Source organism: Streptomyces sp. NPDC040432, assembly GCF_055595445.1.
On sequence record NZ_JBVIVP010000035.1, the window covers coordinates 1 to 57671 of the forward strand.

A 57671-nucleotide genomic window follows, 5' to 3' on the forward strand; every position below is an offset into this window, starting at 1 on the left:
TGCACAACCTCGCCCTCGCCGGATAGGCAAGCGGCCCGCACCGCAGCCAACCACGTCCGAGGCGACTCGGAGATCAGTTACGGGACAGCCCTTAGCCTGCTCACCATGGACATCACCATTCACACGACCGCCCTTCCCCACGACGACCCGGACGCGTCCCTCGCCTTCTACCGCGACGTCCTCGGCTTCGAGGTCCGCAGCGACGTCGGACAGGGCAGGATGCGCTGGATCACGGTCGGCCCGGCCGGTCAGCCGGGCACGTCGATCCTCCTGACGCCGCCCGCCGCCGACCCCGGCATCACCGAGGACGAGCGCCGGACGATCACCGAGATGATGGCCAAGGGCACCTACGGCTGGATCCTGCTGGCCACCCCCGACCTCAACGCCACGTTCGAGAAGGTGCAGGCCGGGGACACCGAGGTCGTGCAGGAGCCGACCGAGCAGCCGTACGGCCTCCGCGACTGCGCGTTCCGCGACCCCGCGGGCAACCTGATCCGCATCCAGGAACTGCGCTGAGCCCTGAGGGCATCGATGCGGCCCTGCGGGCCGACATCGCGGCCACCCACCACCCGAGCGTCCGGAGTACCCCGCAGCGTCGGGTACCCCGGACGCTCGAAGGCGTTGGTGGGATCGACGGAAACGACGTACATGACGTACGTCCGACGAAGGGGAGGGTTCTCATGTGCAAGCCCGAATTGCGGCGTGCCCGGGTCCAGGCACAGCGCCTGGACGACCTCGCGCGGCTGCGCCGGGTCCGCGACCGGATCGACAGGGAATACGCGCAGCCACTGAACGTCGAGGCGCTCGCCCGTGATGCGAACATGTCCGCCGGGCACCTGAGTCGGCAGTTCCGGGCCGCCTACGGAGAGTCTCCGTACTCGTACCTGATGACGCGCCGCATCGAGCGGGCGACGGCGCTGCTGCGGCGGGGCGACCTCAGCGTCACCGAGATCTGCTTCGCGGTCGGCTGCGCGTCACTGGGAACGTTCACCACCCGCTTCACGGAACTGGTCGGCATGCCGCCCGGGGCGTTCCGCCGTCAGGCGGCGGATGCGGCGGTCGTGGCGGAGACGGAGAACACGGCGGACGGCCGTGCCGGTGCTGCGGGTAGGGCCGGCGGGGCGGGGCCGGCGATCAGGGTGGAGGGGATGCCGGCGTGCGTGGCGAAGCAGGTCGCGAGACCGGTCAGGAATCGAGAAGCCCCGGCGGCCACCGAGCCCCTAGCGTGATGGTCATGGCAACCACCGCTTCCACCGCAGCCCACGTCTCCCTCGCTTCCATCACCCTTGAGGTGGCGGACCCCGAGGCCGCCCAGCGCTTCTACACCGCCTTCGGCGTGGACACGCACATCCGCCTGCGGGCGTCCGAGGCTCACTCGACCGGATTCCGCGGCTTCACCGTGGGCCTCACGGTGTCCGGGCCGGCCACCGTCGACGGCTTCTTCGGCGCCGCCGTGGCCGCCGGCGCCACGGTCCTGAAGCCCGCGACGAAGTCGCTGTGGGGCTACGGCGGCGTCGTCCAGGCCCCGGACGGGACCATCTGGAAGATCGCCACCTCGGCGAAGAAGGACACCGGCCCCGACACCCGCGAGGTCGACGAGGTCGTCCTGCTGCTCGGTGTCGAGTCCGTGAAGGCCACAAAGCAGTTCTATGTCGACCGGGGCCTGAGCGTGGCCAAGAGCTTCGGCAGCAAGTACGTGGAGTTCGCCGCCGGTGGGTCCGGCCCCGTCAAGCTGGCGCTGTACAAGCGCCGCGCCCTCGCCAAGGACCTCGGCGTCCCCGCCGACGGCACCGGCTCGCACCGCATCGTCCTCGGCAGCACCGCCGACGTCTTCACCGACCCCGACGGGTTCGCCTGGGAGGCCGCCGCGTCGCTCACCCCCACCCCCCGGTCCTGACGCCCGGCCCCATGCCGCCCCCTGCCTCCCCCTCTCCAACCCCATTGCAAGGAGTAAGACATGAAGGCGCACGTCAGCTCCATCCTCCTCGGTGTCCGGGACATGGACCGGGCCAAGCGGTTCTACACCGAGGGTCTCGGTTGGAAGGTCCGGAACGACTACGGAATCTCGGTGTTCTTCGACTCGGACGGCGCTTCGCCGGTCGGCTTCTACGGTCGCGAGGGTCTGGCCGAGCAGGTGGGCACGGACCCGGAGGGCAGCGGCTTCAGCGGGCTGGTCCTGACGTACGTCGTCCGCAGTGAGGCACGCGTCGACGAGATCATGGCGGAGGCCCGCGAGGCCGGTGCCACGATCCTCAAGCCCGCCGGTGCTCTGCCGTGGGGCGGCTACGGCGGCACCTTCGCCGACCCGGACGGCTACGTCTGGAGTCTCGGATACAGCGCCCCGGGAGCCGACCAGCCCTACGCGGAGTAGCCGCCCCGCTGGGGCCGCGATCCCGCAGCCCGCCCCCGGCCGTCCGGGACGCGGCGGTGTCCCCGGGTGGTCCTGGCGGAAGGGGACGCGGCCGGCGGCCATCGGAGCCGGGCGGGCCGGATCTGCGGCGCGCAGGCAGGACGATTCGATGAGATGACTCCGGAACTCCGGAACTCAGGGCGACAGGAGAATGATCATGAAGTTTCGGTCCCGCGTAGAGCCACCCGAGCCCATGCGGGGCCTGGAAGTCCCGCCCGAGGTGGTGTCAGCGCTCGGCGGGGGCGCCCGGCCGCCGGTGACCATCACGGTCAACGGGCATTCCTGGAGGAGCCGCGTCGCCATCCTGCGGGGCCGTCACCTGCTCGGCCTCAGCAACGCCAACCGGCAGGCGGCGGGTGTCGCGATCGGCGAGGAGATCGAGGTCGAGCTGGAGCTCGACACCGAGCCGCGCGTCGTCGTCGAACCCCCTGACTTCGCCCGAGCCCTGAACGACGACCCGGTCGCCCGCGCCGCGTACGACGACCTTTCGCCCGGCCGCAAGCACGAGCACGTGCGCGCCATCGAAAGCGCGAAGAAGCCCGAAACGCGCCGGCGGCGAATCGAGAAGGCCATCGCCACCCTGCGGGGATGAAACCGGAGAACAGAAAACCACCGGCCGATCCCGGAGGGTTCGAATTCATGGGATGTCGCCGTGGCGCCCGTAGTCATTCGGTTATTCGGCGACATCAAGGACGCGGAATCCGAAAATCGTCGTATCCGGGGCGGGTCGTGTCGGATCGGGCCGGGACGAGCCGTCCGTGGCGGAGGGCCCGAGGTGGATGGGCGTAGCGGCACCGGACGGGGCGGCAGCCCCTGCACGGGGCGGCCGAGCGCGCGAAGCATCATCGATTCCGCCGTTGTGCATGCGCCCGCAGGGCCACGGCCCGTCAAGTAAGTCAAGACTTACTTTCAGGGGGACTTCGACCGTATGGTTCGGCTCGAATCGAAGGAGCCCCTGTTGTCGAAAAAGAATGATCCAGCTCTGTGTGCGGTTGCATCGGAGCGGGATTATGTGTCTTCGTTGTATGCGTTGCTCAACGAGCGTATTTCCGAGGCGCGAGCACATCGGGCTAACGTGCTGGAAGCCCCGGCTGAAAGCACCGGTGAGGCCTACGAGAAGGAGGTCGCCGCCGAGCGTCTGGCCAAGGAGATCGACCGGCTGGAGGGCGCCGAAAGGGGGCTGGTCTTCGGGCGCATCGACCGGACCGACGGCACGGCCCTGCGCATCGGGCGGATCGGACTGCACACGGAGGACGGTGACATGCCTCTGCTCGTGGACTGGCGGGCGAACGCGGCGCGGCCCTTCTACGAGGCGACGCCGGTCCATCCCATGGACCTGCGTCGGCGTCGGCACCTGCGGCTCCAGGAGCGCACGGTCGTCTCGGTGAGCGACGAACTGTTGGACGGCACCGCTCCGACCGACGACGACGTCGTCGGCGACGGCCCGTTGACCGAAGCCCTGTCGGCGCGGCGCACGGGCAGGATGCACGCGGCCGTCGCGACGCTGCAGGCCGAGCAGGACGAAATCGTCCGCTCCGCCCACCGCGGGGTGACCGTGGTGCAGGGCGGCCCCGGCACCGGCAAGACGGTCGTCGCCCTGCACCGGGCCGCCTACGTCCTGTACGCGTTCCCGCGCGCCGCGGCGGAGGGTGTCCTGGTGGTGGGTCCGAACGCCCGGTTCCTCGATTACATCTCCCAGGTCCTTCCCTCACTCGGAGAGAACGACGTCGACCTGACGACCTGTCGGGAACTGGCCGGATGGTCCACGGACGCGGTGGACGCGTTCGATACGGCGCGCCTCAAGGGCAGTGCCGACCTGGCCGACGCCCTGGCCGCCCTGCTGCGCCCGCGCCAAGCCCCGGCCGGCGACTTCACCGTGCGGGTCGGACGGGAACGGGTTCACCTGTCCGCCGAGCAGGTCGCCACGGCACGCGACGCCGCCGTGGCAGCCGTACCGGGGCACAACCCCGCGCGCCAGGTATTCAAGGAGCTCCTGGTCGACGCCGTCCTCGACGCGATGCAACGCGACATGGGCGACCTCCTGGAGCAGATCGACGCCGATACGGTAACGGCGACGGGCATCGACCTCGATCGGTTCACGGGCACCGCCCAGCGCCGTATCGAAGGTGCGGTCGACTCGGGTCCGGTACACGAACTGGACCTGGACGCCCTCCGGGCCGAGCTCCTCGACGACCCCCAGGGCCAGGACGACCACCAGGGCCAGGACGACCACCAAGGCCAAGGCGACCAAGACGACAACAACCATGACCCCGACGGCCACTCCGCCACCGCCGTCGACCGGGCCGTCGAGGCGTTGTGGCCGCGGCTGGTGGCCGGTGACCTCGTGGAGGCGCTCCTGACGGACGCCGACGCTCTCGCCGCGCACCTGCCCCGCCTGACCGAGCAGGAGCGGTCCCTTCTGGTGCGCGGTCCCGACGCCCCTTGGACCGATGCCGACGGGCCCTTGCTGGACGAGGCCGCGAGCCTGGTCGACGGCCCGCCCGAGCGGACGTACGGGCACGTCGTCGTCGACGAGGCGCAGGAACTGACCGCCATGCAGTGGCGGATGATCGTCCGCCGTTGCCCGGCAAGGGCGATGACGCTGGTGGGTGACTTCGCCCAGGCGGGCCCGGTCACGACGGCACGCGACTGGAAGGAAGCGCTGAGCCCCCACCTCGGACCGCGGTTCGACCTGCACGAACTGACCGTCAGCTACCGCACCACTCAGGAGATCCTGGAGAGCGTACGGGACCTGCTCACCCGGATCGCTCCGGACCAGGAACCCACCCGGTCACTGCGAAACGGCGAGAGCCCCCGGACCGTGCTCACTTCCCCGGACGGCCTGGTCACCGCCGTCGTTCGGGAACTCCGCGCCCAGCGCGCCGCTCACCCGGGCGAGCTTCTGGGGGTGCTCTGCGCGGACACCAGGGTGGGCGAGTTGACGGCGCGGGGCATCGCCCACCACGCACGCATCGTGCCGGCGTCCGAGGCGCGCGGTCTGGAATTCGACGGGGTGGTCGTCCTGAACCCCGAGGAGATCATCGCGGCCCGTCCTGGTGGGGAGAGGGACTTGTACGTGGCCCTGACCCGGGCCACCAAGCGCCTGTGCACGATCACCGTCCGGCCCACCTGACGCCCTGGCGCCCCGAGCGTCCCGTGCGAGGTCCGCGTCGCACGGGACGGCAGGCGGTGTGCTTCGTGCTTCCGGCCGGTCAGTCGGCTCGTGGAGTCCAGGACGAGGCGTAGGCGGAGGCGGTGCGTCCGCACGACCACGCCACGACCATGCCGCACACCGCGACCACCGCCGCCCCCGAACCGAGCAGGGCGGCGGACATCCAACCACCCTTGCCCAGGTTGATCATCAGGGATCCCAGCAGGGCTGCCACCCCCGATCCGACGGCTCCGACGGCGGCCAGCGGCAGGGCGAGGTTGAACAGGGCGATCCGCCGGTAGAAACCCTGTCCGGTCTGGTGGACGGCCAGCGGCCCGAGGGCCTGGGACTGTTCGATGAACACCCCCGCGGCGCCGAGAGCGCCCGCGGCGGCCAGGGCGGCGATGCCGAGGAGCGCGAAGTCGAGCAACCACCGCACCTGGGCCGCCTGGGCGGCCGACCCCAGGGACCAGGACTGCCCCGGTTGCGCGGTCATCGGCCCGATCAGATGCCGGTGGCCGGCCCGCTCGATCGCCTCGACGCCGGACGCCCCGTCACGGTTGACCACCAGGAACCCGAACAGTGCCGCGTCCCCTTCGGCGGGGGCGGCACACGCGCACACCGTGACCGGCGGCCCGGGCAGCATCTCCGTCGTGACGAACACCTCCCGCCCCAGCGCGGACAGACCTGTGAACACGCTCTCCGGACCGACGGGTTCGACGGGGCACCGCGTGATGGTTCCGAACGCGGCCAGGGCTTCACAGGTGCCGGTGAGCCGCACACCCTTCCGACCGGGCTCGGGGGAGTGGCGCAGCACCCGTTCGGCGCCGACGGCCGCGACGAACCCTTCGGCGGTGGCGGGGACGTTGCGGGACCTGACCTGCATCAGGGTGCTGTCCCCGGTCTGGTGGCGGGACCGGGCCGCCTCGGCGGGACCGGCGAACTGAGTGGTGATCACCTGGCCGATGACCACGATCCCGAGGCCGACGACGAGTGCGGCACTGAGCCGGGCCAAGGCCTGCGGCCGGGCCGCGAGCCATCGACCGGCGACGATCATCCCCGGGTCCCCGCGTCGGCCACCGACACGGGCCAGCCGGGCACCGATGACGCGGGCCAGGCGAGCGGTCGCGTACGGAAGCACGCTCAGGGCGGCCATCGCCCCGACCACGAAGCCGATCTTCCCCACCGTCCCCCGGTACTCGGACCCCCAGGCGGCCAGGACGACGGCGCCGACGAACGCCATGCCCGGCCACCGGCCGCCGGTGACCGGGCCCGAGAGGGCGGGCGCCGCCCCCGCACGTCGACGGCGGACGAGGCAACCGGCGACACTCAGCGCGAGCAGGACCAGGAACGTCCCCAGCGCGCACACGGGAAGCCGGCCGAGCGCTGCCCGAAGGTCGTCGGCCCATACGCGGTAGCCGGTGAACGGCAGCGTCAGGGAGGTCACCGAAACGGTTGCCGCCACCGCGCACGCGGCCAGGATCCCGTAGCCGAGCGGCCGGGCCGCTTCCGCGGCCACCACCACGGCCCTGCCCCGGACCGGAATGCCGAGCGCATCGAGGAGGAGCAGCCGCCGCTCACGTACCTCCGAGCGGCCGCGCGCCGCCACGAGCACGAGTGCCGTCACGGGCACGCCCGCGACCAGTGCCACGATCAGGTCGAGGTCGGCGATCCCGCGGTCGAACTGGTGGGAGGCGACGAAGAACGAGCGGTGTTGGCGGGCGCCGAACGCGCCGATGAAGGAGGTGGGTTCGGTGACCTCGTCGAAGAAGCCGCCCAGCGGCGGGTTGACGTACGCCACCAGCTCGACGCCGTCGGCGAGACCCGCGGGCGTGATCCTGCCCACGAGCTGCCCGTACCGGTCGGGAGCCACCTCGGCGAGGGCGGGGGACAGGTACGCCTCCCCGGGGCGGGGCCAACGCGGAAGCCCGGGCGGAGGCGCGGTTGCGGAGGCCAGGGGCCTGACGTAGATCACTGAGACGGCACGCTCCCCCACCTCGTCGGGCCGCTCCCACCAGCGGGACTGGGCCACGGCGGCTGCCACCGGGACCGGGTTGCGCGCGGTCATGCGCGCATCGCGCCGCTCGTGGACGGTATGGGCGGCCACGACGGCCCACACCGTCATCAGCGCGAGCAGAGCCGCCATGGTGAGCGCCGCCCGATGCGTCGATCCGCCGCGGGTACGGGCCATGCGGAACCCCAGGGCCCACAGCAGCCGCGTGCCGGACCGGGTCCTCGACCTCAACGGGCACCTTCCAACTTCCCGCCGACCAAGGTCAGCACCACGTCCGCGCGCTCGGCCACCGACGGGGCGTGGGTCACCACCACCAGCGCGCAGGGCCGCTCCACCGGCAGGGCGAAGAGGAGCTCGGCCACCGCATCGGCGGCCTTGCCGTCCAAGGATCCGGTCGGTTCGTCGGCCAGGACGAGGGTCGGAGAGCCGATGAGCGCTCTGGCCACCGCCACCCGCTGCCGCTCACCACCGGACAGGGTGCCGGTGGGCGAACCATGAAGACCGCCGAGGCCCAGCTCACCGAGCAGCGACTCGGCACGCGCGTACACCTCTCCCGGCGGGGCGGAGGACATGAGAGCGGGGAGGGCCACGTTCTCCAACACCGTGAGTTCGGGCAGCAGCTCACCGAACTGGTAGACCATCCCGACATGGGCCAGCCGCAGGGCGGCGCGCCCGGAGGCCGAGGCCGCGGTGACGTCGTGACCCGCTATGACCACCTTCCCTGCGGTAGGAAGGGTGATGCCCGCGAGGCAGTTCAACAGGGTGGACTTGCCGCACCCGCTGGGCCCGGTGACGGCCACGCTCGTACCGGGAGCGATATCGAGGGAGAGCCCGTCGAGGAGGGTCCGACCCGCCACCCGGTAGCGCAGTCCCCGGGCTGACAGGGCTTGGGTGGTCGAGGTGTTGGAAGTGGAGGGCACAACTACTCCTTGCACACGGGTACTGCTTGCACACACGAACGTGGACCCGTGGTGGCGGGCCCTTTCGAGCCGTTCGCGCGGCGAGCCGCCACCGCCACCGCCGAAGGTTCACGGATCCGCTGAGCCTGGTGACGGCAGATGAGTGGTCACGGCGAACGCGATCCGTGCGGTTGCTGCTTGGCGGGAACGTGGTGGGAACGTGGCGGATACGTGGCGGGCGTGCAGCTACGACTGCCGACGAACCTCGCACGACAGTTCTACCCGCACAAGCGAAGAGCCGATATCCGCCATGGGCTGGCCTTCGGAGGAACTCTTTGGCCGGATGCGCGTAGGTCCATGCTTCGGTTTGCCACCGAGGACGACGCGGCGAGGTCCTCGATGGTGTTCGGGACGTGGCTGAAGATCCGCACGAACCTGGAGTGGACAATGGGGGGACGGGCTCGGCCACTGGCCGGGCGGGGCGGGGGGATCGGAACGAAATGACGTTCTCTGTGCGGCAAGTGACAGCTCGCGCACGACGCGTCGGTAGCCCGACGTGAGCGAGATCGGCGATCTGACGCCGGCGGAGGCGCGCATATGGCGGGCCTATCCGCGAGGCGAGTCCGTGAACTTTCGCGAGGCCGAGGACGAGGATCCGGCGCTCGGCAGCGCCTGGGGCGCCGAGCGGACCGTGCGGGCGAAAGTGCTGCGGGCACTGCTCGTCAAGGCTCCGGAGGAGGACGGAGAGATCGCCGCGCTCAGGATCACGGGGGCGCGGATCACCGGCGCGCTGGACCTGAAGCACGCCACGATCGACGCCGCCATCCGGCTGAGCCACTGCCGATTCGACGGCGCTCCCGACCTGTACGGCGCCCAGCTCCGCGAGCTCGACCTGGGCGGGTCGGTTCTGCCGGGGCTGACCGCGGAGACCTTGCGGGTCGACGGGGTGCTGCGGATGACCAGCTGCCGTGTGCGGGGGCCGGTGCGGCTCGGCGGGGCGCAGATCACCGGGGCGTTGTTCATGGAGGAAGCGGAGTTCACGGCGCCGGACGACGCCGAGCCGGTGCTGCAGCTCAACCAGGCCTTGATCGGTGGCGACCTGTGGGCGCCGGAGATGCGCGCGAACGGACAGGTACGACTCACGGGCGCCTCCATCGCCGGGCGGATCAACGTTCAGGACGCAGGATTCCATCGGCCGGACGGCACCGCCCTGGACGCGCAGAACCTCACCGTGGGAGCCCACGTACGGGCACGACGCGTACGTACGCAGGGTGGGGTCGAGCTCCGGGGCTCGCGCATATCGGGCCGTCTCGACCTGCTCGACGCCCACCTGTCGCATCCCGGCGATGCGGCGCTACGGGCCAGCAGCTGTGTCATCGGTGAACTCTGGCTGGGCGGCGATCGGATCGAGGGTGCCCTGAACCTGCGGCGATCCCGGATAGAGATCATGAACGTCGAACCGAAGGTGCTGCCGGAGCGGGTGCAGATCAGCAACCTCACCTACACCCTGCTGACCCCACACGAGCCGGCGGCGGAGCGCCTTCCGATGCTGGAGCGGGACGGCGACCGTTACGAACCCCACAGCTACGAGCAACTGACGGCCGCCTACCGTCATGTCGGTGACGACGACGCGGCCCGACTCGTCCAACTTGCCAAGCAGCGACGCCGGCGCACCACGTTGACCTGGTACGGACGGTTGTGGGGCCACGTCCAGGACGGCATCGTCGGCTACGGCTTCCGCCCGTCGCGAGCGGCCGTCTGGTTGCTGTCGCTCATGGCCATCGGATCGATCGCGTACGCCCTGGATCACCCCAGGCCCACCAAGGCGGGCGAGGGACCTGCCTTCAACCCGGTCTTCTACACCCTCGACCTGCTCCTGCCCATCATCAGCTTCGGCCAGGAGTCGGCATTCGCCCCTGTCGGCTGGCACCAATGGTTGTCGTACGCCCTGATCATCACCGGCTGGATCCTGGCGACGACGATCGTCGCGGGCGTGACCCGTACGGTGAGCCGCCAATGACACCCCGTGGCGCGAGACGCGTACCGGCCACGCCGAGGCGGACCGTGGTAGCGCGGTTCACGGCCTCCGCACATGGCGCGGAGCTACCTGCGCGGTCGTCAGTCCAGGCGTCCCTCGTGGAAGCCGGGCCAGGGTTTGACCGCCAGGAGGTGTCCGCCGAGGGGGACCGCGCTGTCGGCCTCCCAGACGGTGCGGTCGGCGCCGAGGGCGAACTCCAGGTGGTGGGCGATCAGGGTTGCCGTGCTGGTCCCGTCCGCGGGGGCGATGTCGAGGGCGCGGCAGTCCAGGGGCAGCAGGTAGATGCTCTCCGTGGCCGGTTCCGCCGACGGGGGGCCCAGGAGAAGGAGATGACCAAGGTGGTGCCGAGGGCCTGGGCGTCGTGCAGGCGGAAGCTGCGGTACGGCTCCGGCATCCGGTCCTCACCCGGGCCGACGGCACGCAGGTCGTCGGAGACGTCGACCAGTTCGGGTTCGGTGGCGGTGGGCGACATCTTCTCCCAGGAGTAGTCCTGGCGGACGATCCGGGCGAGTTCGGCTACCTGGGCGGAATCCACCCGCTGAGTGTAGGGGGAGCGGAGCACCTGGGGCGGGCGAGAAAACCCGGGTCACTCAGATGGTGCCGTTGACCCAGTCCGGACACCGGTTCTCGGGCGAAGCCTTGGCGGGCAGCTTGCAGTAGGCGGTGACCACGCCGAACTGTTCTTTGTCCGGGTCGTCCTTGGAGGAGGCGGGGTCGGCCTCCACCCACACCGCGATCACGGGCCGGTCCTTGGCACGGAATTCGGCGATGCAGCGCATGCGCCCGTTCGGTCCGCTGATCGGGAAGGCGCTGCTGACCACGCGGGAAACGGTGCGGTCGCTGACGTTGTGATCCCGGTCGGCGTGGAGCCAACCGAAGGCCTTGCTGCCCGAGGAGGCGTTCGAGCGGCCCTGCCGCAGGATCACGAGGGCGCCCGCGGCGTTCCTGACCGCGGAATGACACAGGTAAGGGGCCTTGTCGGCCCGGTACAGGGCGTAGTTGCCGGTGCTGCTCGGGCAGGGGACGTACCGGGCCGACCCGACGGGAACGTCGCGTCCGCTCCCGGACGCAGACGCAGACGCAGACGCGAAGGCGGGCGCGGCGACGGGGGAGGCGAGCAGGGCGGCGGCGGTCAGGGTCGTGGTGGTGAGAAGGAACAAGCCCGCCATGAGAATTCCCCTTGCTGCATAGGCTGCGCATCCTGTGGCCATTGGCCAATGGCCAATGGCCAATGGCCACTCCCGCTCACGGCGGGGGAGCGCGAAGCGGTTTCGAGTGGCTGCGGGTTTCACCCGTTCGGGCCCGGCCGACCCCTTCGTTCGGCGGGACCCGCCGACCCCGGGACGGCATGCCGAAGTGAGGCCCGGCGAAGGGACGGGGACGTCGCCACCAGCCGGGACGCCTGCACCCCTAGCCCCCGGCCTGACGGACGCCGCCCGTCCGATCCAGCCCGCACTGCCGGCCCCGCTGGAAGCGCTGATTGCAATACCGGCACCCGAACTCCCGCCCCATAGCGGGCATTGCCGGCGAGGATGGCCATCCGGATCTTCCGGGCGATGCTTCCGCTCGTGGTCGCCGCGGACGATGGTCCGGAGCGCGAAGCCGTCGTCCGCGCGCACAAGCGGGCCCGGCACCGCTTCCTCGCCCCGACGATCGGCCGACCGGCCCCCGGCCCGGGCGGAAGGGGTCCGTATCGTGGGCGTGAGGCGGTTGCTCGGATTGTCGGGGGTTGGGTGCGCATCGCGGATCACGTCAGTTGGGACCGGGCATTCCCGGTGAAGTACCTCCTGGTGGAGGAGGACGAGGACGGTCGGGAGCAGCTCTGGGGGAGGTGCGCCGGAGTCGAAGGACTGTTCGTCGACCCGGCGCCACTGCCCCGTGAGGTGCTGACCCTTCGGGGGTGCGCCCCCGAAGGCATCCTGAGCGACGTCCTGGCCGGCTCCGACGTCTCGTTGCGTGGTCTGGGCGACGTGAGCGTCGAGGTCTGGGACGATCGGCGGCCCGTGCAGTGGTGGACCCTCGTCGACGCGGTCGTGGTGGCCCACCAACCCCACGCCGCCGACCCCGCCCTGTACGACGTCGTGCTCGGCGCCGGCGTCAGGGCGGACGAGGACTTCGACGAACTGCCCGCCGCCCCGCGTTTCGAGCTCTTCGCGGGCACGACGGTGTCCGCCGCACCTATGGGGCGGTGCGCAGCCGTCGACGACCTGTTCGCGTCGCGGGACGACCCGGCCCCCGTCCCGATGCAGCTGATCGGCTGCGAGGCGACGGAACCACTGCTCGTGGGGACGCAGCAACCACGCCGGTGGCCACGGGACGCGTTCGAACTCCTGGTACTGGACCGTCACGGCGCCGTGATGGCGTCCCGCGTCGTGCCCCTGGCGATCGACGGCGCGCGACCGTCCGTGCTCGGAGCCGGGCTGGAGGACATCACCCTCACCGATGGCGGCGACGACCGGCCGTTGCCGGCGGTCCGCCCGGTCTGGGAGAAGTGGTGTCAGGGCCCACCGGCGGAGCCCAACTCGTGGGCGCCGTACGACGCGCAGGGCAGGGCCGAGTGGCTGGAACTCAACACGCGCGCCTGGCGCGTGCCCGTGCCCCTTCCGGACCGATCAGGCGGTGAGTACCACCTGGACGGTCGGTTCGTCACGGACGTGCCCGGGTTGCACTGTGCGATCGCCGAGGCCCTGCTCGGGCCCGGTCGCTACTTCGGCCGGGAGTGGAACGCCTTCAAGGACTGCCTGTCCGGTGGATTCGGGGTGGTACCGCCCTTCATCTTGATCTGGCACCACTCCGAGGTGGCGCGCCACGCACTGGCGGACGTCGTGGAGGACCTGAAGAACGGGCTCACCTACTTCGAGGAGGTCGTGGACCTCCTCGAACGGCGCGGCGTCACGGTCGTGCTCCGCTGACGTGACGCCGGGACGGTCTCCGGACGGGGCACCGAGGGGACTCCGGGTCGGGTGTCCGGGTGGTCAGCCCTTCAGGGCCAGGACCTGCCCGGCGACGACGAGGAGCACCTCCTCGCAGGTCCCGGCCACCGTCGCGTTGAGCCAACCCAGTTCGTCGCGGTAGCGCCGCTGCCAGACGGTGCCGGGTTCGACCCCGGACCCCACCTCGCTGCTGACCAGCACCACCCGACGCCGGGCCGTACGTACCGCGTCCGCCAACTCGGCGGACCGGGCGCGCAGCTTCTCCTGCCCGCCTCCCAGCCAGGCCGTGTCGTCCTCGGCGTCCATCGCCTCCATCGCGCGGGCCAGCCACGACGCCAGGCAGTCGACCAGCAGCGGCGGACCGTCCTCGGTGAGCAGCGGGATCAGGTCGCGGGTCTCCACCGTCCGCCAGTGGGCGGGGCGCCGCTCCCGGTGCAGGTGCACCCGGTGCACCCAGTCCGGGTTCCCGTCGCGGCCGCCTCCGGTGGCGGCGTACACCACCTCCGGGTGCGCCTCCAGGCGGCGCTCCGCCTGGAGGGACTTCCCTGAGCGGGTCCCGCCGACCACCAGGGTCCGGCGCGGCACGGTCGGGGCGGGTACCGGCCGGTCGGTGAGTACGGCGGTTCCGTCCGGCACGGCCCGGGCACCGGCCGCCACGCAGCGGCGGGACAGTTCGTCGCCGACCGGGTCCTCGTGGTCCAGGTGCACCGCGATCACGTCGGTACCGGGGCCGACCGCGCCGGAGGCCCGCAGCCGGGCGGGCGCCTCAGGACGGCCCAGCACGTCGGCGAGGACCACGTCGTACGGGCGGTCCGCGTCCTGCCCGTCGCCGTCGCCGTCGTCGCCGTCGCCGTCGCCGGGGAGCGGGGCAGCGGGTCCGGCCGGGGCCGCGCCGGGCGGCAGGTACAGGGCGCGGGTGCCGTCGGGGGCGGTCACCGCGTAGCCGGTACCGGGCACGTCGACGGGGACCGCCCGCACCAGGTGCCCGGACGCGGCCACCAGCTGCTGCCCGGCGGGCACCCGGACCGCCGGGGGCAGGCCGGGCAGCCGCGCTCCGGCCGGGCCGTCCACCGCGGGGCGGGCAGGCAGCACGTACCGGATCCCGGACGGCGCGTGCCCGACCCGGGCGGCACTCGCACCGGCGTCCGGCGTCGCGTCGAGGAGCAGGACCCCGTCCACCAGGACCGCCGTCGCGGAGCGGGCGTGCACGCCGACGGAAACGGCGCAGCCCGCGCAGGGGCAGCCGGGCCGGGGCAGCCCCTCGGGGGCGGCGGTGCCGAGCAGGGTGAGTTCCACGGGTGGTCCTTCCGAAAGGGGTGGGCCGGGCGGCGGGGAGCTCACGCTCTCCGCCGATGCGTGGCCGGCCCTTCCAGGGAACGCGCCCCGCGCCGCAGCCCGCGTCCTCCGAACGGACCGGGGGCGGGGCGAACGGTCCGATGCACGGGACGAGGCCACAGAAGGTGAGCAGGCGACGACACGCATTGTTCGCATCCCGCTTCGGAGCGCTCGATTCGCCGCGTTCGATGGGTGTCCGGCATTCGGGGGGTGGCCGTGGCGTGCGGCGGGTCGGCCCGCCGCTGACCGGGCTCGGCGCCCCCCGGGCGTGGATCGGCGACCCCCCGCGGTCCGAAGACCGAGGCCGGCGGGAACCGGCGAGCACGGCCCGGCCATGGCCGGGCACCGGCGGGCAGTGGCGGAGCCCGCCCATGACGGTGGGCCTGTCATCCCAATGGGGCGATGTGCGGCACGGCGGATCAGGCAAGACTCTTGCCAAGCCCCACTTCGCCCCGCCCCGGAGGTTCCATGTCGAAAAGCGGCGCGCCTCACACCGACGTTCCGCCCGAGGCCCCGGCGCGGGCGACGCTCGTCCTGGCGTCCCTGATCACCGTTGCCGCGGTGGCCAACCTGAACCTGTCGGTGGCCAACGTGGCGCTGCCCGCGATCGGCAAGGCCTTCGACTCCTCCCAGACCTCGCTGAACCTGATCGCCGTGGGCTACTCCCTCGGCCTCGCCGCGTCCGTGCTCTATCTGGGTGCGGTCGGCGACCGCCACGGCCGCAAGCTGCTGCTCCTCCTCGGCACCGCCCTGTCCGTCCCCGCGTGCCTGCTCGCCGCGTTCGCGCCGAACGACGGTGTCCTCGTCGCGGCCCGGATCCTCGGCGGGCTTGCGGCGGGCATGGCCTACCCGACCACCCTGGCCCTGATCACCGCCCTGTGGGCGGGGCCGGCGCGGACCAAGTCGATCGCGCTGTGGTCGGCCCTCGGCGGCGGCATTTCGATGCTCGGGCCGGTGATCGCGGGCGCGCTGCTCGAACGCCTCTACTGGGGCTCGGTGTTCCTGGTCACCCTGCCGCTGGCCGTGGTCGCCCTGGTCATGGCCCTGCTGTTCGTCCCCGCGCACGCCAACGAGTCCACCGAACCGGTGGACAACCTCGGCGGCGTCCTGTCCGTCCTCCTGATCGCTGGACTGGTGCTCGCGATCAATTTCGCCGCCGTCCCCCACCAGGGGCCCCTGGTCGTCGGCCTGGCCGTGATCGCCCTGGCCGCCGGAGCGGCGTTCTTCCTGCGCCAGCGCCGGGCCTCCAACCCGTTGTACGACCTCCGCATCGCCGGCCGGCGCACGTTCTGGGTCGCCGCGTGCGCCGGAATCATCGTGTACGGCTCCATGATGGGCTCGGCGTTCATCAGCCAGCAGTACCTGCAGAACGTGCTCGGATACAACCCCGTCGAAGCAGGCGCCGCCATCCTGCCGCTCGTCGTGATGATCGTGCTCGTGGCACCGCAGTCCGCGAAGCTCGTCGAGACGCGCGGCGCCCGCACGACCCTGCTGATCGGCTACACGTTCCTCTTCCTCGCCTTCGGCTGGATGCTGCTGTTCTGGGACGAGCACAGCAGCTACTGGCAGATCGGTTTCTCCTACGTGCTCCTCGGCATCGGCGCCGGCCTCGCCGGGACGCCCGCGTCCCACTCGCTGACCGGATCGGTGCCCGTGCTCCGGGCCGGCATGGCCTCGGGCACCGCCGACCTGCAACGGGACCTCGGCGGGGCCGTCATGCAGTCCATCATGGGGGTGCTCCTCACCGCCGGCTACGCCTCGGCGTTCAGATCGGCGATCTCCGCTTCCCCCGAGAGCAAGGAGGTGTCGGACCAGGTTCAGGGCGAGCTGACGAAGTCGTTCTCCTCCGCCGCGCAGGTCGCCCAGCAGCACCCCCAGTACGCCGACCGGATCGTCGCGGCGGCACGCCAGTCGTTCCTCCACGGCGACGACTGGGCGTACGCCGTCGGCCTGGCCGCCATCGCCCTGGGTGCGTTGCTGATCTTCTTCATGTTCCCGCACCGGGTCGCCGAGCGGGAACTCCTGCGGCGCTACTACGCCGAGGACTCCGCCTCCACCGCCGCGGCGGAGCCGAGCGGACCGGGCCCGCGCAGCTGACCGCACACCCACAGGACGAGTGGGGTCGGCCCCGGCTTCGCCACGACGACCACGCCATGGGGGCGGCGCGCCGACCCCATGGCGTCACAGGAACCACCCTGTCCTCCGGAGGGTTCTATGCGCCGAGGACGCTGTCGGCGGTGGAGACCCGGGTCCCGCGCAACCGGCTGCGCTTGACGAGGAGAACAGCGGTGCGGGTGAGGACCATGGCCAGGGCCATGAAGACGAAGGCGTTCGAGTAGACGTCCTGTCCGCTCAGCTCGTTCTCGATGCTGAACACGATGACGTCCTGCGCGAACCAGTGCTCGGAACCGTAGGCGAACAGCACGCGGGAGGCGGACATCAGGGTCCAGACGATCGCATAGGCGATCCCGCCCCTGGTGTAGACGTCACCGGTGGAGCTCCTGTGCGCGGGCAGCAGGATCGCGGCGACCAGGCCGCAGAGGACTCCCGCACCGATACCGGCCAGTTGGAGCCAGGGGTCGTTTCCGCCCAGGGGGAGCGTGCGGACGAAGAGCGCGATCACGATCGCGATGGCGATGATCGAGCGCAGCAGCCGCATGTTGGTGATCTGACGGGTGCCCAGGTCGGTGGACAGGATGATGATCAGAATCACCCCGCTGGCCGTCAGGGCGGTGAGGAACGGGCTCATGGGACAACCCCTCGTTTCGATGAGATACGGGGGCGCTCCGCGGCTCGTCCGCCCCTCCCGATCCCACGCTAGGGAGCGGGAGGGGCGGACCTGGACAACCGACCGACGGACCGGCTGTCCACCGACAGGTGGACACGGGCGATCGGCGGGTGGGACGGGGACTCGTCGTCGGGGCAGGTCAGGAGGGGTAGGGGCAGGGTGCAGGAACAAGGCGTGCGGTTCGCCCGTGGTCCCCTCCGTCATCCGGTCGTAGGACGGTGACCGGTCGCGGCTGAGGCGATGATGGTCGTATTTTCCGCTCGCCCCCGTTGGGAGGACATCTCATGGAAAACGACCTTCCTGTCACCGGTGCCCCGGCGCCCGGACGGCTCCTCACCCTCGAACGCTTGGATGTCCGGGCATCCGAGGAGGACGCCTGGGCGAAGACCTTCTGTGTCTTCTGCATGGGTACCTGCATGCAGGTGAAGACGGACGTCCCGCCGCGCCGCAAGGGCCGCCCCTAGCGTGTCACCGAACTCCCGTCCGTCCCGCACGTCATCCGACGAACCGTCCGAAGGCACGACACCGGGCGGGGCGGGCGGTGGTGTTCTTGAAGGTGCGCGACCCGCACCCTCACAGGAGGAATCATGAGCACCGTCATCACCGGAACGTCCACCCGCCCCGCCACGAGTGCCGAAGGCCTCACCCTGACCCCCCTGCCCGAGTGGCAGACGATGGCCGAGGTCGTTCTGCGCAAGGACGCCTGCGGCTCCCTGTGCGCCCACGCCTGCCTCACGAGCACCCGCTTCATGTCGCCTCGGCGGCACCAGGCATAGCCGTCGACGTCCGCGCCCGGGCCGCCCAGGCCCGGGCGCTGTCGCGCGGACGGGAGGAAGCGGGCCCGGAGAAGCGCCGGGGTGCGCCGAGGGGTTCCGCAGCGGGCTGGAGGGGCCCGGAGGGGGCTGGTCGGGCGAACTCCTCGTGGTCACGCACCCGTGTTCCACGTCTCGTCGTCAGGAGGTGATATCCGAAGCTGGAACACAGGACAAGTCCACAAGGAGAAACCGTAGATGCGGCCCCGACCAAAGGCGCTTTGGGCGACCCTGATTCTGCTCGCTGCCTTCTTCACCACGACTCAAGCTCCCCTCGCCGACACGGCACTTGTCGCCGCCGCCACGCCCGCGGACCCGAAGCCCCCCGCCGTATCGGGGCCCCGTCTTCAGGATCCCCCCGAATTCGTCAGCCGCGACGGACTCCTCCGGGTGTCGATCACGGTGGAGCGCAAGCGCGTGCAGGTCGGCAACCAGATGTTGTACGCGCTCACGTACAACGGCCGTTACATGCCTCCCACGCTCCGGGCCCGGCCCGGTGACGTCATCGAACTGCGGATGACGAACCGCGTGGACCAGGACACCAACATCCACCTGCACGGACTTCACGTATCGCCCCGTCCGCCCGCCGATGACATCTTCATCGCCATCGGGTACGGACAGACGCGTGACTACAGGTACGAGCTGCCGGAGAGCATCCTGCCGGGTACCTACTGGTACCACTCGCACGCCCACTTCTACTCGGCCGCTCAAGTCGCGGGTGGGGAATCCGGTGTGCTCATCATCGACGACCTCCGGCAGTACCTGCCGCGCGATCTGAAGCACATCACCGAGCACACCATCGGACTGAAGGACGATCAGGTCGACGGCGACTCGATCAAGACCTCGCCGCTCAGCATCGGTGCCGCCACCAACCGCACCGTCAACGGCCAGCAGAACCCGGTCATCCACATGCGTCCGGGGGAGACGCAGCTGTGGCGCCTGGCAAACATCGGCGCCAACATCTACTACAAGCTCCACCTCGCCGGATCCAGGTTCCACGTGATCGGCCAGGACGGACACCCGGTGCACCGGGTGTACTCCGCGGACAGTCTGGTCATCGCCGCCGGTGCCCGCTTCGACGTCCTGGTTCAGGCCGGACACGAACCGGGTGTCGCCCAGTTGGAGACGCTGCCCTACAACACCGGTTCGGCAGGCAACCAGTTCCCGCAAGCCAACCTCGCCACGGTGGTCACCGAAGGCAAGCCGATGAGGCCGGCGATGATCCCCACCAAGTTCGGTCCGGAAAAGGACCTGACGCACGCCGACATCGCCGCCCGCAAGACCGTCGTCTACACGGAGAACGCGGCAGGGACCGAGTTCTACATCAACGGCAAGACCTACGATCCCGACCGGATCGACTTCACGTCGGTGCTGAACACGGTCGAGGAGTGGACCGTCGTGAACGCCACCGACGAGCAGCACTCCTTCCACGTCCACACGAACCAGTTCCAGCTGATGAGCGTCAACGGGATGCCCGTCAACCCGTCGCGCGGCTGGTACGACACGATCACGGTGCCCGCCCGGGGATCGGCCATCGTCCGCACCCAGTTCCTCGACTTCACCGGGAAGACGGTCCTGCACTGTCACATCCTGAACCACGAGAACATGGGCATGATGGCCGTACTGGACATCGTCCGCAAGGGCGTGCCCAGCCAGGACGCGTCGGGCCCCGGCTCCGGGAGCAAGCAGTCCTCGGGTCACCAGCCGTCCGGTCACAAGCCGTCGAGCCACCAGCCGTCGGGCCACAGCCCGTCAGGGCACGGCAAGGGCCACAACGGATGAGCGGGGACGCCGAACAGTAGGACCCGGATGTGAGGAAGCCCCCTGCCGCAGGAGTCGCGGCGGGGGGCTTCCCGCGCTCAGGGCGAGCGGCGGACGGCGGGCGCGCTCAACCGCCGCACTGACAGGGGGCGCCCGACTGGCAGCCGCAGCCGCAGCCGGATCCGCACCCACAGGCAGCGAGGAGAGGCAGGCTCAGGTGCTCCCGCTTCTTGGGCTCCTCCTGCTCCGGTGTGATGGGCACGGGGGAATCGGACATGGGTGCCTCCTCGGTGGGCGGCGTACGGATCCCGTACGACGGACCGCCCTCGCCCCGTACATTCCCCGTGGGGACGATTCTTCAACTCCGCCCGTACACCACCGATATGGCGCGTGCATCGCCGGATGGGTCGGCGGAGCCCGCCGAGGTGGCCGCCCGGCAGCCGAGCCGATTCGGGGGCGCACCCTCAGCCGCGGGGCCCCAGCCGGTCGCTGTGCCGGGCGGCCTTGGACAGGTCGGTGGTGCAGTGCAGGGTGACCGTCACCACGTGTGCGGTGGTGGGGTCCCAGTTGGTGGCGCTCCCGGGGCGGGTCCCCTTCGCGTAGCTTCCGGTCGGCAGGCGCTCCCAGTCGGCCTCCCCGATCGTGACGCCCACGCCACCGGGCTCGCTGACCTGCACACCCCTGGGAACGAGTCGCCCGGGTGAGTTGTCGCTGTCCTCCAGGTACGCGCCCGGGGGGCAGGCCAGTGCCGGGATGGTGATGGAGTCCGACGGCTTCACCGCTTCGCTGAAGGTCGACTGCTGGGCGGGCGCCGCGGAGACGGCGGTAACGACGAAGAGCGGACTGACAGCGGAGCACCCGAGAGCGCACCAGAGCCACTTCCGGTGCAGTGCACACATGGCTTCTCCTCCTGGCCAACAGTCGGACGGGGGCTCTCACGCGCCCCACCTGCCAGTCTGGTCCGGGACACGACCGAGCGCCTGCCGGACGGCGTCGACCTGCGTCGACCTGCACATACCTGCATGGACATGCAGGTATGTGCAGGTGTCGAGGTGAGGTTCTCCGCCGCCGCCTCCTCCCACGGGGCCGCACGGACTGTTGAGTGACACAACGGTCTGTCCCGTGTGCCCCAGTGCAAGGGAACAGGCCACAGCCTGGCCCGGAGCCTCAGAACAGGCCATACCGCTGCTCACGCCTGTCCTGAACCGGACCGGGGGCGGGCGCCCGTTGTCGCGGGTGAGCGCCCTTGGGCGATGTCCTGTCGGCGTCCGCAGGGAGCTCGGGGGTGAGTGACGGTGCGCGCTCGGCCGCCGTGCGTTCGCGCGTGCGAGAACGGTGTGGTGTCCGGTGGCTGGAAATTCATCGGAGGCTGATCCGAGCTTCCAGGAGGGCGACGACGGGTTGATCAGGTGTCCGAGTGCCTCGAACGTCCGGGCGGCGGTTGGACCGTGCCGAATCGGCATACGAGAAGATCCTTGAAGTGGACGGCCGGTAATTCGGGCAGAAAGGATTCGGCGGAGCGACGAACGACGGGATCAGCGAAGACGCGAAGATGACGAAGGAAGAGCCACCTCATCCTATTTCATCTCCAAGGAAGCCCTCGCGGCGGTGATCCTCGAATCCGCCTTCGGAGTCGACGGCCTGGCCCTCAGGAAATCAAGCTCCAAGAGCGCGTCGACACCGGAACGATTCTTGGACGCAAGATCTCTCGCGACGTGAAAAAGATGGCCGTACTATTCCCGTCCATGACCCGTGCGCCGCGGGATGTGCGCGGAACGCCCTGGCCCGCATGGATCCGATTCAACGCAGACCGGCTGAATCAAGCCAAACGGAATGTTGAGACATGCTCCGATCGGAACGCGTTGGAGCAGGCACACCAGATCCCCGGCGCCTGGGCGGGCCTCGTTCTGACGGGTCATTCGACTTACCGGAACCTGGATGGGTTGCAGGGGCGACTCGCGACGAAGGGCGAGAATCACCTGACCGTCATCGCGCATCCGTGCATTTTCCTGAAGGCCCATCTCCCGCCGACACGGGGTCGGAATCGCCGTCGGGATTTCCTCGACCGACGACCCTGACGGGCGATTGAAGTATATTCAAGAACCCTGGCGTTTTGTGTGGTCTGTTCACAAAAGAGGCAATCATTCTGCTCCGTCAGTCTCACGCCCGCTCATGCCGGTGTGGGGAAACTCTCCTCTTGCGTAGACGTTCACCGGTGAGGGTAGGCAGCGCTGGCCATCACTGATTGATCTTGCGAGAAAGAGATACTTTGAAGACTTCCATGGCTCCCGTCGGAGTCGACCGGCGGGCACTCGCAGCCGTATTTTCCAAGCTGCGGACCGGGGCAGGACAAGCGAATCCGTTGCCTGCCTATCGGCAGCTCGCCGAAATGGGTGAGATCATTCCGGCGCCGTGGGGCGGGTACGTCGTCACGTCATACGCTCTCTGCGACCAGATCCTACGGGACAAGGCCTGGCACGTCCCTGATGCCGATTGGCGGAAAAGGTATTCGGCCCGATGGAATTCTCCTTCATCACAACAGATGGCCGCGTCACTGCCGATGCTCAACCAGCCGCAGCACACGAAGCAGCGCAGATCTCTCGGCAGCTTGTTCCCGCACAGCTCGCTGGCAGGTCTTCGTCCGTCCGCGGAGCAAGCCGTCGACCGACTGCTCAACGAATTCACCGATCAACTGCGCCACGGGCCCGCGGACTTCCACACCCTCGTCAGTGAAGAGCTGCCCATCATCACCATCGGCCAATGGATGGGAATACCCGAGGCCGACTACGCACTCCTGCGCGACCTCACGCATGATCAGGTCTTCGCGCAGGAGCTCTTCCCCACGCCGAGCCAGTTGGCTCTCTCCGATGCCGCCACGGCACAACTTCGAACCTATTTCGACGAGTTGATACGCGAGCGCCGAATACGCCCGGGGAGCGACCCGGTCTCGGCGTGGCTTCGGACCTGGGATGAGCTCGAACCGGACAGGCAACGCGCGGACGAAGCCGTCCACGGCCTCGCGCTCTTCATGATCCTCGCGGCGCTGGAGACGACCTCCCACATCCTGTCCACCGCGGTGCGCCTGCTCCTCGAAAACCCCACGCAACTGGAATCACTGCGCCGCGACCCGGCGCTCATCCCGGACGCCGTCGACGAGGTGTTGCGCTACGACGCCCCCATCCACATGATCAGCCGTGTGGCCCCGACGGACATCCAGGTCGCAGACACCCTCGTGCCCGCCGGCCAGATGGTGCAGCTCATGGTGGGAGCCGCCCATCATGACCCGGCTCGCTACCCTGAACCCCATCGCTTCATGCTCCACCGTGGAGCGACCCATCTGGCCTTCGGAGCAGGAATCCACTACTGCGCGGGCAACGCCCTGGCCCGACTGGAAGCGGTCACCCTGCTCACCTCGCTCCGCGCCCTCCCCGTACGACCGCGCCTGAGCGGGTCTCCGCAGTGGGCGCCGCGGGTCGCCTTCCGCCGGATCACCTCCCTGTGCCTCACCCTCCCCTGACCAACCACCATTTGAGAAACGAGACGACGCGCGCATGCTCCAGGACTTCAAGACCCTCCGGGTGACCGACAGCAACAAGGGAGCCATCGTCGAGGTGCAGCTCAACCGACCGGAGACGGGCAACAGCGTCGACGGCCAGATGCTCACCGAACTGCTCGCGCTCCTGCGCCACTTGGAGGACGACGCCGACGTACGGGTGCTGGTGCTGTCCGGTGCGGGAGATCACTTCTGCCAGGGCGGCGACCGTTCGGAGTTCCCCGAACTGTTGGAGAGGGACCCCTCGGGCTCCGAGCTGACGTCCCTCGGCTACAAGGCCCAGCGTGTCTGCTCGACACTCGCGCAGATGAAACTGGTGACCATCGCCCGTCTCCACGGCGACGTCATAGGCGCCGGCCTCGGACTCGCGATCTTCTGCGACCTGCGCATCGGAGCGCACACCGCCCGATTCCGGATGCCGGAGGTCGGCCTCGGAGTCCCGCCCGCATGGGGCGGCGTCCTGCCCCGGCTCCTGGAAGAGGGGGGACAGGGCCCGGTCCGTCGGTTCCTGCTCACGGCTGACGCGTTCGACGCCGACATGGCGGAGCGCATGTCCATCCTGGACAAGGTGGTGCCCGCCGACGAACTCGACGCGGCCGTCACCCACTGGGCCAAGAAGATCGCCCGTCGTGACCCCACGGCCATGCGCATCACCAAAACCATGTTGAACGCGCGCGCAGGCGCGTCCCAGCTGGCCGTCGGTTCCTACTTCGACGAGGAACTGCTGACGGCTTCGATCGCCCGGCGGGCGCTGCCCCGGGGATAGCCGCCGGACGGCGAGGCGCGACGCCGGCCCACGACCGACTGATCCTCCGGCCCGGAGGGTCAGCATCGGCGAAGGGACCACGAGGGCCCTCCGCGCCTCCGATCGGGGCCGCCCACATCATCGGCGCCGCCGCGTCCGTCGACGACGGCACCGACCCGGGCCACGGATCAGCCTGACCACCCGTCATTCTGAAGTCCGAGGACCGCATGACCTGCGGCGGGCAGTCCCCATCGGGCTGCCCGACGGCAAAGCCTGGTGTGCCCAGTACCTCGGGGTGCTTGCCGGACCCTCCGCCTGCACCTGGCGAGTGACCATCTCGCCGGGCACGCGGGCAGACTCGATCAGGACGATCAGGGCTGTGCCGTGTCATCGGGAATCCAGGCCGGGGCCGAGCCGCGTAGGCGACGCTGCCCGGTTCGGGGCCGTCGCCCACGCCGTGTCCGCCGGTCCTGAGCGGCTCCGGATCCTCGTCGTGCGGCTTCCCCGAGCGAGGGTGCCGCGCCGCCCTACCGGGACGACTGGTGGGGTACCGATGCGGACGTTGCTGCCGAGCCGGACAGTGACGTTGCGGCAAGGGTCGCGCAATGCAGGTTGAGCGGCATCGACCAGCGTTGTCACCTCAGGTGCTCTTGGCGCGTTACTGCCGGCGGTCCATCGACGGTGACGGTGCCGCCCCGTCAGTTGTCGATCCGCAGAAAGCCATTGATGGCCGCGACGGCGGCCCGTGGGTCGTCGGCGTGGCAGTGGACCGTGCGGACCTCCGACCGTTTTCCCAGAAGGCTTGTCGCGATCACCGGTTGGACCAGTTCGATGGTGATCGAGGTCTGTGACGCGATGGCCACCTCCAGCACGCCGTCCTGGGACTTGTTCGCGTCCGGCAACCGGAGGTCGTGGCGAGCGGACGCCACCCTGGCCATGGGTATCCACAGGTCGAGCGCCGCACCACGTCGCACCCGCAGCCCGTTCGGTCCCACGACGTGGGGGCGCGTGACGGCCGCAGCGTGCAGCCCCGTCACCAGACACACCGTGTAGAGATCGAGGAGGAGCATGACCAGATGGGCGACCGGGTGAGCGGCGAGCATGAAGGAAACGCCGACCGTCTCCACCACGAACACGAAGATCAGCCCGTACGCGGTCGGCGCCTGAGCGCGCGCGTACCCGACGGGAACGTCGCCCGCCCCCACCCCGTCCCTGCGCCGCGCGATCCACAGCCCGAGGCTCGTCATCCACCGCCCCTCGTGAGCCACCAACCGCTTTGCCCTTGCGCCCAATTCCCCGATTTCCATGCTTCCCAGTGAATCAGAGGCGTGTTCGAATTCTCCCGGGTCGAAAGAGGCATCCGGTTCCGGATTTCCCGGGCGTGCTCCCGGCCATCCTTGAGGGGTGGCCGGGAACATCGGCGTCCGGGTAGGCCACGCCCGTCCGCATCCGCGGGGTCCCCGCCCGAGCGCTCGACCCGGCCGTCCGCCCGCACCGAGGTGGGCAGCCCGGGGCGGCACCGTCATCCGGCTGCGGATGCGCGCCGGATCCGGACCGGCGCATACGTGTCGACCTGGCGGCTGTCACGGTCGGCCGCCCTCGCCGCGCGCCACCCCTCGGGGTGAACTCCGCTCGCGTGGGTGCCGGGAACGCGACTTGACCGCGCGTCTCGCGCACCGCCGGCGCGGGCGGTACCCGCTCGCGGACATCGGCGACACCCGACTTGCCCAGTGGGAAAGTCAGGAGTAACTTTCCTGATAGGAAAGTAATCGGGGGTGGGAGGGCGATGGTCATGAGCATGCCGGTGGATGCCGAACAGGCATGGAAGGATCTCCAGCGCATTCGAGTGCCGCAGGAGCGGGTGTACGACGAGTTCGAGCGCACCGCCTCCGGCGGGCGCGGCATGATCTACGGCACGGCCGCGCTCATGTGGGTGTTCCTCGCCGGCGTCGGTATGGACCTGCCCCCATGGGGCGTCGGACTGTTCCTGGCCGGCTACGTGGGCTTGTTGGGCGCGCTGATCGTGAGGAACGGTCGCAGGAGCCGGATGCAACTGCACCGCACGCGCTGCACCGGGCGCATGTGGGTCTCGTTCGGTGCGGCGGGGGTGCTGGTCGGCGGGACGATCGTGCTGGCGGACCACCTGACCGCATCACTGGAGCCGCTCCACGCCGGCCCCATCCAGGCCACGGTGGCGGTGGCCGTGTACCTGCTCTTCCTCGGCCCCGCCAACCGCTGGGCGGCCGACTCGGTGCGCAGTGGCGGCGGACCGGCGGCCGCGGACGAGGAGGCGGGCCGATGAGCACCCCCGCCGGCTTCGACGAACTGATCCACCCCGCCACCCGACTGTCGGTGGTCGCGCTGCTCGCAGCCACCGAGTGGGCCGACTTCGCGTTCGTCCGCGACAGCCTCTCGCTCAGCGACTCCGCGCTCTCCAAGCAACTGCACACCCTGGAAGGGGCCGGGTACCTGGTGATCCAGAAGGAGGGCGGCGGCCGGAACCGCCGTACGAAGGTACGGCTGACCGACCGAGGGCGTACCGCCTTCGAGGGACATGTGGCGGCACTCCGGGCCATCGTCGACAGCGCCGGACCCGCCACGGGAGCGGCGCAGCGGCAACCCCACGCGGACGCCGGCCGATGACGGCGTTCGGACACAGCGACGTCCGGCCCGTGATCCGGGTACGCGATCTGACCATGGCGTACGGGGACGCGGAGGTCCTGCGCGGCGTCGATCTGGACATCCACCGCGGGGAGGTCTTCGCGCTGCTCGGGCCCAACGGCGCGGGGAAGACCACCACCGTCGAGATCCTGGAAGGCTTCCGGCAGCGCTCCGGCGGGGAGGCGAGCGTCCTCGGCATGGATCCCGAGCGGGGCGGCGACGCGTGGCGGGCCCGGATCGGCCTGGTACTGCAGTCCTGGCGCGACCACCGCCGCTGGCGGGTCGCCGAACTGCTGAGCCACTTCGCGACGTACTACCCCGACCCGCGCGACCCGGCCGAACTGCTGGACCTGGTCGGCCTCACGGACCAGGCCGGCCGGCAGGTGGACCGGCTGTCCGGCGGACAGCGCCGGCGCCTCGACGTCGCACTCGGCATCGTCGGCCGCCCCGAGCTTCTCTTCCTCGACGAGCCGACCACCGGCTTCGACCCCCGGGCACGGCGCGAGTTCCACACGCTGGTCGAACGACTGGCCCGCGACGAGGGCGTCACCGTCCTGCTCACCACGCACGACCTGGCGGAGGCCGAGCGGCTCGCCGACCGGATCGCCATGCTGGTCGGCGGCCGGATCCGGGCCTGCGGCACGCCCGCGGAACTGGCCCGGAGGGCTGCCGCCCGGGCCGAGGTCCGCTGGACGACCGACGACGGGACGCCCCGCCGCGAACGCACCCGGGACCCCTCCCGGCTGGTCTGGGAACTCCACCGGAACGCCGACGAGCCGATCGCCGACCTGGAGGTCCGCCGCCCGACGCTGGAGGACACCTACCTGCACATGGTGCACCGGGAGGCCGATGACGCGGACGGAGCCGACGGCATGGACGAGGCCGACGGTACGGACGAGGCCGACGGTACGGACAGGGACGCGGACCGGGAGGCACCGGCCACATGCGGGGGGCACACATGACGAACAGCACGAACAGCGCCAATAGCACGGGCAGCACGGGCAGCACGGGCAGCACGGGCAGTACGAGCAGCGCGAACAGTTGGAACAGCAGGAACAGTTGGCGTGCCGGGCTGCAGCGCGGCGGCATCGAACTTCGGCACCTCCTGCGCAACGGCAAGGAAATGTCCGGCCATCTGACCAACGTGGTCGTCGCCCTGCTGGTCGCCGCCTACCTCGGCGACGACGTGCCCGGGACCCGAACCCCGATGACCCATCTGGTGCTCGCGGGCTTCGCCGCCTACCTGCTGTTCCAGGTCGGGCTGATCAGCATCCCGCAGATCCTGGTGACCGAGCGGGAGGAGGGCACCCTGCTGCGGATGCGCGCCACACCCGGCGGGATACCCGCTTACCTCATCGCCAAGTGCCTGGTGGTGGTCGTCCTGGCGGTCGGCACCCTGGCACTGCTCCTCACCGCCGGAGCACTGTTCGCGGACGGACCACTGCCCCACGGGCCGGGCGACTGGCTGACCCTGCTGTGGGTCACCACGCTCGGGCTGCTCGCCGTCGTACCGCTCGGCGCGGCCATCGGCGCCGTACTGCCCAACCCCCGCGAAGCCCTCGCGTTGATCATGCTGCCGACGATGGGCCTGCTGGTCACCTCGGGGGCGGTGTTCCCGATCACCGCCCTGCCCGTACCGGTCCAGCAAGTGGCCTCGGTCTTTCCGCTCAAGTGGATGGCACAAGGCCTGCGCTCGGCGTTGCTCCCGGACTCGGCACGGGCCGCCGAGCCGGCCGGGTCCTGGGAGCTGCCCATGGTCGCGCTCGTCCTCACGGCCTGGGCGGTCCTCGGATTCCTCCTCGCGGTACCGCTCCTGCGCCGCGCCGCCCGCCGCGAGTCCGGCTCGCGGCTGACCGCCCGCCACCTCAAGGCGGCACGGAGCGGCGCGCCATCCGCGTAGGCGGCCTCGCGGCAACCGGCTACGCCGGTTGCCCCGCCTCGACGGTCGGAGCCCTCCCTCAGGTCGACAGCCGGCTGCGCGCGGCGCGGGGACGGACTCGGGGCGGTGCCAGACCGCTCCATATCGATCATTCGATCGATATGGAGCGGTCTGTTCGAGTGGCGGTGATGGCCCGGGTGGGGCTCTTTCGCGTCGCGGAGCGTGATCCCGGCGCTCGGCATCGGAACACTGCGTCGACTGGTTCCGCCGGCTCGGCGGACCGGGGCGGGTCCCGGGTCGGCCGCACGGGCGGATCGAATCGCGGTCCCGCAGAAACGAAAGACGTAGAGGAGTCTTCATGCAGTCTCATGGGCAGACCTGCCTGCGACGTGTGCTGACCGGTGCGGCGATCGGCCTCGTCCTGGCCGTCACCGGCACCGCGGGCCTCGCGCAGGCCGACGCGGGGGCGGCTGCGGTCCCCGCTGGTCTCGCCGCGCCGAAGGCGCGTGCTGTATGCCCGCCGGCGCCGCTGTGGGCGAACACCGGAGGAAGCGACAAGAGGCTCATCCAGTACGACACGACGGGCAGCACGCTCAGCAACGTCCCGCTGGCCCGCGACTACGGCGACATCGCGTTCAGCCCCAACGGGGCGGTCCTGTACGGGGTCGACTTCCCCGGAACCGCCGGCTCGACCACCCTCTACACGATCAACCCCGTCACCGGCGCGGAGACGGCCGGCGTGCCGATCACGGGCCCGCTCGCGGCGGTCGCGCCGACGCCCGCGGTCAACGGCCTGACGGCCCGTTCGGACGGCCTGCTGATCGCCGGCTCGTTCTCCACCAGCCAGATCTTCCTGATCAACCCCGCCACGGGCGTCTCCACCCTGTTCCCGGTCTCCTTCCCGGCCGGTGTCGTCTCGGCGGGTGACTTCATCACCCTGGACGACGGCGACATCCTGGCCTTCGGAGCAGCAGGCTCGGTGGGTCCGTCCCCGGTGTTCCGGATCCGTCCCGACAGCAGCATCATCCAGATCGGCACGGTTCCCCAGACCTTCGGCGCGGCCAAGTCCGCCGGCAGCGTCTACGCGTTCGCCTCCAACGGCGACATCAACCTGCTGAACAGCCTGCCCATCACGCCGTCGACCGCACCGCTCTCGGTGACGACCGTCGAGGCGACCGGCCGCGGCTTCTACGGCGCCAGCTCCGCGCAGGACGGCGGCAGCTGCGTCGTGCCCGCCTACTCGGTGCAGAAGACCGCATCGCCCGCCGGACCGGTGAACGAGGGCAACACCATCACCTACCGGCTCACCGTCCGGAACACCGGCACCGTCGCCGCGAACGGTGACTTCACCGACGACCTGAGCGACGTGCTGGACGACGCCACGTTCGTGCCCGGCTCGCTCAACTCCACCACCGGCTCCGCCGCCCTCGCGGGCAGCACCCTGACCTGGACCGGCACGCTGGCACCGGGTGGCGCCGCCACCATCACCTACAAGGTGCGGGTCAACTCCCCGGACCGCGGCGACCGCACCCTGGTCAACTACGTGGAGCCCACGGCGCCGGGCGGCTCCTGCGCGTCGGCGCGCGCCTGCACCGTCAGCATCGAGGTGAAGAAGAAGAAGGACCACAAGGACTGCGACAAGCCGGGTCACGGCAAGCCCGGTCACAGCCACGGTGACGGACCCGGACAGGGCGGCAAGCCCGGCCACGACGACGAGGACGAGCGCGGGGACCGCGAGGACGACGCGGTCGCCAACCACTGACGGCACGCGTCCGGACCCTTCCCGTGGGGTACCGCGGACGCGGTGAGGACTCCGGTCGTGACGCGTGCGAGTCACGCGAACCGGTCGGAGTCCATCGGGCCGTACCTGCCGACCGGCAGGTACGGCCCCGGGTCGCCGCACATCAGGTCAACCGGAACCCCGGGCCGGGATCCGTTCCCCGATCCGGGCCGCCTTCACGGCTCGGCGGCCGGCGCGGCCGGCCCGCCCGCCGAATCCGCGGGAGCCTTCGGCACGGCTCGACCCCAGCATCCGCAACGACTTGCTGGAACGTATCTTCGTGAGCCAGGATGAGGGGCTTCAACAGCTGCGCACGCGTCAGGAAACGGAAGAATCACACCAGGTCCCGGTATCACCCGGCCGGTTCGGGACCTTCCCGAATCTTCCGATGACGTGACGTGACGCGACGCGGCCTCTGACGGCACTCATCGAATGGGTGACGGACGAGCACACGCGGAACACGGGCGCGGACGGCGGTACCTGGCACACAGTCGGACCACACGGACACGAACCACGCGGGGCGGGAGCCCTGAACAGGGGTCGCACGCTGATGGAGTGCCGCCCGGCAGCGGTGTGTCAGCGGAAGAGGACTGGGGGCATGGTGGGGTTTTCCCGCGACATGAAGCGGCACCGCGACGAGCTGTTCAAGGGAGTCGCTCCGGTCGGACCCATGGAGCCGACCGCGTTGCTCACCTCCCTGTGCACCTATCTGACGCAGAGCGGCGGACGTGAGGTGCGTCTCATGCTGGCGGACTTCCCGCCCGGCACGGTGAGCGGACTGTGGATCGACATGGGGGACCTCGATCTCGTCGCGGTCGAGGCGCAGACCTCACCCGTGCACCAACTCGTCATACTCGGACACGAATTGTGGCACCGCAAGGAAGGCAGTTGCGGCCACCACGGCATGGCCACCGGCGTGGCTGCCGCCGCCCGCATGCTGGGCGAACGCTGGAACCTCAGCGAGGCCGTCATCCGCGTCGCCGCGCGGACCGACGGGGGCATCGAGGAGGAACGCCGCGCCGAGCTGTTCGGACGCATGCTCGCGACCAAGTTCCGTCCGTACCTCGACGGAGCTCCCGACCGCCTCGCCACCGACGACGTGGCAGGCCGCATCTGGGCCTCGCTGGAAGGCTGACCCGTGGAAACAGGCGTCAACTACTACGTACCCGCGGCCGTGGTGTTCCTCGTGCTGATCGCCAAGCTCCCCGCGCTGCTGAGGGGCTGGCGGCTCCCCATGGTGCGGACCGTCAACATCGCCCTGGCCCTGGGCTGCGCCGTGTTCACGTTCTCCGCCCCACCCACCATCGTCGTGGTCAACCGGTTCACGGGCGTGAGCAACTTCTCCGCCCCGCTGGTCTACGTCATGCTGTGCGCGTTCTCCTGCAGCTTCCTGGTGCTCATCGAGAACTGGCGCGCGGACTCCCGCCACCAGGCCATGGCACGACGCCGGGTGCGCCGTTGGAGGCTCGCCTACACCATCGTGGGCGTGATCATCATCGTCTGCTTCGTCCTGGGCGAGGCGCCGGACGAGCGACTGCGCGACTTCGACACCTACTACTCCGCCACACCGTTCATCCGCGAAATGATCTTCACCTATCTGCTCGCCCACTGCGTGGCCGTCGGGGCGGCCACGGTGGTCACCTGGAAGTGGTCGCTCGACATCAGGAAAGAAGCCCGGAAGGACTCGGCGACCGCGCAGGTGAGGTGCCTGTGGGCCGGTCTGGTCACCCTCGCCGTCGGCTTCTTCCTGGAACTTTCCTTCGGGATCGTCAAGTTCATCGGCTCACTGATCCGATCGCCCCAGCTCAACGAGGGCGTGGCACCACTCATCTCGCTCGCCGCGTTCGTGGTCTCCGCGGGGTTCCTGATCCCGGTGATCGGACAGCGCGTCATCGAACGCCTCTGGCAGCCGTGGCGGACCTACCGCACGCTCAACCCCTTGCACCGTGTCGTCCGCCCGACGAACCCCGACCCCGACCATGCGCCGCTCCTCACCCTGCCCTGGTACGCGGGCCCGGAGCAGCGGCTGCTCCACCGCGAGACGAGCATCCAGGACTGGATGCTCGGACTGCGCCCGTACTTCGACGACGACGTCCGTGAGCGGGCCCGGCGGCGTGCCGTCGATGACGGGGCGTCCGACGCCCACGCGGTCGCCGCGGGCCTGGCCGCCATGGTGCGGACCGCGGCCGGCAGCCGTGGCAGTGAGGAGAGGACCGAGAGCGAGGAGAGCCGGCGCGCGGTCACCGCGTACCGCGAGGCGGAAGCGGAGTACCGCGACCTCCCGGTACGGATCTCCCGCGCCCTGGTGGGCTGACCCGGGGGCCCGGGGGCCCGGGGGTCTCGTCGGCGCGAAGCGGCGGGACCGTATCCTGAGGCGGCGTACGCGGCGACCGCCGGTGCCTCACGCCGTCCGGCATACCCGGGCGGCGGCCACTCCGGGCACCAGGGACCCGGCGAGCGATCAGGAGCCGATAAGTGATCAGTCCGGCCGCAGCCGGGGCAGTGGCCCTGGTCGAACTGGGCATGGCCCTGACCCCGGGACCGAACATGATCCACCTCGCCTCCCGCGCGATCACCCAAGGCCGCAGGGCGGGCCTGGTCAGCCTGAGCGGGACCGCCGTGGGCTTCCTGTGCTACCTGATCGCCGCAGCCGCCGGCCTGTCCGCGTTGTTCGCCGCCGTACCGGTCGCCTTCACGGTGGTCAAACTCGCCGGGGCCGCCTACCTGGCCTACCTGGCTTGGGACATGCTCAAGCCGGGCGGCCGCTCGCCCTTCGCCCCGGCCCAGGACCTGCCCCCGGTGTCCGACGTCCGCCTGTTCTCGACGGGCCTGCTGACCAACCTCCTCAACCCCAAGATCGCCCTCATGTACGCCGCTCTCCTGCCCCAGTTCATGGATCCGCAGGCGGGTCCGGACTGGGCGCAACTGCTGCAGCTCGGCGGCGTGCAGATCGTCGTCGGACTCTCCGTGAACGCCCTGGTCATGCTGGGCGCGGCACGCGTGTCGGGGTTCCTCGCCGCCCGGCCCCGGGTGATGGCCGCCCAGCGGTTCGCGGCGGGCGGCCTGCTCGGCGTCTTCGCGCTGCGCACCGCCCTGTCCCGCACACCCGTCTCGGCCTGAGGAACCCCGACGGGGCTCAAGCAGGCCGAGGCCGCGAACGCCGGGGGAGTGGCGAACGGACGGGGCCCGCAGGCGGGTCGGGTGGTCGTGGGTGTGTGCGAGCCTTCGAGTGGAGTCTGCGTCGGCATCCCGGCTTCGGCTGGGCGGAGGCTGTCGGTGGCGGTTCGTAGGGTGCCCGGGTGAACATCGATGATCTTTCCTGGCAGGCACGCAACCATGGGGGCGTCCACCCTCGGATGGTGCGGACCCTTCTCGACCTCGGGCAGCTGGACCTGCTGATCCGGGCGGCGCGGGAGCGTGAGGACTGGAACTGTGCCGAAGCGGCGGCCCGGGAGTTGTGTGCGACCGGGGAGTTCGATCGGGCGCTGGCCCTGGTGGCCCCGTTCACGGATATCGGCTGGCGGGCCGCCGGGTGGGTCACCGCCGAGATCATGATCCGCCGGGGCGAGGGCGACGAGGCCCTCGCGATGGTGTGCCCGGAACCCGCCGAGCTGGGCGACGGCCACGTGTGCGCCCGCTACGCCGATCTGCTGTCGAAGGCCGGGCGGGTGGAAGAGGCCGTCGATGTGCTCGCGCCCCATCTCGGGGAGCACTGGCTCCGGTCCCGCCTGGTCGAGGTGACCGAGGGCCAGGGCCGCGACGACCTCGTTCTGGAGCTGCTCACGCGGGAAGCGGAGCGTATGGCGTGTGTGGAGGCCGTGGCGTGCGAGCGGTGCGGTGACTCCTGCGGGACGGGCCTGACCGACCGGTGGGACGTGCTGTTGCTGATCTCCCGCGTCCTGGAGCGCGCCGGGCGTGCGGACGAGGCCGTCGAGGTCCTGCGTGCCGAGCGGGCCTCGGGCCGGAGCCACCCCGTCAACTTCCCGGAGTACTACGCGGAACTCCTCGCCCGGCAGGGCCAGATCGAGGAGCTGGGGTACCTCGCCGCCGAGGACCACCGCTCCGCTCTCGATGTGTACGCGAAGGCGCTGGAGGACGCGGGGCGGGCGTCCGAGGCGGAGACCGTGCTGCGCGAGGGGATCGAGACCCACGACCACCCGAAGGACCGGGCGGCGCTGATGCGCCTCCTCGTCCGTCAAGGGAGGGTCGACGAAGCCGTCGAAACCGGTCGGCCCACCTATGAGTACTACGACTGCTGGAACTTCCTCGTTTGGGCGTTGGAACTGCTCGTCGACGACGGCCGGCCCGACCGGGCGCTCGAACTCCTGGACGGGCTCACCGTCGCATACGTCGAGGAGCACCCGTACCAGGTCCGCCACCTGCGGCTCTGGCTGCTGGGTGAGGCGGGTCGCTGTGCGGAGGGCATCTCGGAGGCCCTCGCCCTCGAAGAGCGGGAGTCGGGCGAGTGGGACACGGCGCTGGCGCGGCTCCTGGAGCGGGACGGACGACTGGAGGAGGCCCTCGCACTGCTCCGCTCCTCCACTCACCACATGGTTCACCACGACTTGCCCGACATGCTGATCAGGCACGACCGTCCGGCCGAGGCTCTCGATGCCATCCCCACGATCGCCGAGGCGCGCGCGACCGTCGAACGGCGGGAACGGGAGGCGGCGGAGCGACGACAGCAGGACGATCCCTGGTCTGCTGAGGGCGAGTTCACCCTGGAGCCCCCGTTCTAGCCAGGGGCGTACGCAGCACGGGTCCACCAGGCCGCCGAGATCATGGCCAGGTCGGTCTGAGACAGGACAATCGGGGTACACCGACGGCGGAGACCGGCGCGGATCGGCGGAGACCGGGCGGGAGACGGCGCTTACGGGGCTCATCCGGTGAAACCGCACGAATTCCGGACGGGTTCGCGCCAAGAAGCGCGGCACTTTCGGTCTCTCTTCGGTCGGACATGCCGCGTTAACCCTGCAAACAACGTCATTGAGCTAACTTGTTTCTTGACCAACCATTGACCGCCTCTTGGTGTGTCCAAGGGGTGTCAAGATTGCGGGAGGGCTGGATGTTGGCAGGTGTGACGGCCGGGACGGCATCCGTGCGTCGCGTCGCCGTCGCGCTCCCCGTCCCGTCCCGGTGCGAGCGACGGCATTCGCACATGCGCACGATACCCCTCGCTTCGCGGCCGAAGGCCGGTCCGGAACTGAGTCATCCGGAAAGACGTCGAGTGGCGGCGCCGGTCACGGTGACCGCTGCCCCGACGGGCCGGTAGACCCCCCCCCGGCACACACCGGCCCCGGCCCGGACGCACTCCCGTTCTGCTGCTGTTCACAGCGAAGAAGTGGTGCCCCCCATCCTGCCCGTCCGACGCGCCGTGCCGGCGCGCCAGGAGGAATGACCACGTATGCAGCCCCTCATCGACAACGCCCGTACCTTCGGACAGCGCCCTGAGGAGTTCGCCAAACTCGCCGAAGGCCAGTTCCCCCAAGTCCTGTTCATCTCCTGCTCCGACTCCCGGGTTGTGCCCGCACTGATCACCGGCGCAGCCCCCGGCCAACTGTTCGAGCTGCGTACGGCCGGCAACATCGTCCCGCCCCACACCCCCGAGCGGCCCACCTCGGAGGCCGCGACCATCGAGTACGCCGTGGAGGTCCTCGGCGTCCAGGACATCGTCGTCTGCGGCCACTCCCACTGCGGTGCCGTCGGCGCCCTGGTGCGCGGGGACGACCTCGACCCCGTCCCCGCCGTTCGGGACTGGCTCGCGTACGCCGCGACCCGACCGGTGTCGGCCGACCCGGACGACCCGGCCGCCGCCGCCTCCGTACAGCACCACGTCCTCGCCCAACTGCTGCGCCTGCGCTCGTACCCCTGTGTGGAGAAGGGGCTGGCCGAGGGCCGTCTCAGGGTGCGCGGCTGGTACTACGAAGTGCACACCGGCGCGGTGCTCGCGCACCGCGCGGACACCGATTCCTTCCAGGCCCTGTGAGCGGCCCCATGAACGCTGCGATCAAGATCCCCCACCTCAAGCACGACCTCGCCGCCTCCTTCGTCGTCTTCCTCGTCGCGCTGCCCCTGTGCGTCGGTGTGGCCGTGGCCTCCGGCGTTCCGGCCGAACTCGGCCTGATCACCGGCATCGTGGGCGGCATCGTCGTCGGTCTCATGCCGGGCAGCAGCCTGCAGGTGTCCGGCCCGGCCGCCGGGCTGACGGTGCTCGTCTTCGAGGCCGTCCGCGCCTTCGGACTGGCCGCGCTCGGCGTGATCGTGCTGGCCGCCGGGCTGCTCCAGATCCTCATGGGCGTCCTCAAACTGGGGCGCTGGTTCCGGGCCATCTCGGTCTCGGTGGTCGAGGGCATGCTGGCCGGCATCGGGCTCGTGATCATCGCGGGCCAGCTGTACGCGGCGGCGGGCCTCAAGGCGCCGGCGTCCGGCATCGACAAGATCGTGGGGCTGCCCGACGCGCTCGTCCGTGCAGTCGGCAGCACCACGGCCCTCACCTCGCTCGGCCTGGGCGCGGCCACCATCGCGGTGATGGTGCTGTGGAAACGGATGCCGAAACGCGCCCGAGCCCTGCCGGGCGCGCTGGCGGCGGTGCTCCTGGCCACACTCGCCTCGCTCGTGTTCGACCTCCCGGTCGCCACGGTGGAGGTACGTGGCCTGCTCGGGACGATCCAACTGCCGGGCGCCGACGCATTCGGCGGGTTGGCCCGGCCCGCCGTACTCGGCACGATCCTCGCGTTCGCGTTGATCGCTTCCGCGGAAAGCCTGTTCAGCGCGGCGGCCGTGGACCGGATGCACGACGGGCCGCGCACCGACTACGACAAGGAACTCATGGCGCAGGGCGCGGGCAACACCGTGTGCGGGCTGCTCGGCGCGCTGCCCATGACCGCCGTGATCGTACGGAGCTCGGCGAACGTCCAGGCGGGCGCCAGGACCAAGGCGTCGCGCGTACTGCACGGTGTATGGCTGTTGTTGTTCGCCGCGCTCCTGCCGTCCGTCCTGGAGCTGATCCCGCTGCCCGCCCTCGCCGGGATCCTGCTGCACGTCGGGTGGAAACTGATTCCGTTCCGGCAAGTCGTGGGGTTGTGGAGGGCGTACCGCGGTGAGGCGCTGATCCTCGTCGTCACGGCCGTCGCGATCGTCACGGTCAACATGTTCGAGGGCGTGCTGATCGGTCTGGCACTCTCGATCGCCAAGACGGCCTGGCAGGCCTCCCACGTCAAGCTGGAGGTCATCGACAAGGGCGCCGGTCCCGTCCGGGCGTTCCTGTCGGGCAACGCGACGTTCCTGCGGCTCCCGAAGATCCTCGACACCTTGGAGGCACTGCCCCAGAACCGTCCCGTGGAACTGGACCTGTCCGGACTGCACCACGTCGACCACGCCTGCCGCACTGCCCTGGAGAACTGGGCCGAGCGCCACAGCGGGGCCGACACCGAACCGGTGAGGGTCACCGCGCCGTAGGAGGGGGCGGGTGTCGCCCGGTGACCGTCCTCACCCGGGCGCGCCCGGTGTCCACTGCGCGGTGGACGGGCGCGGTCGCCGTCCACTCCACCGTGCCCGGGCGCGCCCCGTGTCGGCCGACGTGCGTGGTCCATCAGTTGGATTGAACGTGTTCAGAAAATCTGGCAGCATGGCGCGCGGAAAGGCCTGCCGGCCCGGGGGACGTCGATCCGTGTGCCCGCGGTACGAGTGGGCCGTGAGATCCGGGGGTCGGTACGACATGATCATCGCCTTGCTCGTCTTCATGCTCCTGGGCGTCGTGGCGGCCGTCGCGCCGGGTCTGGTCATCGGCTACGCCTTCGTCGCGGTGAGCGGCAACCTGTCGCTCACCGCGAGAATTCTTTCGCTGGTGGCCCTGGCGATCGCCACTGCGGCCCTGTGGCTCGGCCTGGGTGAACCCGCCAACGTCATGCTGGTACTGGCCATGTTGGTGTCGTTCCTCGCGACCCTCGCCTCGGGGGCCCTGTTCCTCGGGATCGAAGCGCGCAAGCGGCGCGCACCCCGCTTTCCCGCCCCCGTGTGGCAGAACTGGTGACCGCCCGCGCCCGCGATTCCGTGCCGGGGACGAGGGAGTCGGTCCGCGGCACCGCCGTACGCCCCGCCGCCATCCACCCGCACGACACCCGGAGCCCCGCCGGCCCCGGGCGGGCCCCGGGCTCTCCCCTCCAGGACGCCGCCGTGCGGACGATCCGTGCCCTCGTTGCTCTGACGGCCACTGCGGCCCTCGCCACGGCCTGCACCCAGGACGGCGGCAGCAGGCCCCGGGAGTGGGAACCCGACGACGCCCTCCAGCGGGTCCAACGAACGTTGGACGCCGACGACGCCGACACCACCCTCATCGCCGAGGCGTCCAAGTTCGTCGCCTCCGGGATGGACCAGACCCTCGATACCCCCGGCGACAAGCCCTACCGCTTCGACGTGGCCTGCGACACCCAGGGCGTACCGTCCATCACCCTGACCCTCACGCGCGGCGGAATCATCCGGACTTTCCAAGTCCGCTGCGGACACCGGCAAGTCGTACGGGTGAACGTCCCTGCCGGCCCGCCCGTCACCGCCAAGGTCCCTCCGATCGAGACCGACCCGCCGAGCGGCCTCATCGTGTGGAACCTCAGCACCCTCGAACCACCGGACGTGCGGGGCTGCCCGGACGACATCCGGGGCTGCGAGCCCTGACGCGCGGCACCGCGCGGACCGACTCGATCAGCGGCCCACGGCGACGACGGTCGCCGTACCGGGTGCCCTACCGGTCGGTGGGGCGCAGTTCGCGTTCCAGCGCGGCGAGGGCGAACGCGTGCACGGAGGTGTGCTGCCAGCGGGACCGCCCGAACATCACGTCCTCGGAGAGTCCGCTGAGCATGGCCACGGCCCGGATGGTGAACTCGGGAAGGTCCACGTCGGCGAAGTGTCCGAGGTCCCGGCCTTCGCGGAGGATGGCTTCCAGGCGTTCGTCCCAGCCGTCCAGCAACTCGGTGAGGACGCGTCGGCCCGCTTCGTCGTGGTGCTGGGTCAGTACCCGGGTCCACAGCGCGTAGCGTTCGTCGCCCTGGTCGCGGGGCAGGTAGAAGCGGACGAACAGGGCCAGCTTCTCGGCGGGCGAAGCGGCCTGGTCGGCGGCCTCCCGGAAGCGGGTCCAGAGGTCCGCCTGACTCCATGCGAGGACTTCGAGCAGGAGCCGGTCCTTCTTCCCGAAGTGGTAGAGGATGTGCCCGGTGCTCATCCCGGCCCGCTCGGCGATGTCCGACATCCGCAGGCCGGCCGTGCCCTTCTCGGCGATCACGCTGATGGCGGCCCGCATCGCCCGCCCCCGCGCCTCGTCCCCGCTGGACTGACGCCTGCGGTCGATCGGCGCCCGGAGGGCGGCGCCCGCCTCGGTATCGGCCGGGGCCCGGGATGCGGCGCCGGCCTCGGCGTCCGCCGACCCGGTCCCGCCGTCCCGTGACGGGTGGCGGTCGGAGGGCGAGGGCCCGGTCTCTGACGTCGGCATGAGCTCACTTTCGGTTCCGGAAATCCAGACCCGAAGTCTAGGTTCCCAAAATCTAGATTCTCAGTCTAGACTGAAAATCTAGTCAGAGCGATGGGGTGTGTGACGGCCGGTGTGCGCGGTCGCCCCGGCTGCCGGCGGCCCGCCTGTCCCACTCACCCCCGGGAGACACCCTCATGACGTCTGCATTCGATGTCGTCGAGACCTGTATCGCCGACCTGCGCGCAGCGCTGGAGAAGGGCGAGACGACCTCGGTCGGCCTGCTCGACGCCTACCTCGCGCGGATCGCCGCGTACGACCGGCCGGACACGGCCACCGCCCTGAACGCGATGGTCGTGATGAACCCCCACGCCCGCGCGGAAGCCGAGGCCTCCGACGCCCGCCGCGCCCACGGCCGGACCTTGGGGCCGCTGGACGGCATCCCGTACACCGCGAAGGACAGCTACCTCGCGAAGGGGCTCACGGCGGCGTCCGGCTCGCCCGCCTTCGAGCACCTCGTCGCGCAACGGGACGCCTTCGCGATCGAACGTCTGCGCGAGGGTGGGGCCGTCCTCATCGGCCTGACCAACATGCCGCCGATGGCGAACGGCGGAATGCAGCGCGGTGTGTACGGCCGAGCGGAGAGCCCGTACAGCGCCGACTGGCTCACCAGCGCCTACGGCTCGGGCTCCTCCAACGGCTCCGGCACGGCGACCGCGGCCTCCTTCGGCGCGTTCGGCCTCGGTGAGGAGACCTGGTCCTCGGGCCGCGCGCCCGCCTCGAACAACGCGCTGTGCGCCTACACCCCCAGCCGCGGCGTGATCTCCGTCCGCGGCAACTGGCCGCTGGTACCGACCATGGACGTGGTCGTCCCGCACACCCGCACCATGGCCGACCTCCTCGAACTCCTCGACGTGATCGTCGTCGACGACCCGCACACCCGCGGGGACCTGTGGCGCGCCCAGCCGTGGCTCGCGCTGCCCCCGGCCTCGCAGGTACGGCCCGCCTCCTACCCGGCCCTGGCACCCGGCGACGCCCCCGCCGCAGGCCGGGCCCTCGCCGGCAAGCGGGTCGGCGTGCCCCGCATGTACATCAACGCCGACCCCGACGCCGGAACGCACCCCGACGGCGGCATCGGCGGCCAGACCGGCCGGCGCATCGACACCCGCCCCTCGGTGATCACCCTGTGGGAAGCCGCCCGCCGTGACCTCCGGGACGCGGGCGCCGAGGTCGTCGAGGTCGACTTCCCCGTGGTGACGAACTACGAGTCCGACCGCCCCGGCGCCCCCTCCGTGTACACCCGCGGACTCGTCGCCCGGGACTTCCTCACCTTCGAGATCGAGGACCTGTCCGCCTGGGCCTGGGACGACTTCCTGCGCGCCAACGGCGACCCGAAGCTCCCCGGCCTGGCCGAGGTGGACGGGGAGCACATCTGGCCCAAGCAGGACGGCGAACTGCCCGACCGCTACGACGGCTTCGACGACACGATCGGCGACTACCCGCGCATCGTGCGCGAGCGCCCCTACGCCTCCCTCTCCGACATGCCGCACCTGGAGGAGGGGCTCCGCGGCCTGGAGGAAACGCGCCGGATCGACCTGGAGGAGTGGATGGACGGCCTGGGCCTGGACGCGGTGGTCTTCCCCGCGGTCGCCGACGTGGGCCCCGCCGACATGGACGTGAACGTCGCGTCCGCCGACCTCGGCTGGCGCAACGGGGTCTGGGTCGCGAACGGCAACCTGGTCCCCCGCCACCTCGGCATCCCGACCGTGACCGTGCCCATGGGAACCATGACGGACACCGGCATGCCCGTCGGGCTGACCTTCGCGGGCCGCGCCTACGACGACAACGCCCTGCTGACCCTCGCCGCGGCCTTCGAGGCCACGGGCAGCCGGCGCACGGTCCCGCCGCGCACGCCGCGCCTGACCGAGCGGTGACCTGACCCACCACGGCGCCGGGGCCCGGGACCGGTCCGGGCGGGGAGGACGTCACGCCACGCCCTCCCCGCCTTCGGCCGGCGGGCGAGGACGACCACCGGCAGGGCGGTGTGAGGGGGCCGGCCATCGCCGGCAGTCGCGTGCCGCCCTCCTCGTCCGACACCGGCCCGTTCCCCTCTCCGTCAGGAGACGGTGTGTCGGTGCCCGGCGGCCCAGCCCTCGTGTGCGCCCGCTGGTTCTCTCAGTCGTGGGTTCTGCCCGGGGCGACCGCCACCCCTCGGGGGCCCGAGGCGCCCGTGATGAAGGTCTGGTCGACGCCCTGTCCGTCGAGTTCCGCCCGGCCGATGGAGTCGGAGAAGGCGTTGGCCCAGTAGACGTGCCCGGCGTCGACCGCCACGTTGGCGGGGCCGGAGGCGCCGACGATGAAGTTCTGGTCGACGTTCCCTCCGTCACGGTCAGCCCGGCCGATGGTGTGGGTGGAACTGTTGGTCCAGTAGATGTGGTGGGCGTCGACCGCCACGCCCCGGGGGCCCGAGGCCCCCGTGATGAAGGCCTGGTCGACGTCCTGCCCGTCGAGCCCGGCCCGGCCGATCGTGTCGGAGCCGGCGTTGGACCAGTAGATGTGGTGCGCGTCGACCGCCACGCCGAAGGGGCCGGGGGTCGCGACGATGAAGTTCTGGTTGACGTGCCGCCCGTCGCGGTCCGCCCGGCCGATGGTGTTGGTGCCGCCGTTGGTCCAGTAGACGTGGTGCGCGTCGACCGCCACGCCCCGCGGGCCCGAGGCACCCGTGATGAAGCTCTGGTCGGCGTGCCGGCCGTCGAGTCCTGCGCGGCCGATCGTGTCGGAGCCGTTGTTGGCCCAGTAGATCGCCGAGGTGCCGGCTGCCATGCCTGCGGGGTTCGAGGCACCTGTGACGAGGCTCTGGGTGGCCTTCGTCCCGTTCACCCGGGCGCGGCCGACCGTTCCGGTCGTGAAGTTGCTCCAGTACACGTGCCGCGCCGATCGCCCGGAGCCGCGCGGCGCAAGGGCCTGGCGCACCCCGGGCCTTCCTCCGCCGGCCGCGAGGACGGCCGTCAGGGAGACGGACGTCGGCCCGTTCGCGCGGTCCGCGGTGTTGGTGAGGGTGAAGGTCTGTGTTGCCGTCCGGCCGGGGACGCCGGCTGCGAAGGCGTAGGTGTCCGCTCCGGCCGTCGGCGACCAGGACGGCGCTGACCGGGGGAGCGCCGCGACGTCGGGTCCCGTCGCGGCCATGAGGAGTGCCACGGATGCTGCGGCCGTCGCAACAACCACCGGTGTCGACCTCTTCATCGGTTGTTCTCCTCTGATCGCGGCTCGTGGATCAGAGGCACTGCTTCCCCCTCCTCGCGGTGTCGGTCGGCAGCCTCCGGCACAACGACCCGAATGGGGGCCTCGTGGTTCCGGCGGCGCCGCGCCCCGGCAGCCGGTCCGCACGTGCGTGCTCCCGGGCGGCGTACTGCGCCGGCTTCGCGACGCACTCCTGCCAGGGGCGTCCCGCGGACCACGGCGGGCTGCGTTCATAGCGGACGGAATGCTGGCTTCCGCAAGGACATGATTACGAATGAGCCTTTTCGGCCAGGATCGATCCGGTTACTTACGGTAAGGATCGCCGCTCGGCGCCCTCGCATCCCCCTGTCCCCCCTTGCTCCGCCACCCTCGCGTCACCTCGGCGGTCCGCCGGAATTTACGTGGCCATACCCCTGGTAGTGCGAAAGATTTCCCGAGCTGTGTCCGTGACGCCGCAAAACAAGTCCGAAACTGACAGGTTTGCTTTGACTGTTGCGCGATCGATCAGTGAATGTCGTTCACATGTCCGACACAAACCGCGCCGCCCCGGGTGACACCCGTGGCCCCATGCGCTCGCGTGACTTCCGACTGCTGCTCGCGGGAGCCGCCACCGGACAGTTCGGTGCCCAAGTGACCCTGGTGGCACTGCCCCTCGTCGCCGTCCTCGTGCTCGACGCCCCCGCCTTCCAGGTGGGCCTGCTGACCGCGGCGGAGACGGCCGCCTTCCTGCTCGTCGGCCTGCCCGCCGGAGCACTCACCGACCGCATGCGCAAACGGCCCCTGATGATCCGGGCCGACCTGGTGCGCGCCGCGGCCATGGTGAGCATCCCGGCGGCCGCGCTCGCCGACGTCCTGACCATGGCCCAGCTGTACGCCGTCGCGCTCGTGACCGGCGTGGCCACCGTGTTCTTCGACGTCGCCCACCAGAGCTACCTGCCCCAGATCCTGCCCCGCGACCAGCTCGTCGCGGGCAACGGCGCGTTGGAGACCGTCCGTTCCACCGCCCACGTCAGCGGTCCCGGCGTCGGCGGCGGCCTCGTCCAACTCGTCGGGGCACAGTTCGCCGTCGTCGTCGACGCCCTCGGCTACCTGCTCTCCGCCCTCTTCCTCCATCGGATCGAGCGGGCCGAGGAAGCACCCGAACCCGCCGCGCCCGGCGCCTCGTTGCGCAAGGAGATCAGCGAGGGGGTCCGCTTCGTCTTCGGCCACCCCCTGCTGCGCGTCATCGCCCTCACCACCGGTCTCGCCAACCTCTGGACGGCCGTCCTCATGGCCACGCAGACCGTCCATCTCGTCCGCACCGTCGGACTGCAGGCCGGCGGGCTCGGGCTGGTGCTGTCCGCGTCGGCCGTCGGCGGGCTCCTCGGTGCCCTGTGCGCCGGGCGCCTCGCCGCACGGCTGGGACAGGCCCGGGTCATCCTCCTGTCGCTCCTGGTGACCGGCCCGTTCGCACTGCTGTGGCCCCTGTCCGCGCACGGTCTCTCCGGGGCGGTCCTCTTCGCCACCGGATCGGCGGTCGTCTCCTTCGGGGCCGTCGTCTACAACGTCGCCCAGGTCAGCTTCCGCCAAGGGATGTGCCCGCCCCGCCTGCTGGGCCGGATGAACGCCACCCTGCGCTTCCTCATGTGGGGCACCCTGCCCATCGGCGCGCTCATCGGCGGCGCCCTCGCCCAGACCTACGGATCGCGCACGGCCCTCCTCTGGTGCGCCGTCGGCATCCTCGCCGTCCCCCTGCCGCTGCTGCTCTCCCCGCTGCGCCGGATGCGGGACCTCCCCGGTCCGCACGACGAAACCGGCGCCGACGGAACACCGCAGGGCACGGACCCGGCCAACGCCGACGAGGACGAACGGCCCGCCCCCGCACCCGCCGGCTGACCACCGCCCACCGACTCCACCGCCCCACCCCGCGCGGCCGAACCCGGCCACGACCAAGAGGACCCCGTGCTCAGCATCACGAGTCAGTACCTGACCCGATACCGGCGTCTGGCCGCCGACCGGCCCGAAGCCCTGCTGCCCGTCACCGGAGCCCAGCGCCGCTTCCTGCTGGTGCGTTCGCTGGACCCGACGGGCCGCCCCGACGTGGTGCCCATGTTCTTCGCGTTCCCCTCCGGAACCATCGACCCCGAACGCCTGGGGGCGGCGGCCCGCAGGCTCGCCGCCCGACACACCGTCCTGCGCTCGCGGCCCGGCGTCCTCCGGGGCACCCCCGTACTGCGCGTCGCCGCACCCGAGGACGCGGACATCCGCGTCACCCGGCCCGACACCGCCCCGGGCGAGCCGGCGGTCGCCGCGCTCCGCCGCGCACTCGCCTCCTGGGATCCGCAGGGCCCCACCATGCGACTGTTCCTCGTGCACGACGAGGAACGCGCGCAGGACGTCCTCGCCATCGCCCTGGACCACGCCGTCTGCGACGGACGCTCGCTGGCGCGGATCGTCGACGAACTCGGCGCCGCCTACGGCGAAGAAGCCACCGACCCCGCCACCGCGGCGGGAGAGACGACAGCCGAACTCGCCGCCTACGAGGACGCGGTCCTGCGGCAACTCGCCGCCGAGGAAAAGGGCGAGACGCCCGCGGCGGCCGCGTACTGGGCGGACCGGCTGCGCACCCTGCACACCCACGCCACCGCCCCGACCCCGACACCCCGTCCCGCACCGGGACCCGAAGGGGCACCCTCCAGCGGCGCCGCACAGGCCCTGCTGCCCGCGCCCGACGGCGGAGTCTCCTTCCCCGGGCTGCTCGACGCCTGCCGCTCCGCCGCCCGCGAGCTGTACGGCCCGGACCGCACGGTCCCGCTCGGCTACCCGTGGGGTGGCCGCCCCGCCGGAGCGGAGCCGGTCATCGGCTGCTTCCTCAACACCCTCGTCTTCCCCGCCGACACCGGCCACGGACCCGGCACCGAGGCCACCGCCGACGCGTGGTGGGACGACCTCGACCGCGCCGACATCCCCTTCGACGCGGTCGTGAACGCCGTACGGGCCACCGGCTCGGGCTGGACCGGAGGCCTGGACGGACTGCTCACCGTGGACGACGACAGCCGTCGCCCACCCCTCACCCTGGCCGGCGTCGAGGGACGAGAGGTCCACGTCGACGGCCGACCCGTCCGCGGCCCCTTCGCCGTGTCCGTCACCCAGGGCGCGGAGACCCGGCTGCGGATGGTGTGGGACCGGGCGGTACTCGACGACGAGACCGCGAACCGGGCGTTCGCCGCGCTCACCCACGCGCTGCGCCCCTGACCGTGTGCCGGGGACCGCATCCGGCCCCCGCCACCGCGGCCCGCCACGGCCGCAGACGCCCCGCGTCGCCCCTCACGCCCCCGCAGCCCCCGGGACCGACCCGGCAGCACGGCACGCGCCCGCACCGCCGGGCCGTGCCCCACGCGCTCCCCCCACAGCATCCCCGCACGTCCCGAAGGGCAACGGCACCGCGCGACCCGCGGCGCCGCCCGTACGAAAGCCGGACACGACCGTGACCGGTACCGAAGACCGACCCGACAACCTCAGGGATCGCCCATGCTTCCCCTCTCCTCCTCGCAGGAGATCGTCTGGCTGCACGAGCAAATGCAGCCCGGCAGCCGCGCCTACAACTTCACCGCCTCGCTGGACCTGTGGGGCACGCTCGACGCCGAGGCCCTGCGCCGCGGACTCGCCGCCACCCTGGCCCGCCACGCCGGCCTGCGGCTCGAACTGGTCGCCTCCACCGCTCCCGTTCCGCAACAGCGGGTCGCGGAGCACTGCGTGCCGAGGCTGCACACCGTCGACCTCAGCACGGAGGAGGACACCGAGGCGGCGTTCGCCCGCCTCCTGCGCACCGAGGCCGAGACCCCCCTCGACACCTTCGAGGCGCCACTGATCCGCTGGACCCTCGTACGGCTGGCCGAGCGCCACCACCGGCTGGTCCACGTCGAGCACCACCTGATCCACGACGGCCACTCCTTCGCGATCCTGCTCGACGACGTCTTCCGCGTCTACCGCGCCCACGTCCTCGGCGAGACCCTGGAACTCCCGGCCGCCTCCTCGTACGCGGACCACGTCCAGGAACGCGTCGAGGGCGCCTACGTCCCCGAATCGCTCGACTTCTGGCGCGCAGAACTGCGCGACCGGCAGCACGACCTGCCGCTGCCCGGCCTGACGCGCCCCGGCGCCCGCCGCAGGCACCGCGGCGGACAACTCCGCCAGACCATCGGCGCCGACCTCGCCGAACGACTGCGCGGCCACGCCCGCACCCGCGGCCTCACCCCCTTCTCCACGCTCCTCGGCCTGTTCGCGGAACTCCTGCGCCGGCACAGCGGACGCTCCCGCATGGTCATCGGCACCGCCGTCGGCAACCGCCCCCTCGGCTACGAGGACGCCGTCGGCATGTTCGTCAACACCATCCCGCTGCCCTTGGCCTTGGACGCCGCCGTCCCCGCCCAGGACACCATGGACGAGATCACCGACACCCTCATCCGGGCCCTGCCGCACCAGGACGTACCGGTCCAGGAACTGACCCGGGCACTGGGCATGCACACCTCCGGCGCCGACAACCCGCTCTTCTCCGTCATGTTCAGCGCCCACGACGCGCCCCTGCCCGAGATCGACGTACCCGGCCTCGACATCACCCTCTTCGAGGGCTTCAACACCGGCACCACCCGCTTCGACCTCGACGTGGTCCTCCTCCCGGACGACCGGCGCGGCGTCACCACCCGCCACGGCGCCCCCGGCATGACCCTCGTCTGGGACTACGACATGGACCTCTTCGGCGAGGACGTCGCACGGCTGCTCTCCGGCCGCTTCCTGGACCTGCTGCGCGCCTACCTCGACACCCCCGCGAGCCCGCTCGCCGATCTCGATCCCGCCCCCGTGGAGCCGGCCGCCGACCCCGTGCCCGTCCCGGCCGACCGCGATCCGCTGGACCCCGTGGCCGCGCACCACCCGTCGCTGCCGGCCCTGCTCTGCGGCGCCCGCCGGCTGACCTACGGCGAACTCGACGCCCGCGTCGCCTCGCTCGCCGAGCGGCTGAAGGCCGCGGGCGTCACGCCCGGCCGGCCGGTGGCCGTGGTCCTGCCCCGCGGAACCGACTCCGTCGTCGCCCTGCTCGCCTGCCTGCGCACCGGCGCCGTGTACTGCCCGCTGTCCCCGTCCGACCCGCCGGCCCGGCTCGCCCTGCTGCTGGAGCGGCTCGACCCGGCGCTCGTCCTCACCGGTGACGCCACCCCGGCCCTGCCCGACGCACTGCCGACCGCCCGGATCGACGCCCCGGTCCTGCCGCCGGCACGCGACGGCGCCTTCCTTCCCGGCACCGCGTACGTCATCCACACCTCCGGCTCCACCGGCACCCCCAAGTCCGTCGCCGTGGGCCCCGACGCCCTCGTGCACCACATGACGGCCGCCGCCGACCGGTTCGGCCTCATCACCTCCGACCGGGTCCTGATGTTCGCCCAGCCGTCCTTCGACGTCGCGCTGGAAGAGGTGCTGCCCGCCCTCCACGCCGGCGCGTGCCTGGTCCTGCCCGAGCACGAGGTGCCCACCGGAGCCGAGCTCACCGCACTGCTGGCCGCCGCCCGCGTCACCGTCGCCAACCTGCCCACCAGCTACTTCCTCGCCACCCGCGAGGACCTGCGGCCCGCCCTGCGGGACGGGGGCTGGACCCCCCGGCTCCTGGTCCTCGGCGGCGAGCGCCTCCCCGTGGAGGCACTGCGCGGCGTCCTCGCCGACACCGACGCCACCGTCCTCAACGCGTACGGCGTCACGGAGGCGGCCATCAGCTCGACCGTCCACGAGATCTCCCGCGACGCCCTCGTCGAGGGCGCCGAGATCCCGCTGGGCACCGAACTCCCGGGCGAGCGGATCCACGTGCTCGACGCCCACCACCGTCCGCTGCCGACCGGCGCGGTCGGTGAACTCGCCGTCGCCGGACCCGGCCTCGCCGAGGGCTACGCGGGCAACGAGGCGGTGACCGCCGCCCGCTTCGTCACCGTCGACGCACTCGACGGGCAGCGCGTCTACCTCACCGGCGACCTCGGCTACCGCGGCCTGGACGGCCTGCTCTACTTCCTCGGGCGCCGCGACAACCAGATCAAGCTGCGCGGTCACCGCATCGAACTGGAGGAGATCGAGGCCGCGGCCTCCGCGGTGCTGGGCGGCCGCTCCTGCGCCGTCGTCCTCGACCGCGAAGGCCCCGGCGGCCCGCGACTCGTCGGCTTCCTCGAAGACGGCCCCGACGGCGTCGACTTCGACGAGAAGGCGCTCCACGCCGAGCTGGGCCGCCGCCTGCCCGGCCCCCTCGTGCCCGCCCGATGGGCCTCGCTCGACACCATGCCGACCCTCGCCGGCGGCAAGCCCGACCGCACGGCCCTGTCCCGCCGGGCCGCGGAACTCGACTCCGGCGACCACGCCCACGCGAACGACACCACGGCCGGAACCGGGATCGATGCCGTTGCCGGGGCCGACGCCGGAACCGGTGACGGCGCCGGGACCACGCCCGCCGCCACCGCCGTATCCGACGACCCGATGACGGCGCTGCTCACCGAGGGCTGGAGCAAGGTGCTCGGCCACGGCCGGATCGACGCCCGCTCCCACTTCTTCCACAGCGGGGGCCACTCCCTGCTGGCCGCCGAGCTGGCCGCCTGGCTGGAGCCCCGGCTGGGCACGCGCCCGCCGCTGCGGGTGCTCTTCCGCAACCCCGTCCTCGCCGACCAGGCCGAAGCCCTCGCCGCCACCGCCCTTTCCACGGAGTCGTGATGACCCAGCCCCCGACCGCCCCCGCCACGTTCCTCGACGCCACCGCTGCGGTCAGCGTCGCCCACGGGCCCGCCGCCGAACCGACCGGCGTGCTCGCCCGCTTCGAGGACTGGACCCGGCTCGCCCCGCAGGCCCCGGCCGTGATCGACAGCGCCCGTACCTGGACGTACCAGGACCTCGACGCGGCGGCCGAGCAGGTCGCCGCCGCCCTGCGCGACCGGGTGCGCCCCGGCGACCTGGTCGGCGTCTGCCTCGACCGGTCCACCGCCCTGGTGGTGACCGCCGTGGCACTCGCCCGGATCGGCGCGGTCTACCTGCCGCTGGGCCCCCGCCCCGGCGAACGCCGCACCCAGGCCGTCACCGAGGACCTCGACGTCGCCTGCCTCATCGGCGACCCCGGAGTCCTGCCCGCGGGACACCGCGACGGAGAGCACCTCCCGCTGCCGCTGCCCACCGACGGGGTCAACGCCCCCGCCGCCGCCGTCGCGGCCTTCACCGACTCCGACCGCGGCACCCGGCGCGCACCCGGCAACGCCCTGTACGCCGTCCTCACCTCCGGCTCCACCGGCCGCCCCAAGGCGGTCGCCGTCGCCGAGAGTTCCCTCTCCGTCGCCCTCGACTGGTACCGGGCCGAGACCGGCCTGGCACCGGGCGACCGCCAGTCCCTGCTCATCGGCGTCGCGTTCGACCCGCACCTGCTGGAGCTCTGGGCCGGGCTGACCTCGGGAGCCGCACTCGTCCCCGCGCCGGACGACACCCGCTGGGACTCGCGCGTCCTCACCGACTGGTGGCGCGACCGCGCCCTCACGCACGCCGTCGCCGCCACCCCGACCGTCGAACCGCTCCTGGACCGTCCCTGGCCGCAGGACCTCGCGCTCCGCCACCTGGTCGTCGGCGGCGACCGCATGCGCCGCCGGCCCGGCACCGACGTCACCGCCACCGTCCACAACGCCTACGGCCCCGCGGAAGCCACCGTCGTCACGACCATCCACACCATGCGCCACACCGACCCGGAGGCCGGCGAGCAGGCCCCGCCGCCCATCGGCACCGCGCTGCCCGGCGTGACCCTCGTCGTCACCGACGACGACGGCCGGCCCGTCCCCCGCGGGCAGGACGGTGAACTGCGCGTCGGCGGCCACTGCCTGGCCCTCGGCTACCTCGACCCCGAACTCACCGCACGCCGGTTCACGGCACCGCCGCAGCAGCCGGAGCTGTCGTCCGTCGACCGCCTCTACCGCACCGGCGACCGGGTACGGATGAACGCCGACGGCAGCCTGGACTTCCTCGGCCGCCTCGACGACCAGGTGAAGATCAGCGGAGTGCGGATCGAACTCGCCGAGGTGGAAGCCGCCTTCGAGCAGGACCCTCGGGTGCGCGGCGCCGTCGTCACCGTACTGCGCGACAGCTCCGGCCACGGCAGTCTCGTCGCACACCTGCGGCCGGCCGACGACACCGCACCGGACACCGGGGAACTCCTCGACGCGGTCCGTGCCTGGCTGCCCGAACAGGCCGTCCCCGGCACCGTACGGATCGTCGACGGGTTCCCGCTCGACGCCAACGGCAAGGTCGACCGGCCCGCCCTCGCCGCCCGGGTACCGGCGCCCGGAACCGCCACCGCGGACGGGCCCGCCGGCACGGATGCCGACGCCGACGCCGGCGACGCCGAGCGGCTCGTGCTGGAGACCGTACGCGACCTCCTCGGCCGGCACACCGTCGTCCTCGGCGACAACTTCACCGACATCGGCGGCACCTCCATCGTCGCCGCACGGCTGCTGGCCACCCTCGAACGCGAGACCGGAGTGCGCCTGCGCGCCTCCGAACTGCTCCGCAGCACGGACCTGCGCGCCTTCGCCGCCCTCCTCGACCAGCGCCGGACCCCGCAGCCGGCAGGAGCCTGACATGACCCTCATCCTCCCGATGCCCCTCGACCAGCAGCACGTCGCCCGGGACGGCGCGGCCCTGCCCGCGCTCGTCGCACGGCACGCCGCCCTCACCCCCGACGCCCTGGCCGTCGTCGACGGCGACACCACCCTCACCTACGGCCGGCTCCTCCGGGCCGGCCACGCCCTCGCCGCCCACCTGCGCGAGCACGACGTGACCCGCGGCGACCGGGTGGCGCTGCTGACGGCACGGTCGGCCCGCACGGTCGTGGCCCAGCTCGGCCTGTGGCTGGCCGGAGCCGTGTGCGTACCGCTCGACCCCGCGCAGCCCCGCCCCCGTACCGAGGCGATGATCGCCGACGCGGAGGTGACCCTCACCGTCGGCGACGCGAAACTGCTGGACGCCACCGCCCTCCCCGGCCCCGTCCTCGCCCTGCCCGAGGAACCGCTCACGGACGGCCGGCCGTTCGACGACTCGGACCCGGACGGCCCGGCGTTCATCATGTTCACCTCCGGCTCCACCGGCCGCCCCAAGGGCGTCCTCGTGCCGCACCGGGCCATCGCCGAGCTGGTCACGGCACCCGACTACGTGACCATCACCGGCCGCGACCGCGTCCTGTTCCACTCGCCCATGACCTTCGACGCCTCGACGTTCGAAGTCTGGGCCGCGCTCGCCAACGGCGCCGCCGTCGTCGTCTGCACCGAACAGCGGCCCACCCTGGAGGACCTCGCCCGGCACGTCGAACGGCACTGCGTGACCGTGGCGTTCTTCACCACGGCCCTCTTCCACCAGCTCGCCGCGCGCCGCTCCCGCGTCTTCGCGCAGCTCCGCTCGGTCGTCGTGGGCGGCGAGGCGATGGCCGCCGCACCGGCCCGCGAGGTCCTCACCGCCTTCCCCTGGCTTGAGCTCGTCAACGGCTACGGGCCGACCGAGACGACCACCTTCGCGACCGCCCACCGGGTCACCGCACAGGATTGCGCCGGGGCGATCCCGATCGGCAGGCCCATCAGCGGCGCCACGGCGCACGTCCTGGACGCCGACGGCCACCCGGTGGCCGACGGCGACCGGGGCGAACTGTGGATAGGCGGCAGCAGGCTCGCCCACGGATACACCGGCCTGCCCGAACTCACCGCGGAACGGTTCGTCGAACACCCCGCCACCGGCGCGCGGCGCTACCGCACGGGCGACATCGTCTCCCTCCGCCCCGACGGCAACCTCCAGTTCCACGGCCGCAACGACGACCAGGTGAAGGTCCGCGGATTCCGCATCGAACCCGCCGAGGTCGAGCACGCCCTGCGCGAACAGCCCGACGTGGACGACGCCGCCGTCACCGTCGACGGCGCCGGCACCACCGAAGCGCGCCTCGTCGCGTTCGTCGTCGCCGCGCCCGGCCCCGTACCCTCCGCCGCGACGCTCCGCGAACGGCTCACCTCCGTCCTGCCCGCCCACCTCGTACCCGACGCCGTGACCGTCCTGGACCGGCTCCCCCTCACCCCGGCCGGCAAGGTCGACCGGGGCGCCCTCACCGCACACGCACACGCCGCCGAAGGCCGCCCCGCAGGCGAGCCGGCGCCGCCGATGACCCCCCTGGAGCAGGCCGTCGCCGAGGTGTGGAGCCAAGCCCTGGGCACCGAAGTGACCCATCCCGACGCCGAGTTCCTCCTCGTCGGCGGCCACTCCCTCCTCGCCCTCGTCGTCACCGAGGACCTGCGCGAGGAACTCGGCGTGGAGATCACCCTCGCCGAGTTCTTCGCCGCGCCGACCGTCGCCGCACAGGCCGCACTCGTCGAAACCGCCCTCCTGGCCGCCCACGCGGACCTCCACCCCGACACCCCGGAGCACAGCGATGTCCACTGACGCCGACTCCGCGAGCCACGACAGCCGACAGCAGCTCCAGCGGGAACTGCTCCGCCGCGCCCGGGCCGGCACCACCCGGGGCACGAGCACCCCGCAGGAGGCCCGAACACCCCGACCCGACGGCGCACCGCACCCCGAGTGCGCCCCCCTCTCCCGCGCGCAACGGCGCATGTGGCTGATGGAACGGCTCGGCGGCACGGGCGACTCGTACCACGTACCGTTCGCCACCCGGGTGCGCGGCCCGTTCGACGTGGCCGCGTTCGCCACCGCCCTCACCTCCCTGGTGGCCCGGCACACCATCCTGCGCACCCGCTACACCGAGCACGACGGCGAACCCTGCCAGGAAGTGCTCCCGACCCCGCGGACGGTCCCCGTACACGTCTTCGACACCGACGAGGCGCAGGCCACGAGCCTGCTGCGGCGCGAGACGGCCCGACCGTTCGACCTCGCGGCCGGCGAGGCCGTCCGGGCGCTCGTCCTGCGCCACACCCCGCATGACCACACCCTGCTGCTCACGTTCCACCACATCGCCGTGGACGGAGCCTCCTTGGAGACCGTCGCCGGCGAACTCGCCGACCTCTACACGGCCGTCACCGGCGGCACGCCCCGGCGCACCCTCGCCGCGGCACCCCGGTACGCCGACCACGCGCGCCGCGAGCACGACGGGCTGCCCGGCGCCGAGCGGGACCTGGAACGCTGGAGCGCACTCCTGGCCGACGCGGCCCCGCCGCGCCTGCCCCGGCCCGCGGCGGCGCCCGCGCCGCACACCCCCGGGCGCCCCGCAACCGTACGCACCGTGCCGCTCGCGCCCACCGTGCCCGATGCCCTGCGGACACTGGGCGCCCAGCGGCAGGCCACCCTCTTCGCGGTGTCGCTCACCGCGGCCTTCGCCGCCCTGCACCGCCTCACGGGCGACGACGACCTCGTCATCGGCGTGGCCGGCACCCACCGCAGCGGAAGCGCCATGCGCGGCCTGGTCGGCCTGTGCGTCAACACCCTGCCCGTCCGGGTGGACCTCTCCGGCCGGCCGTCCTTCACCCGGTTGCTGCGCCGGGTGGGCGACGCGCTCCTCGAAGCCCAGCAGTACCGCCACGTCCCCTTCGACCTGGTCCTCGAACGCCTCGGCGCCGGCGCGCGCGGCGCCGACGGCACCGCACTGGTCCGCGTCACCTCCGACGTCCTCGGCGAACCGACGGTGCTGCGGCTCCCCGGCACGACGGCCGAATACGTCGACCTCCCCTCCGACGGCGCGAAGTTCAACCTCTCCTACGGCCTGGACCTGGGCGACCCGGACCGGCCCCGGGCCCTCGTCCAGTACGACGCCGGCGCCCTGGACGACGCCGCGGCGGAGGCAGCCGTACGGGACTACGCGGCCCTGCTCGACGCGGTGGCGGCCGACCCGGAACTCGACCCGGGCTCCCTGCCGTTCCCCGACGGCAGCACCCCGCACGAGGTCTCCCCGGCCGGTGCCCGCCACCCGGCCGCCCGGGCCCTGAGCGCCCACCCGATGGTCGCCGACGCCGCGGTGGTCGAGTCCGAGGGGGGACCGGCCGTGGCCTACGCCGTACTGAACGACAGCGCCGGCCCGTCCGGCCACGAACTCCTCGGCCTGCTGCGCCGCACGCTCGCCCCCGAGGACGTCCCCGCCGCGGTCACCCTGCTCGACGAACTGCCGCGCACGGCCGCCGGACCGGCGGACCACGCCCGGCTGCCCGGACGGCCGTCCGCACCGGACGCCCCCTCCGGCGCCCGCGCCCGGTCGGTCACGGACGCCTTCGCCGCCGTGCTCGGCCTCAGCCCGTCGCCGTCGCCGGACGAGGACTTCTTCGCGCTCGGCGGCCACTCCCTGAAGGCCGTACAGCTCGCCGAACGGCTGCGCACGGACCTCGGGCTGCCCCTCACCGGTCTCGACGTGCTCCAGGCCCGCACCCCGCGGGCGCTGACCGCGCTCCTCGACGGACGCGCGGCACAGCAGGTCGCCGCGAGGACCGCGAGCCGGCCCGCCGCCCGCTCCCGGGACGTCCGTCCGGGCACGGTACTGGTCACCGGAGCCACGGGCGGTGTCGGCGCGTTCGTCGTACGTGAACTCGTCGCGCAGGGGCGCCCCGTGCTGGCACTGGCCCGGCCCGAGTCCGCCCATCTGATCGCCGCCGACGGCGTCGACGTGATCGAGGGCGACCTCACCGACCTGGCCGGCCTGCGGGACGCCGTCGCGCAGGCCGACGCCGTCGTCCACGCCGCCTGCACCTTCACCCGGCACGACGTCGACCTGGCGGCGATGGAGACGATGGTCGACGCCTGGCGGCGCGGACCGTTCGTCTTCGTCAGCAGCGTCGATGCCTACGGCCACCCCACGACGGCCCGGGTCGTCGAGGAATCGGCACCCCACGACCCCATCAGCCCGTACGGACGCGCCAAGCTCGCCTGCGAGGACCTGCTGCTCCGCGCCGCCGGGACGGAAGGACGCGGCGGCGCCAGCGCCGTGCGGTCGCCGATCGTCTGGGGCGCCCACGACCGGCTCCGCGAACAGCTGCGCTGGGGCGCCCTCGGGACGCTCTACCAGGCCGCCGAGCACGGCCGGCCCCTCGACCTGCCCCGACCCGGCACGGGCGGGCACCCCTGGTACGGGGCGGCCTGGGTGCACGCGGCCGCGCTGGCCCGCGCCGTGGCGGAGTGCCTGGGCCGGCCCGTCCACGGAGTCGCCAACGCGTGCAGCGGCCACGTCTCCTGGCACGACCTGGCCCGGGACCTCACGGACCTGCTCGGCACCCGGGCGGACCTCCGGGAGACCGACGCGGTACCGCAGGACCTCGACCACCGCTGGCACTACGACAGCACCCGCCTGGCCCGCCCCCTGCGGCCCCTGCCCGGGGAGGACCGCCGCACCGTCCTGGCAGAGATGATCACCGCCATGACGCGGGCCGACGCCTGACCCACCACCACCTCCGCCCGCCCTGCTCCGGGCCGACCGGCCCCGCCCCTGACCGACACGGTCGGTGGGACCGGGGCGGGCGGGGGCCGGTGGGATCATGGCGTACCATTGATCTTGAGCTCGCCGCCCGGAACCGGGTGTGCAGGTCTCTCGCGTTGGTGGTCCAAGGAAAGACACCCCACTTCCCGTGGGGGGATGCAGGTGCAAGGCCTGCCCAGCGCTCCACCGAGTCCCGCCGACTTCCTCGGGGAAGCCGGCGGGACTTTTTTCGTGTGCCCGCCGATGCCGCCCGTCGGATGCCTTCGCGGACGCTGAACGTCAGGCTCGGACCATCGTCCAGAGGCTCAGTCGGGCAGCGCCACGGTGAGGTCCACTTCGATGAGCTGCCCCGTGAAGCCGAGCTGCGCAACGCCCAACAGCGTGCTGGCCGTGGTGAACGCCGGTCCGAGGGCAGAGTCGGTCAGCCGATGCCAAGCGGCGCCCAGGTCGTCCCTGTCGTCGCTCCGCACATGGATCACCGAACGCACCACGTGTTCCGGCTCGGCTCCAACGGCGGCCAAGGCGGTGAGCGCGTTCGCGACGACCTGGTCGACCTGCGCCCCGAGCGAACCGGAACCGACCAGGGAACCACTTTGATCGAGCGGGCACTGCCCCGCCAGGTATGCCGTGCGACCGGCCTCCACCACGGTGATGTGGTGATAGCCGGGCGTCCCGTGCAGCTGCTCGGGGTTGATACGAGTGATCTTCGCAGTCATGCCGGCAAGTCTGACCGGCTCCGCTGTCGGCGCCGCATCGCAATTTGTTCCACCGGGCCCGCTCGGAGCA

At 71.6% G+C, this 57671-nt stretch carries 44 protein-coding genes; 34 read left to right on the forward strand and 10 right to left on the reverse strand.

The features are described 5' to 3' along the window. Positions 1-105 precede the first annotated feature (105 nt). From ACZ58N_RS36770 to ACZ58N_RS36795, 6 genes are all read left to right on the forward strand, one after another. Entirely contained in the window at positions 106-516 is a 411-nt protein-coding gene (locus ACZ58N_RS36770) for a VOC family protein (RefSeq protein ID WP_471169312.1), read from the forward strand. Positions 517-680: 164 nt separating this feature from the next. Then, positions 681-1229 carry a helix-turn-helix transcriptional regulator gene (locus ACZ58N_RS36775; RefSeq protein ID WP_471169315.1) on the forward strand — a complete coding sequence of 183 codons (549 nt, stop codon included), beginning with the start codon at positions 681-683 and terminating at the stop codon, positions 1227-1229. Further along, entirely contained in the window at positions 1229-1897 is a 669-nt protein-coding gene (locus ACZ58N_RS36780) for a glyoxalase (RefSeq protein ID WP_471169318.1), read from the forward strand. The genes ACZ58N_RS36775 and ACZ58N_RS36780 overlap by 1 nt, the downstream gene beginning before the upstream one ends. A 60-nt stretch (positions 1898-1957) precedes the next feature. After that, positions 1958-2371 carry a VOC family protein gene (locus ACZ58N_RS36785; protein ID WP_471169321.1) on the forward strand — a complete coding sequence of 138 codons (414 nt, stop codon included), beginning with the start codon at positions 1958-1960 and terminating at the stop codon, positions 2369-2371. A 196-nt stretch (positions 2372-2567) separates the two neighbouring features. Then, the gene (locus tag ACZ58N_RS36790) at positions 2568-3002 is read left to right on the forward strand and encodes a YdeI/OmpD-associated family protein (protein ID WP_471169324.1); all 435 of its coding nucleotides are present in this window, start codon (positions 2568-2570) and stop codon (positions 3000-3002) included. A gap of 420 nt (positions 3003-3422) precedes the next feature. Then, positions 3423-5543, forward strand: coding sequence for a HelD family protein (locus ACZ58N_RS36795; protein WP_471169327.1), 2121 nt, complete (start codon positions 3423-3425; stop codon positions 5541-5543). A 79-nt stretch (positions 5544-5622) separates the two neighbouring features. Here ACZ58N_RS36795 and ACZ58N_RS36800 read toward each other — a convergent pair whose 3' ends face one another. Beyond that, complete coding sequence (locus ACZ58N_RS36800) at positions 5623-7752, reverse strand: hypothetical protein (RefSeq protein ID WP_471169329.1); 2130 nt, start codon at positions 7750-7752, stop codon at positions 5623-5625. Positions 7753-7802: 50 nt separating this feature from the next. Continuing rightward, positions 7803-8495, reverse strand: a complete 693-nt coding sequence (locus ACZ58N_RS36805) for an ABC transporter ATP-binding protein (RefSeq protein WP_471169331.1) — start codon at positions 8493-8495, stop codon at positions 7803-7805. A gap of 535 nt (positions 8496-9030) precedes the next feature. Between ACZ58N_RS36805 and ACZ58N_RS36810 the strand changes: the two genes are divergently transcribed. Beyond that, on the forward strand, positions 9031-10494 hold the full coding sequence (locus ACZ58N_RS36810; RefSeq protein WP_471169334.1) for a membrane-associated oxidoreductase: 1464 nt from the start codon (positions 9031-9033) through the stop codon (positions 10492-10494). 608 nt (positions 10495-11102) lie between these two features. Here ACZ58N_RS36810 and ACZ58N_RS36815 read toward each other — a convergent pair. After that, positions 11103-11681 (reverse strand): hypothetical protein, encoded by a 579-nt coding sequence (locus ACZ58N_RS36815; RefSeq protein ID WP_471169336.1) that lies wholly within the window; start codon positions 11679-11681, stop codon positions 11103-11105. A 564-nt stretch (positions 11682-12245) separates the two neighbouring features. On the opposite strand from ACZ58N_RS36815, the gene ACZ58N_RS36820 reads away from it, so the two are divergent. Further along, positions 12246-13424 carry a barstar family protein gene (locus ACZ58N_RS36820; protein WP_471169339.1) on the forward strand — a complete coding sequence of 393 codons (1179 nt, stop codon included), beginning with the start codon at positions 12246-12248 and terminating at the stop codon, positions 13422-13424. A 63-nt stretch (positions 13425-13487) separates the two neighbouring features. On the opposite strand, the gene ACZ58N_RS36825 is transcribed toward ACZ58N_RS36820, so the two are convergent. Then, entirely contained in the window at positions 13488-14741 is a 1254-nt protein-coding gene (locus ACZ58N_RS36825; RefSeq protein WP_471169341.1) for a bifunctional adenosylcobinamide kinase/adenosylcobinamide-phosphate guanylyltransferase, read from the reverse strand. 507 nt (positions 14742-15248) lie between these two features. On the opposite strand from ACZ58N_RS36825, the gene ACZ58N_RS36830 reads away from it, so the two are divergent. After that, on the forward strand, positions 15249-16877 hold the full coding sequence (locus ACZ58N_RS36830) for an MFS transporter (RefSeq protein WP_471169344.1): 1629 nt from the start codon (positions 15249-15251) through the stop codon (positions 16875-16877). A 115-nt stretch (positions 16878-16992) separates the two neighbouring features. Here the strand turns inward: ACZ58N_RS36830 and ACZ58N_RS36835 are convergent, their stop codons facing one another. Beyond that, positions 16993-17529, reverse strand: coding sequence for a hypothetical protein (locus ACZ58N_RS36835; RefSeq protein ID WP_471169346.1), 537 nt, complete (start codon positions 17527-17529; stop codon positions 16993-16995). A 323-nt stretch (positions 17530-17852) separates the two neighbouring features. Between ACZ58N_RS36835 and ACZ58N_RS36840 the strand changes: the two genes are divergently transcribed. The 3 genes from ACZ58N_RS36840 (at position 17853) to ACZ58N_RS36850 (ending at position 20162) form a co-directional block, all read left to right on the forward strand. After that, positions 17853-18032 (forward strand): hypothetical protein, encoded by a 180-nt coding sequence (locus tag ACZ58N_RS36840; protein WP_471169349.1) that lies wholly within the window; start codon positions 17853-17855, stop codon positions 18030-18032. Between the two features lie 123 nt (positions 18033-18155). Further along, entirely contained in the window at positions 18156-18344 is a 189-nt protein-coding gene (locus tag ACZ58N_RS36845; RefSeq protein WP_471169352.1) for a hypothetical protein, read from the forward strand. Between the two features lie 426 nt (positions 18345-18770). Beyond that, positions 18771-20162, forward strand: coding sequence for a multicopper oxidase family protein (locus tag ACZ58N_RS36850; protein ID WP_471169355.1), 1392 nt, complete (start codon positions 18771-18773; stop codon positions 20160-20162). Positions 20163-20605: 443 nt separating this feature from the next. On the opposite strand, the gene ACZ58N_RS36855 is transcribed toward ACZ58N_RS36850, so the two are convergent. Further along, positions 20606-21040 (reverse strand): hypothetical protein, encoded by a 435-nt coding sequence (locus ACZ58N_RS36855; RefSeq protein ID WP_471169357.1) that lies wholly within the window; start codon positions 21038-21040, stop codon positions 20606-20608. 1643 nt (positions 21041-22683) lie between these two features. Between ACZ58N_RS36855 and ACZ58N_RS36860 the strand changes: the two genes are divergently transcribed. Together ACZ58N_RS36860 and ACZ58N_RS36865 are read left to right on the forward strand one after the other, a co-directional pair. Continuing rightward, positions 22684-23658 carry a cytochrome P450 gene (locus ACZ58N_RS36860; RefSeq protein WP_471169359.1) on the forward strand — a complete coding sequence of 325 codons (975 nt, stop codon included), beginning with the start codon at positions 22684-22686 and terminating at the stop codon, positions 23656-23658. Positions 23659-23692: 34 nt separating this feature from the next. Further along, entirely contained in the window at positions 23693-24460 is a 768-nt protein-coding gene (locus ACZ58N_RS36865; RefSeq protein ID WP_471169360.1) for an enoyl-CoA hydratase/isomerase family protein, read from the forward strand. Between the two features lie 677 nt (positions 24461-25137). Here the strand turns inward: ACZ58N_RS36865 and ACZ58N_RS36870 are convergent. Next, positions 25138-25746, reverse strand: coding sequence for a hypothetical protein (locus tag ACZ58N_RS36870; RefSeq protein WP_471169363.1), 609 nt, complete (start codon positions 25744-25746; stop codon positions 25138-25140). A 485-nt stretch (positions 25747-26231) separates the two neighbouring features. Here ACZ58N_RS36870 and ACZ58N_RS36875 point away from each other — a divergent pair, with 485 nt between their 5' ends. The 13 genes from ACZ58N_RS36875 to ACZ58N_RS36935 all read left to right on the forward strand — a co-directional run bounded on the left by ACZ58N_RS36875 (position 26232) and on the right by ACZ58N_RS36935 (position 39429). After that, positions 26232-26741, forward strand: coding sequence for a hypothetical protein (locus ACZ58N_RS36875; protein ID WP_471169365.1), 510 nt, complete (start codon positions 26232-26234; stop codon positions 26739-26741). Next, positions 26738-27082, forward strand: coding sequence for a transcriptional regulator (locus tag ACZ58N_RS36880; RefSeq protein ID WP_471169367.1), 345 nt, complete (start codon positions 26738-26740; stop codon positions 27080-27082). The genes ACZ58N_RS36875 and ACZ58N_RS36880 overlap by 4 nt, the downstream gene beginning before the upstream one ends. After that, positions 27079-28062, forward strand: coding sequence for an ABC transporter ATP-binding protein (locus tag ACZ58N_RS36885; RefSeq protein ID WP_471169370.1), 984 nt, complete (start codon positions 27079-27081; stop codon positions 28060-28062). The genes ACZ58N_RS36880 and ACZ58N_RS36885 overlap by 4 nt, the downstream gene beginning before the upstream one ends. Beyond that, a complete protein-coding gene (locus ACZ58N_RS36890) occupies positions 28059-29000 on the forward strand; it encodes an ABC transporter permease (RefSeq protein ID WP_471169373.1) in 942 nt (313 codons plus the stop codon). The genes ACZ58N_RS36885 and ACZ58N_RS36890 overlap by 4 nt, the downstream gene beginning before the upstream one ends. 337 nt (positions 29001-29337) lie before the next feature. Beyond that, positions 29338-30741, forward strand: coding sequence for a DUF7927 domain-containing protein (locus ACZ58N_RS36895; protein ID WP_471169376.1), 1404 nt, complete (start codon positions 29338-29340; stop codon positions 30739-30741). A 616-nt stretch (positions 30742-31357) separates the two neighbouring features. Further along, the gene (locus ACZ58N_RS36900; RefSeq protein WP_471169379.1) at positions 31358-31894 is read left to right on the forward strand and encodes a toxin-antitoxin system, toxin component; all 537 of its coding nucleotides are present in this window, start codon (positions 31358-31360) and stop codon (positions 31892-31894) included. 3 nt (positions 31895-31897) lie between these two features. Beyond that, the gene (locus ACZ58N_RS36905) at positions 31898-33073 is read left to right on the forward strand and encodes an MAB_1171c family putative transporter (protein ID WP_471169381.1); all 1176 of its coding nucleotides are present in this window, start codon (positions 31898-31900) and stop codon (positions 33071-33073) included. 161 nt (positions 33074-33234) lie between these two features. After that, the gene (locus ACZ58N_RS36910) at positions 33235-33879 is read left to right on the forward strand and encodes a LysE family translocator (RefSeq protein WP_471169383.1); all 645 of its coding nucleotides are present in this window, start codon (positions 33235-33237) and stop codon (positions 33877-33879) included. A gap of 179 nt (positions 33880-34058) precedes the next feature. Further along, entirely contained in the window at positions 34059-35498 is a 1440-nt protein-coding gene (locus tag ACZ58N_RS36915) for a tetratricopeptide repeat protein (RefSeq protein WP_471169385.1), read from the forward strand. A 665-nt stretch (positions 35499-36163) separates the two neighbouring features. Further along, the gene (locus tag ACZ58N_RS36920) at positions 36164-36745 is read left to right on the forward strand and encodes a carbonic anhydrase (RefSeq protein WP_471169388.1); all 582 of its coding nucleotides are present in this window, start codon (positions 36164-36166) and stop codon (positions 36743-36745) included. 8 nt (positions 36746-36753) lie between these two features. After that, entirely contained in the window at positions 36754-38217 is a 1464-nt protein-coding gene (locus ACZ58N_RS36925) for a SulP family inorganic anion transporter (protein WP_471169390.1), read from the forward strand. A gap of 259 nt (positions 38218-38476) precedes the next feature. Continuing rightward, complete coding sequence (locus ACZ58N_RS36930) at positions 38477-38791, forward strand: hypothetical protein (RefSeq protein ID WP_471169393.1); 315 nt, start codon at positions 38477-38479, stop codon at positions 38789-38791. Then, on the forward strand, positions 38776-39429 hold the full coding sequence (locus tag ACZ58N_RS36935; RefSeq protein ID WP_471169395.1) for a hypothetical protein: 654 nt from the start codon (positions 38776-38778) through the stop codon (positions 39427-39429). Before ACZ58N_RS36930 ends, ACZ58N_RS36935 begins: the two co-directional genes overlap by 16 nt. Positions 39430-39496: 67 nt before the next feature. Here the strand turns inward: ACZ58N_RS36935 and ACZ58N_RS36940 are convergent, their stop codons facing one another. Continuing rightward, complete coding sequence (locus tag ACZ58N_RS36940; protein WP_471169398.1) at positions 39497-40240, reverse strand: TetR/AcrR family transcriptional regulator; 744 nt, start codon at positions 40238-40240, stop codon at positions 39497-39499. A 173-nt stretch (positions 40241-40413) separates the two neighbouring features. On the opposite strand from ACZ58N_RS36940, the gene ACZ58N_RS36945 reads away from it, so the two are divergent. After that, complete coding sequence (locus ACZ58N_RS36945; RefSeq protein ID WP_471169400.1) at positions 40414-42150, forward strand: amidase; 1737 nt, start codon at positions 40414-40416, stop codon at positions 42148-42150. A 241-nt stretch (positions 42151-42391) separates the two neighbouring features. On the opposite strand, the gene ACZ58N_RS36950 is transcribed toward ACZ58N_RS36945, so the two are convergent. Continuing rightward, a complete protein-coding gene (locus ACZ58N_RS36950) occupies positions 42392-43459 on the reverse strand; it encodes a hypothetical protein (RefSeq protein ID WP_471169403.1) in 1068 nt (355 codons plus the stop codon). 519 nt (positions 43460-43978) lie between these two features. Here ACZ58N_RS36950 and ACZ58N_RS36955 point away from each other — a divergent pair. From ACZ58N_RS36955 to ACZ58N_RS36980, 6 genes are all read left to right on the forward strand, one after another. After that, positions 43979-45331 carry an MFS transporter gene (locus ACZ58N_RS36955; protein WP_471169404.1) on the forward strand — a complete coding sequence of 451 codons (1353 nt, stop codon included), beginning with the start codon at positions 43979-43981 and terminating at the stop codon, positions 45329-45331. Positions 45332-45397: 66 nt separating this feature from the next. Continuing rightward, positions 45398-46690, forward strand: a complete 1293-nt coding sequence (locus tag ACZ58N_RS36960) for a condensation domain-containing protein (RefSeq protein WP_471169407.1) — start codon at positions 45398-45400, stop codon at positions 46688-46690. Positions 46691-46966: 276 nt separating this feature from the next. Continuing rightward, positions 46967-50176: a non-ribosomal peptide synthetase gene (locus ACZ58N_RS36965; RefSeq protein WP_471169410.1), complete on the forward strand. Its 3210-nt coding sequence runs from the start codon at positions 46967-46969 to the stop codon at positions 50174-50176. After that, the gene (locus ACZ58N_RS36970; RefSeq protein WP_471169412.1) at positions 50176-52074 is read left to right on the forward strand and encodes a non-ribosomal peptide synthetase; all 1899 of its coding nucleotides are present in this window, start codon (positions 50176-50178) and stop codon (positions 52072-52074) included. The genes ACZ58N_RS36965 and ACZ58N_RS36970 overlap by 1 nt, the downstream gene beginning before the upstream one ends. A 1-nt stretch (position 52075) precedes the next feature. Further along, on the forward strand, positions 52076-53914 hold the full coding sequence (locus tag ACZ58N_RS36975) for a non-ribosomal peptide synthetase (protein WP_471169415.1): 1839 nt from the start codon (positions 52076-52078) through the stop codon (positions 53912-53914). Then, positions 53904-56846: a condensation domain-containing protein gene (locus ACZ58N_RS36980; protein ID WP_471169417.1), complete on the forward strand. Its 2943-nt coding sequence runs from the start codon at positions 53904-53906 to the stop codon at positions 56844-56846. The genes ACZ58N_RS36975 and ACZ58N_RS36980 overlap by 11 nt, the downstream gene beginning before the upstream one ends. A 344-nt stretch (positions 56847-57190) precedes the next feature. Here ACZ58N_RS36980 and ACZ58N_RS36985 read toward each other — a convergent pair whose 3' ends face one another. Then, positions 57191-57601, reverse strand: coding sequence for a RidA family protein (locus ACZ58N_RS36985; RefSeq protein WP_471169420.1), 411 nt, complete (start codon positions 57599-57601; stop codon positions 57191-57193). Positions 57602-57671: the final 70 nt, after the last annotated feature.

Coding starts and splice junctions, on each gene's coding strand:
- ACZ58N_RS36985 (WP_471169420.1), bottom strand. CDS start 57,601: ATGACTGCGAAGATCACTCGTATCAACCCCGAGCAGCTGCACGGGACG.
- ACZ58N_RS36940 (WP_471169398.1), bottom strand. CDS start 40,240: ATGCCGACGTCAGAGACCGGGCCCTCGCCCTCCGACCGCCACCCGTCA.
- ACZ58N_RS36885 (WP_471169370.1), top strand. CDS start 27,079: ATGACGGCGTTCGGACACAGCGACGTCCGGCCCGTGATCCGGGTACGC.
- ACZ58N_RS36845 (WP_471169352.1), top strand. CDS start 18,156: ATGAGCACCGTCATCACCGGAACGTCCACCCGCCCCGCCACGAGTGCC.
- ACZ58N_RS36890 (WP_471169373.1), top strand. CDS start 28,059: ATGACGAACAGCACGAACAGCGCCAATAGCACGGGCAGCACGGGCAGC.
- ACZ58N_RS36925 (WP_471169390.1), top strand. CDS start 36,754: ATGAACGCTGCGATCAAGATCCCCCACCTCAAGCACGACCTCGCCGCC.
- ACZ58N_RS36815 (WP_471169336.1), bottom strand. CDS start 11,681: ATGGCGGGCTTGTTCCTTCTCACCACCACGACCCTGACCGCCGCCGCC.
- ACZ58N_RS36870 (WP_471169363.1), bottom strand. CDS start 25,746: ATGGAAATCGGGGAATTGGGCGCAAGGGCAAAGCGGTTGGTGGCTCAC.
- ACZ58N_RS36970 (WP_471169412.1), top strand. CDS start 50,176: ATGACCCAGCCCCCGACCGCCCCCGCCACGTTCCTCGACGCCACCGCT.
- ACZ58N_RS36920 (WP_471169388.1), top strand. CDS start 36,164: ATGCAGCCCCTCATCGACAACGCCCGTACCTTCGGACAGCGCCCTGAG.
- ACZ58N_RS36775 (WP_471169315.1), top strand. CDS start 681: ATGTGCAAGCCCGAATTGCGGCGTGCCCGGGTCCAGGCACAGCGCCTG.
- ACZ58N_RS36930 (WP_471169393.1), top strand. CDS start 38,477: ATGATCATCGCCTTGCTCGTCTTCATGCTCCTGGGCGTCGTGGCGGCC.
- ACZ58N_RS36840 (WP_471169349.1), top strand. CDS start 17,853: ATGGAAAACGACCTTCCTGTCACCGGTGCCCCGGCGCCCGGACGGCTC.
- ACZ58N_RS36875 (WP_471169365.1), top strand. CDS start 26,232: ATGAGCATGCCGGTGGATGCCGAACAGGCATGGAAGGATCTCCAGCGC.
- ACZ58N_RS36835 (WP_471169346.1), bottom strand. CDS start 17,529: ATGAGCCCGTTCCTCACCGCCCTGACGGCCAGCGGGGTGATTCTGATC.
- ACZ58N_RS36780 (WP_471169318.1), top strand. CDS start 1,229: ATGGTCATGGCAACCACCGCTTCCACCGCAGCCCACGTCTCCCTCGCT.
- ACZ58N_RS36855 (WP_471169357.1), bottom strand. CDS start 21,040: ATGTGTGCACTGCACCGGAAGTGGCTCTGGTGCGCTCTCGGGTGCTCC.
- ACZ58N_RS36785 (WP_471169321.1), top strand. CDS start 1,958: ATGAAGGCGCACGTCAGCTCCATCCTCCTCGGTGTCCGGGACATGGAC.
- ACZ58N_RS36975 (WP_471169415.1), top strand. CDS start 52,076: ATGACCCTCATCCTCCCGATGCCCCTCGACCAGCAGCACGTCGCCCGG.
- ACZ58N_RS36950 (WP_471169403.1), bottom strand. CDS start 43,459: ATGAAGAGGTCGACACCGGTGGTTGTTGCGACGGCCGCAGCATCCGTG.
- ACZ58N_RS36895 (WP_471169376.1), top strand. CDS start 29,338: ATGCAGTCTCATGGGCAGACCTGCCTGCGACGTGTGCTGACCGGTGCG.
- ACZ58N_RS36800 (WP_471169329.1), bottom strand. CDS start 7,752: ATGGCCCGTACCCGCGGCGGATCGACGCATCGGGCGGCGCTCACCATG.
- ACZ58N_RS36860 (WP_471169359.1), top strand. CDS start 22,684: ATGGCCGCGTCACTGCCGATGCTCAACCAGCCGCAGCACACGAAGCAG.
- ACZ58N_RS36865 (WP_471169360.1), top strand. CDS start 23,693: ATGCTCCAGGACTTCAAGACCCTCCGGGTGACCGACAGCAACAAGGGA.
- ACZ58N_RS36965 (WP_471169410.1), top strand. CDS start 46,967: ATGCTTCCCCTCTCCTCCTCGCAGGAGATCGTCTGGCTGCACGAGCAA.
- ACZ58N_RS36830 (WP_471169344.1), top strand. CDS start 15,249: ATGTCGAAAAGCGGCGCGCCTCACACCGACGTTCCGCCCGAGGCCCCG.
- ACZ58N_RS36770 (WP_471169312.1), top strand. CDS start 106: ATGGACATCACCATTCACACGACCGCCCTTCCCCACGACGACCCGGAC.
- ACZ58N_RS36955 (WP_471169404.1), top strand. CDS start 43,979: ATGTCCGACACAAACCGCGCCGCCCCGGGTGACACCCGTGGCCCCATG.
- ACZ58N_RS36980 (WP_471169417.1), top strand. CDS start 53,904: ATGTCCACTGACGCCGACTCCGCGAGCCACGACAGCCGACAGCAGCTC.
- ACZ58N_RS36945 (WP_471169400.1), top strand. CDS start 40,414: ATGACGTCTGCATTCGATGTCGTCGAGACCTGTATCGCCGACCTGCGC.
- ACZ58N_RS36880 (WP_471169367.1), top strand. CDS start 26,738: ATGAGCACCCCCGCCGGCTTCGACGAACTGATCCACCCCGCCACCCGA.
- ACZ58N_RS36900 (WP_471169379.1), top strand. CDS start 31,358: ATGGTGGGGTTTTCCCGCGACATGAAGCGGCACCGCGACGAGCTGTTC.
- ACZ58N_RS36790 (WP_471169324.1), top strand. CDS start 2,568: ATGAAGTTTCGGTCCCGCGTAGAGCCACCCGAGCCCATGCGGGGCCTG.